The 46,153-nt window shown below is 75.1% G+C and carries 48 protein-coding genes and 1 pseudogene (1 of these 49 running past the window's edge); 26 read left to right on the forward strand and 23 right to left on the reverse strand.

Annotated elements, in window-relative coordinates; translation table 11 throughout:
• On the forward strand, positions 1-69 hold the 3' portion of the coding sequence (locus AB0G14_RS15330) for a metallophosphoesterase (protein ID WP_357697647.1). 435 nt of this gene lie to the left of the window's left edge; only the last 69 of its 504 coding nucleotides appear in the window; the start codon falls outside the window, past its left edge; the stop codon is at positions 67-69.
• Here AB0G14_RS15330 and AB0G14_RS15335 read toward each other — a convergent pair.
• From AB0G14_RS15335 to AB0G14_RS15350, 4 genes are all read right to left on the reverse strand, one after another.
• Positions 63-281 carry a DUF3072 domain-containing protein gene (locus tag AB0G14_RS15335; RefSeq protein WP_357697649.1) on the reverse strand — a complete coding sequence of 73 codons (219 nt, stop codon included), beginning with the start codon at positions 279-281 and terminating at the stop codon, positions 63-65. The genes AB0G14_RS15330 and AB0G14_RS15335 overlap by 7 nt on opposite strands.
• A gap of 342 nt (positions 282-623) precedes the next feature.
• Positions 624-1,913 carry a cation:proton antiporter gene (locus tag AB0G14_RS15340; RefSeq protein ID WP_357697651.1) on the reverse strand — a complete coding sequence of 430 codons (1,290 nt, stop codon included), beginning with the start codon at positions 1,911-1,913 and terminating at the stop codon, positions 624-626.
• Between the two features lie 120 nt (positions 1,914-2,033).
• A complete protein-coding gene (locus AB0G14_RS15345; RefSeq protein WP_357697653.1) occupies positions 2,034-2,711 on the reverse strand; it encodes an HAD family hydrolase in 678 nt (225 codons plus the stop codon).
• Positions 2,712-2,752: 41 nt separating this feature from the next.
• On the reverse strand, positions 2,753-4,879 hold the full coding sequence (locus AB0G14_RS15350; RefSeq protein WP_357697655.1) for a SpoIIE family protein phosphatase: 2,127 nt from the start codon (positions 4,877-4,879) through the stop codon (positions 2,753-2,755).
• Positions 4,880-5,068: 189 nt separating this feature from the next.
• Between AB0G14_RS15350 and AB0G14_RS15355 the strand changes: the two genes are divergently transcribed.
• Positions 5,069-5,929 (forward strand): hypothetical protein, encoded by an 861-nt coding sequence (locus tag AB0G14_RS15355; RefSeq protein WP_357697657.1) that lies wholly within the window; start codon positions 5,069-5,071, stop codon positions 5,927-5,929.
• Positions 5,930-6,013: 84 nt separating this feature from the next.
• Here the strand turns inward: AB0G14_RS15355 and AB0G14_RS15360 are convergent, their stop codons facing one another.
• Positions 6,014-6,391 (reverse strand): DUF6401 family natural product biosynthesis protein, encoded by a 378-nt coding sequence (locus AB0G14_RS15360; RefSeq protein WP_357697659.1) that lies wholly within the window; start codon positions 6,389-6,391, stop codon positions 6,014-6,016.
• 162 nt (positions 6,392-6,553) lie between these two features.
• On the opposite strand from AB0G14_RS15360, the gene AB0G14_RS15365 reads away from it, so the two are divergent.
• Positions 6,554-7,003, forward strand: a complete 450-nt coding sequence (locus AB0G14_RS15365) for a hypothetical protein (protein WP_357697661.1) — start codon at positions 6,554-6,556, stop codon at positions 7,001-7,003.
• A gap of 92 nt (positions 7,004-7,095) precedes the next feature.
• Here the strand turns inward: AB0G14_RS15365 and AB0G14_RS15370 are convergent, their stop codons facing one another.
• Positions 7,096-8,865 (reverse strand): ABC transporter ATP-binding protein, encoded by a 1,770-nt coding sequence (locus tag AB0G14_RS15370; protein WP_357697663.1) that lies wholly within the window; start codon positions 8,863-8,865, stop codon positions 7,096-7,098.
• A 73-nt stretch (positions 8,866-8,938) separates the two neighbouring features.
• On the opposite strand from AB0G14_RS15370, the gene AB0G14_RS15375 reads away from it, so the two are divergent.
• Complete coding sequence (locus tag AB0G14_RS15375; RefSeq protein ID WP_357697665.1) at positions 8,939-9,508, forward strand: TetR/AcrR family transcriptional regulator; 570 nt, start codon at positions 8,939-8,941, stop codon at positions 9,506-9,508.
• Positions 9,509-9,576: 68 nt separating this feature from the next.
• Here AB0G14_RS15375 and AB0G14_RS15380 read toward each other — a convergent pair whose 3' ends face one another.
• Complete coding sequence (locus AB0G14_RS15380; protein ID WP_350682944.1) at positions 9,577-9,789, reverse strand: hypothetical protein; 213 nt, start codon at positions 9,787-9,789, stop codon at positions 9,577-9,579.
• A gap of 154 nt (positions 9,790-9,943) precedes the next feature.
• Between AB0G14_RS15380 and AB0G14_RS15385 the strand changes: the two genes are divergently transcribed.
• Complete coding sequence (locus AB0G14_RS15385) at positions 9,944-11,188, forward strand: MFS transporter (RefSeq protein ID WP_357697667.1); 1,245 nt, start codon at positions 9,944-9,946, stop codon at positions 11,186-11,188.
• Positions 11,189-11,235: 47 nt separating this feature from the next.
• Here AB0G14_RS15385 and AB0G14_RS15390 read toward each other — a convergent pair whose 3' ends face one another.
• The 4 genes from AB0G14_RS15390 to AB0G14_RS15405 all read right to left on the reverse strand — a co-directional run bounded on the left by AB0G14_RS15390 (position 11,236) and on the right by AB0G14_RS15405 (position 13,546).
• Positions 11,236-11,496 carry a hypothetical protein gene (locus AB0G14_RS15390; RefSeq protein ID WP_357697669.1) on the reverse strand — a complete coding sequence of 87 codons (261 nt, stop codon included), beginning with the start codon at positions 11,494-11,496 and terminating at the stop codon, positions 11,236-11,238.
• Between the two features lie 94 nt (positions 11,497-11,590).
• Complete coding sequence (locus tag AB0G14_RS15395; RefSeq protein WP_350706327.1) at positions 11,591-12,052, reverse strand: SRPBCC family protein; 462 nt, start codon at positions 12,050-12,052, stop codon at positions 11,591-11,593.
• Between the two features lie 52 nt (positions 12,053-12,104).
• A complete protein-coding gene (locus AB0G14_RS15400; protein WP_357452113.1) occupies positions 12,105-12,521 on the reverse strand; it encodes a DUF2795 domain-containing protein in 417 nt (138 codons plus the stop codon).
• A gap of 44 nt (positions 12,522-12,565) precedes the next feature.
• On the reverse strand, positions 12,566-13,546 hold the full coding sequence (locus AB0G14_RS15405; RefSeq protein ID WP_357697672.1) for a YihY/virulence factor BrkB family protein: 981 nt from the start codon (positions 13,544-13,546) through the stop codon (positions 12,566-12,568).
• A 162-nt stretch (positions 13,547-13,708) separates the two neighbouring features.
• On the opposite strand from AB0G14_RS15405, the gene AB0G14_RS15410 reads away from it, so the two are divergent.
• On the forward strand, positions 13,709-14,110 hold the full coding sequence (locus AB0G14_RS15410; protein ID WP_357086555.1) for a ChaB family protein: 402 nt from the start codon (positions 13,709-13,711) through the stop codon (positions 14,108-14,110).
• 61 nt (positions 14,111-14,171) lie between these two features.
• Here the strand turns inward: AB0G14_RS15410 and AB0G14_RS15415 are convergent, their stop codons facing one another.
• Positions 14,172-15,605: an aldehyde dehydrogenase family protein gene (locus tag AB0G14_RS15415; protein WP_357697674.1), complete on the reverse strand. Its 1,434-nt coding sequence runs from the start codon at positions 15,603-15,605 to the stop codon at positions 14,172-14,174.
• A 72-nt stretch (positions 15,606-15,677) separates the two neighbouring features.
• Here AB0G14_RS15415 and AB0G14_RS15420 point away from each other — a divergent pair, with 72 nt between their 5' ends.
• Positions 15,678-17,282 (forward strand): NAD(P)/FAD-dependent oxidoreductase, encoded by a 1,605-nt coding sequence (locus AB0G14_RS15420; protein ID WP_357697676.1) that lies wholly within the window; start codon positions 15,678-15,680, stop codon positions 17,280-17,282.
• A 905-nt stretch (positions 17,283-18,187) separates the two neighbouring features.
• On the opposite strand, the gene AB0G14_RS15425 is transcribed toward AB0G14_RS15420, so the two are convergent.
• From AB0G14_RS15425 to AB0G14_RS15435, 3 genes are all read right to left on the reverse strand, one after another.
• Positions 18,188-18,955, reverse strand: coding sequence for a polyprenol monophosphomannose synthase (locus tag AB0G14_RS15425; protein ID WP_357697678.1), 768 nt, complete (start codon positions 18,953-18,955; stop codon positions 18,188-18,190).
• A gap of 137 nt (positions 18,956-19,092) precedes the next feature.
• The gene (locus tag AB0G14_RS15430) at positions 19,093-20,091 is read right to left on the reverse strand and encodes an SDR family oxidoreductase (protein WP_357697680.1); all 999 of its coding nucleotides are present in this window, start codon (positions 20,089-20,091) and stop codon (positions 19,093-19,095) included.
• Positions 20,088-20,516, reverse strand: coding sequence for an SRPBCC family protein (locus AB0G14_RS15435; protein ID WP_357697682.1), 429 nt, complete (start codon positions 20,514-20,516; stop codon positions 20,088-20,090). The genes AB0G14_RS15430 and AB0G14_RS15435 overlap by 4 nt, the downstream gene beginning before the upstream one ends.
• Before the next feature lie 188 nt (positions 20,517-20,704).
• Here AB0G14_RS15435 and AB0G14_RS15440 point away from each other — a divergent pair, with 188 nt between their 5' ends.
• From AB0G14_RS15440 to AB0G14_RS15475, 8 genes are read left to right on the forward strand one after another with little or no spacing between them, the layout of a single operon-like run.
• A complete protein-coding gene (locus AB0G14_RS15440; RefSeq protein WP_357697684.1) occupies positions 20,705-22,507 on the forward strand; it encodes an HAD-IIIA family hydrolase in 1,803 nt (600 codons plus the stop codon).
• On the forward strand, positions 22,504-23,481 hold the full coding sequence (locus tag AB0G14_RS15445) for a glycosyltransferase (protein WP_357697686.1): 978 nt from the start codon (positions 22,504-22,506) through the stop codon (positions 23,479-23,481). Before AB0G14_RS15440 ends, AB0G14_RS15445 begins: the two co-directional genes overlap by 4 nt.
• Positions 23,466-24,683 carry a glycosyltransferase gene (locus tag AB0G14_RS15450; RefSeq protein WP_350706308.1) on the forward strand — a complete coding sequence of 406 codons (1,218 nt, stop codon included), beginning with the start codon at positions 23,466-23,468 and terminating at the stop codon, positions 24,681-24,683. Before AB0G14_RS15445 ends, AB0G14_RS15450 begins: the two co-directional genes overlap by 16 nt.
• Positions 24,683-25,339, forward strand: coding sequence for an SIS domain-containing protein (locus AB0G14_RS15455; protein ID WP_357697688.1), 657 nt, complete (start codon positions 24,683-24,685; stop codon positions 25,337-25,339). The genes AB0G14_RS15450 and AB0G14_RS15455 overlap by 1 nt, the downstream gene beginning before the upstream one ends.
• Positions 25,339-26,886, forward strand: coding sequence for a PfkB family carbohydrate kinase (locus tag AB0G14_RS15460; protein ID WP_357697690.1), 1,548 nt, complete (start codon positions 25,339-25,341; stop codon positions 26,884-26,886). The genes AB0G14_RS15455 and AB0G14_RS15460 overlap by 1 nt, the downstream gene beginning before the upstream one ends.
• Positions 26,883-27,584 carry an SDR family oxidoreductase gene (locus tag AB0G14_RS15465; protein WP_357697692.1) on the forward strand — a complete coding sequence of 234 codons (702 nt, stop codon included), beginning with the start codon at positions 26,883-26,885 and terminating at the stop codon, positions 27,582-27,584. Before AB0G14_RS15460 ends, AB0G14_RS15465 begins: the two co-directional genes overlap by 4 nt.
• Positions 27,581-28,534 carry a glycosyltransferase family 9 protein gene (locus tag AB0G14_RS15470; RefSeq protein ID WP_357697694.1) on the forward strand — a complete coding sequence of 318 codons (954 nt, stop codon included), beginning with the start codon at positions 27,581-27,583 and terminating at the stop codon, positions 28,532-28,534. Before AB0G14_RS15465 ends, AB0G14_RS15470 begins: the two co-directional genes overlap by 4 nt.
• On the forward strand, positions 28,518-29,501 hold the full coding sequence (locus AB0G14_RS15475) for a DNA topoisomerase IB (RefSeq protein WP_357697696.1): 984 nt from the start codon (positions 28,518-28,520) through the stop codon (positions 29,499-29,501). Before AB0G14_RS15470 ends, AB0G14_RS15475 begins: the two co-directional genes overlap by 17 nt.
• 168 nt (positions 29,502-29,669) lie before the next feature.
• On the opposite strand, the gene AB0G14_RS15480 is transcribed toward AB0G14_RS15475, so the two are convergent.
• Positions 29,670-30,704 carry a helix-turn-helix domain-containing protein gene (locus tag AB0G14_RS15480; RefSeq protein WP_357697698.1) on the reverse strand — a complete coding sequence of 345 codons (1,035 nt, stop codon included), beginning with the start codon at positions 30,702-30,704 and terminating at the stop codon, positions 29,670-29,672.
• 79 nt (positions 30,705-30,783) lie between these two features.
• The gene (locus AB0G14_RS15485) at positions 30,784-31,542 is read right to left on the reverse strand and encodes a TetR/AcrR family transcriptional regulator (protein WP_357697700.1); all 759 of its coding nucleotides are present in this window, start codon (positions 31,540-31,542) and stop codon (positions 30,784-30,786) included.
• 100 nt (positions 31,543-31,642) lie between these two features.
• Here AB0G14_RS15485 and AB0G14_RS15490 point away from each other — a divergent pair, with 100 nt between their 5' ends.
• Together AB0G14_RS15490 and AB0G14_RS15495 are read left to right on the forward strand one after the other, a co-directional pair.
• Positions 31,643-32,614, forward strand: a complete 972-nt coding sequence (locus AB0G14_RS15490) for an ATP-binding cassette domain-containing protein (protein WP_357697702.1) — start codon at positions 31,643-31,645, stop codon at positions 32,612-32,614.
• Entirely contained in the window at positions 32,607-33,380 is a 774-nt protein-coding gene (locus tag AB0G14_RS15495; RefSeq protein WP_357697704.1) for an ABC transporter permease, read from the forward strand. Before AB0G14_RS15490 ends, AB0G14_RS15495 begins: the two co-directional genes overlap by 8 nt.
• Positions 33,381-33,554: 174 nt before the next feature.
• On the opposite strand, the gene AB0G14_RS15500 is transcribed toward AB0G14_RS15495, so the two are convergent.
• Together AB0G14_RS15500 and AB0G14_RS15505 are read right to left on the reverse strand one after the other, a co-directional pair.
• A complete protein-coding gene (locus AB0G14_RS15500) occupies positions 33,555-34,058 on the reverse strand; it encodes a hypothetical protein (RefSeq protein ID WP_357697708.1) in 504 nt (167 codons plus the stop codon).
• 66 nt (positions 34,059-34,124) lie between these two features.
• A complete protein-coding gene (locus tag AB0G14_RS15505) occupies positions 34,125-35,756 on the reverse strand; it encodes a RecQ family ATP-dependent DNA helicase (protein ID WP_357697710.1) in 1,632 nt (543 codons plus the stop codon).
• Positions 35,757-35,916: 160 nt separating this feature from the next.
• Between AB0G14_RS15505 and AB0G14_RS15510 the strand changes: the two genes are divergently transcribed.
• Together AB0G14_RS15510 and AB0G14_RS15515 are read left to right on the forward strand one after the other, a co-directional pair.
• Entirely contained in the window at positions 35,917-36,750 is an 834-nt protein-coding gene (locus AB0G14_RS15510; protein ID WP_357697712.1) for a class I SAM-dependent methyltransferase, read from the forward strand.
• A gap of 42 nt (positions 36,751-36,792) precedes the next feature.
• Positions 36,793-37,428, forward strand: a complete 636-nt coding sequence (locus AB0G14_RS15515; RefSeq protein WP_357697714.1) for a helix-turn-helix domain-containing protein — start codon at positions 36,793-36,795, stop codon at positions 37,426-37,428.
• 41 nt (positions 37,429-37,469) lie between these two features.
• Here the strand turns inward: AB0G14_RS15515 and AB0G14_RS15520 are convergent, their stop codons facing one another.
• Positions 37,470-38,420, reverse strand: a complete 951-nt coding sequence (locus tag AB0G14_RS15520; RefSeq protein ID WP_357697716.1) for a TIGR03557 family F420-dependent LLM class oxidoreductase — start codon at positions 38,418-38,420, stop codon at positions 37,470-37,472.
• Between the two features lie 91 nt (positions 38,421-38,511).
• Positions 38,512-38,634 (reverse strand): hypothetical protein, encoded by a 123-nt coding sequence (locus tag AB0G14_RS15525; RefSeq protein ID WP_255474757.1) that lies wholly within the window; start codon positions 38,632-38,634, stop codon positions 38,512-38,514.
• 284 nt (positions 38,635-38,918) lie between these two features.
• Here AB0G14_RS15525 and AB0G14_RS15530 point away from each other — a divergent pair, with 284 nt between their 5' ends.
• The gene (locus AB0G14_RS15530) at positions 38,919-40,409 is read left to right on the forward strand and encodes a glycoside hydrolase family 3 N-terminal domain-containing protein (protein WP_357697718.1); all 1,491 of its coding nucleotides are present in this window, start codon (positions 38,919-38,921) and stop codon (positions 40,407-40,409) included.
• Between the two features lie 44 nt (positions 40,410-40,453).
• Here AB0G14_RS15530 and AB0G14_RS15535 read toward each other — a convergent pair whose 3' ends face one another.
• Together AB0G14_RS15535 and AB0G14_RS15540 are read right to left on the reverse strand one after the other, a co-directional pair.
• Positions 40,454-40,741: a GNAT family N-acetyltransferase gene (locus tag AB0G14_RS15535; RefSeq protein ID WP_350706281.1), complete on the reverse strand. Its 288-nt coding sequence runs from the start codon at positions 40,739-40,741 to the stop codon at positions 40,454-40,456.
• Positions 40,738-41,962 (reverse strand): annotated as a pseudogene (locus AB0G14_RS15540) (cysteine desulfurase-like protein). The gene AB0G14_RS15535 and the pseudogene AB0G14_RS15540 overlap by 4 nt, the downstream one beginning before the upstream one ends.
• Positions 41,963-42,059: 97 nt before the next feature.
• On the opposite strand from AB0G14_RS15540, the gene AB0G14_RS15545 reads away from it, so the two are divergent.
• The 6 genes from AB0G14_RS15545 to AB0G14_RS15570 all read left to right on the forward strand — a co-directional run bounded on the left by AB0G14_RS15545 (position 42,060) and on the right by AB0G14_RS15570 (position 45,994).
• A complete protein-coding gene (locus AB0G14_RS15545) occupies positions 42,060-42,425 on the forward strand; it encodes a hypothetical protein (protein WP_357452190.1) in 366 nt (121 codons plus the stop codon).
• Positions 42,426-42,485: 60 nt separating this feature from the next.
• The gene (locus AB0G14_RS15550; RefSeq protein WP_357697721.1) at positions 42,486-43,307 is read left to right on the forward strand and encodes a DUF1206 domain-containing protein; all 822 of its coding nucleotides are present in this window, start codon (positions 42,486-42,488) and stop codon (positions 43,305-43,307) included.
• Between the two features lie 82 nt (positions 43,308-43,389).
• A complete protein-coding gene (locus AB0G14_RS15555) occupies positions 43,390-44,586 on the forward strand; it encodes a mechanosensitive ion channel family protein (RefSeq protein ID WP_357697723.1) in 1,197 nt (398 codons plus the stop codon).
• A 357-nt stretch (positions 44,587-44,943) separates the two neighbouring features.
• Positions 44,944-45,378: a phage holin family protein gene (locus AB0G14_RS15560; protein WP_357697725.1), complete on the forward strand. Its 435-nt coding sequence runs from the start codon at positions 44,944-44,946 to the stop codon at positions 45,376-45,378.
• The gene (locus AB0G14_RS15565; protein WP_357452201.1) at positions 45,375-45,725 is read left to right on the forward strand and encodes a DUF3618 domain-containing protein; all 351 of its coding nucleotides are present in this window, start codon (positions 45,375-45,377) and stop codon (positions 45,723-45,725) included. Before AB0G14_RS15560 ends, AB0G14_RS15565 begins: the two co-directional genes overlap by 4 nt.
• Positions 45,722-45,994, forward strand: coding sequence for a DUF4235 domain-containing protein (locus AB0G14_RS15570; protein ID WP_357697727.1), 273 nt, complete (start codon positions 45,722-45,724; stop codon positions 45,992-45,994). The genes AB0G14_RS15565 and AB0G14_RS15570 overlap by 4 nt, the downstream gene beginning before the upstream one ends.
• Positions 45,995-46,153 lie beyond the last annotated feature (159 nt).

Below are 46,153 nucleotides of genomic sequence, written 5' to 3' on the forward strand. Positions count from 1 at the left end.
GCGACCGCGCGGGTGGCGGCGGGGCGGCTCGACGAGGTCGAGTGGCACCGCCTCCCGCCGCGTCACTGACCGCGGCCGGTCTCCTCCTGGAGCTCGTCGATCCGCTTGGACGCCTCGGCCTTGGTGAGCCCCTCCGGCAGGTCCTCGCCGGCCTCGCGGGCCAGCGTGGCCAGGTACGACTCCTGCGCCGCCGTCGGCGGCTCCTCGCCGGTGACCCACTCGTCGGGGTCCTTGATCGCGCCCTGCGGGTTGGTCCGGGTGCTGTCGCGGTCCGTCATCATCTCCGCCTTCCTTCGAACAGACGTGCCAATACCCCGCCCCGGGCCGATCCATGCGGATCCCCGGACAGGTCCTGCCGTCCGCCGGCGAGCCGGCTCGGACCCCCACCCGTCCCGCCGGCCCGCCGGGCGGCCTTCGCGCGCCGACATGCCCAGGTCGATCTCGTCCGGCGAGCCCCGGGTGCAGAGCGCCTGGCTCTCGGGCCGCGACCTCGGCCGCGCCCTGGTCGCCCGCCTGACCCGACCGCCGCCCCGGACCGCAGGTCGCCGCCGCTGACCGGTCGCCGTCGCCAGGCCGGGGCGCTCGCCGCCGGCTGACCGGTCGCCCCGGTCTGAGCCGACCGGTCAGCTCGTGGCAGCGACGGGCTCGCCGGCGCGGCCCCGCTCGGACGGGTCGGCGGTGCGCTCGCCCCTGCGGTCCAGCAGTTGCATCACCGGGGTCGCCGCGACACCGTGCACCACCACCGACACGATCACCACGAGGCCGACGGTCGCCCAGATCAGGTCCGCCTGCGCGAAGTCGGTCTTCGCCGTCGCGTACGCGAGGTAGAAGAACGAACCGACGCCGCGGATGCCGAACAGCGCGATCACCCAGTGCTCGGCGGGCCGGCCCGCCGCGCCGAGCAGGGACAGCCGGCCGACCAGCGGCCGGACCACGAAGACCAGCGCCAGCCCGACCGCGGCGGCCGGCCAGGTCAGCGGGGCCAGCAGCCCGCCCACCACCGCGCCGCCGAAGAGCAGCAGCAGCATGACGGTCAGCAGCCGCTCGATCTGCTCGGCGAAGGCGTGCAGCACCGAGTGGAACTCGTGGGTCCGTTCGGCGGCCCGGATCGCCCGGGCGGCCACGAAGACCGCCAGGAAGCCGTACCCGCCGACCACCTCCACCAGCCCGTACGCCAGGAAGGTCGCGGCGAGCGCGAGAAAGCCCTCGGCGTGCCGGGCCAGCCGCAGGTGGCTCGGGGCCCGGAAGAAGAGCTTGCCGAGCAGCCAGCCGATCAGCCAGCCGCCGGCCACCCCGGCGACGACCTTCCAGAGCACGTCCACGGCGAGCCAGCGGCCCAGCCAGTCCGCCGGGGCGAGGCCGGTGGTGGCGATGGCGATGGCCGCGTACACGAAGGGGAAGGCCAACCCGTCGTTCAGCCCGGCCTCGGAGGTGAGGGCGAAGCGGACCTCGTCCTCGGAGTCCTCGACGTCGCTGGGCTCGCCGACCTGCACGTCGGCGGCGAGCACCGGGTCGGTGGGAGCGAGGGCCGCCCCCAGCAGCAGCGCGGCGGCCGGCACGAGCCCGGCCCACCACCAGCCGAGCAGCGCCACCGCGGCGATGCACACCGGCATGGCGATGGCCAGCAGCCGCCACGTCGACGACCAGCGCGCCCAGCTCAGCGGCCGGTCGATCTTGAGCCCGGCGCCCATCAGCGCGACGATCACGCCGATCTCGGTGAGGTGGGTGGCGATCTCCGGGTACGCGAGCGGATCGGGGTTCGGCAGCCCGGTGGGGAGGACGAAGACCAGCATGCCGAGCCCGAGGAAGGCGATCGGCATCGACAGCGGCCGGCGTTCGAGGACCCGGGGCAGGACCCCCGCCAGCAGCGCACCCAGACCGACCACCGCGAACGCCACGTCTACCGGCTCCACGACACCACCTCTCCGCGTCGCCCACGGCGTGCGGGCAGGCGGAGAGAGTCCTTGCCCCCGGAGGTCCTTTCGTATTCCTGTCCCGATCGACTCCGTGTCCCGGTCGGTGCGACGCGACCCTCAGGCCGCGGCGGCGATCGGCGAGCCCGGGAGGGCGGCGAGCAGGGCCGCGGGATCGTCGTAGACCGCCAGCGCCCCGGCCCCGGCCAGCTCGCCCCGGCTCGTCCCGCCGCAGGTCAGCCCGACGCACGGGATGTCCAGCCTGCCGGCGGCTGCGACGTCCCAGACCGAGTCGCCGACGAAGACCACCCGCTCGGCGGCCAGCCCGGACTGCTCCAGCGCGGCCACCAGGATGTCGGGTGCGGGCTTGCTCTCCTGCGCGTCCGCCGCGCAGGTCACGGTGTCGATCACGTCGTCGGCGGCCAGGGCCCGGCGCAGCGCGGCGACCTCGTGCTCGGCGGCGGAGGTGGCCAGCACCACCCGCAGCCCCCGCTCCGCGCAGGCCCGCAGCAGGTCGGCCGCGCGGGGCAGCGGGACCAGCCGCTCCCAGTACTCCGCGAAGAGCGCGTCGTGGGCGTCCCGCAGCTTCCCGTCCGCGCCCCGGTCCCGCTCCGGGCCGAGCAGGTGGTCGAGCAGCTTGTCCGAGCCCATCCCGATGGCGCGGTGGATCTCCGCCATCGGTACCTGCCGGTCGGTCTGGCGCAGCGCCTCCCACCAGCTCACGGTGTGCAGGTATGTGGTGTCGACCAGGGTGCCGTCCACGTCGAAGAGGACACCGGCGGGCTGTTCGGTGGGCATGGTGTTCCTCCTACCCGTGCCGGGCCGGCTGACGCCACCGCTCAGTCGGACGGGATCAGCAGCTCGAACCAGACGGTCGAGCCGCGTACGGTCGGGTCCGTCCCCCACGCGTCGCTCAGCTCCTCGATCAGCCCAAGCCCCCGGCCCCGGCTGCTGAGCGTGTCGGTCTGCGCCCGGGTGACCGTGCCCCGGGTGCCCGAGTCGGCGACCGACACCAGCAGCCGCTCCGGGCTCAGGTCGATCTCCACGCGGGCGGCGGTGCCCGCGTGCAGCAGCGCGTTGGTGGTCAGCTCGCTGGTGCAGAGCACCGCCGCGCCGATGAGCGACTCCGGCACCTGCCACTCCGTGAGCTGCCCGGTCATCCAGTGCCGCACCCGGCTCGGCGCGGTCGGCTCGGCCGGCACCTCCATGCTCGTCGACCGGCTCGGCCGCAGCGCGTGCTCCACCGCCAGCACCGCGACGTCGTCCTCGGTGGCACCGGGCACCGCCGCGGTCGCCACCGCGCACAGCGCGCGGGGGTCGCCGCTGCCCGCCCCGGCCACCGCCTCGGCCAGGGCGTCCAGGCCCGCCGTCAGTCCCTGCCAGCGCCGCTCCACCACGCCGTCGCTGAACAGCAGCAGCGTGTCGCCGGGGGCGAACCGGACCGTCGCGGTGGGCGGCCGGCAGCCCAGGCCCAGCGGGGCGCCGGCGGGCACGTCGACGTACTCGGCGACCGGCTCGCCGTCCGGGGCGCACCGACGGATCAGCGGGGCGGGGTGGCCGGCGCTGGCCAGGGTGAGCTGCTGCCGCTCGGCGTCGACCACCCCGAAGACCACGGTCACGAAGAGCTCGTGCGTGTCGCCCTCGGCACCCAGGCTGGTGACCAGCCGGTCGAGCCCGGCCAGCACGGCGTCCGGGCGCGGGTCGGTCAGCGCCAGCGCGCGCAGCGCGGCCCGGACCTGCCCCATCCGGGCCGCGGCCTGCACGTCGTGGCCGGCGACGTCGCCGAGCACGATGCCCAAACCGCCCGTCGGCAGCAGGAACGCGTCGTAGAAGTCGCCGCCGGCGGCGTTGCCGTCGACGCCCGGGTCGTAGCGGGCGGCGATCCGCATCCGGGGCAGGTCCGGCAGGTGCTCGGGCAGCATGCTGCGCTGCAGGAGCTGGGCGGTGCCGTGCTGCGTCTCGAACCGGCGGGCCCGCTCGGCGGCCTGGCCGACCAGCTCGGCGGACGCGGCCAGCAGGGCCCGCTGGGCGGCCGACCAGACGCGCGGGGCCTGGTAGCCGACGGCCAGCCCGCCGCGGACCACCGACGCCCGCAGCGGCACCGCGGCCAGCGCCCGGATCTTCTGGTCGTGCCGGTCCACCGCGATCTCCCGCAGCGGCTGGCCGTCGTCGACGAAGAGCGGCACGCCGGTGCGGGCGGCCGACGCGACCGGGCCCTCCCAGTCCGGGGGGACGCGCCGCCACAGCGGGGGGAGCCGCTCGTCGGCCTCGTCCATCAGCTCGCCGCGTACGCGCCGGACCATCCGCCACCCGCCGCCGCCCTCGTCCACGGCGAACGAGACCCGGTCGGCGTCGAACGAGGTGATCGCGTAGCGCAGCGTCACCCGGGCCACGTCGTCCAGGGTGAGGGTGCCGGCGAGCGCGGCGGCGAAGTCGCTGAGGCTCTGCAACTGCTGGGTGACCTGGGCGGTCTCCGCGGCCACGGTCAGCACGCCGACGATCCGCCCGGCGCTGTCCCGCACCGGGGAGTGGCCCCGGGTGAAGACCCGCTGCTCGACCGGGCCGGTACGCCGGTGCAGGGGAAGGGTGGACTCCCGCTCCAGGAACGGCTCGCCCGAGCGGTAGGCGCGCTCGACGGCGTCGCCGACCCCGGGCATCGGCCAGACCTCCGGGAACACCTCGCCGGCCGGCCGGCCCACCGCCCCCGGGTGCCGGTCGCCGATCAGCTCCGCGTACCCGTCGTTGTAGAGCAGCAGGTGGTCGGCGCCCAGGGTGAGGGCCATCGGCACGGGCGAGGCGAGGACGACCTCGGTCGTCGCGCGGACCGCCGGGTCCCACGAGTGCCACGGGCCGAGCGGGGTGCCGGCCCAGTCGTGGCCGAGGACGGCGGCCGCCGCGCCCGAGGCGGAGGGCACCCCCGACACCGGGGCTGGTGGGTTGGGGACCCGTCCGACCGTTCCTGGCATGACCGCAGCCTAACCGGACCATCCGGCACCCGTTCCCGATCATGTCCCGCGCGTCGTCCACGGCAAACGTTCGGCCAGGTCGGGGCGGGTCTGCGATGACATGTCGGGAAAAAGACGGGGACCGGCACGGCGTGCCGCGTCGGTGACCGGGTAAGCGCCCGGCGCAGTCCATGCGACAGGAGGGACATCATGCCGGAAACCCTCGCGGTCAGGCAGGTCGACATCGGCGACGCCGTGGCCGACATGTGGAGGTCGGTGCTGCTGTTCATACCGCGGGCCGTCGCGTTCATCGCGATCCTCGTGGTCGGATGGCTCATCGCCAGAGCCGTGCTGAAAATCGTCGACGCGGCGCTGGAACGGGTCAACTTCGACAAGGCGGTCGAACGGGGCGGCATCAAGCGCGCGCTGGAACGCACGAAGTACGACGCCAGCGACATCCTGGCGAGACTCGCGTACTACGCCGTGCTGCTGTTCACCCTGCAGTTCGCCTTCGGCGTCTGGGGACCCAACGCGATCAGTGACCTGATCCGCGGCGTGGTCGCCTGGCTGCCACGCGCCTTCGTGGCGATCATCATCGTCGTCGTGGCCGCCGCGATCGCCAACGCCGTCCGGGATCTGGTCACCGGGGCGCTGGGCGGGCTCGCGTACGGCAAGATCCTGGCCGACCTGACGGCGATCTTCATCCTCGCGCTGGGTGTGATCGCCGCGCTGAACCAGGTGGGCATCGCCACCACGGTGACCACACCGGTGCTGATTGCGGTGCTCGCCACGGTGGCCGGCATCCTGATCGTCGGCGTCGGTGGCGGTCTGGTGAAGCCGATGCAGAACCGCTGGGACGGCTGGCTGAACCGGATGGCCGAGGAGTCGCGGGCGATGCAGGAGCATCGTCGGGCCCGGGAGGCCGGCCAGACCGACGTCGGCCGGCAGATGGCCGACCGGGCGGCGGCCGAGCGCACGCAGGTCATGCCGCAGGAGTCGGCGACGGCCGGCGGGCGCGGCACCTACCAGTCGGGGAACGTGGGCGACGAGACCCAGCAGTTCCGCCGCTGACCACGCCGGTGACGCCGGTCGAGAGGGGTGTCCGCGAACGTGGCGGGCGCCCCTCCGGCGTGCCGGTGGACGCGGTCGGCCCGCTCAGACGCGGGGGAGCGGACCCGGCGCCGGGGTGCCCAGCGAGCGGGCCAACGCGCAGACCGCGAGCAGCCGGGTGAGCAGCCAGTCCGGCTCGGACCAGTCCACCGGCGCCGCCGCCGGCTCCCAGCCGTGTTCCAGCGCGGCCGCGCGTACGCCCTCCGCGTAGCCCGCGAGCGCGGCGGCGCTCAGCGACCGCCGGTCGCCGTCCAGGCTCTCCCGCACCGCCGCGGCGTGCTGGTCGACCAGGGCGAGCAGTCCCGGCCGCGCCGCGGCGGCGGCCAGCCCCTCGACGCCGACCGAGGTGGACAGGAGGGCCAGGGTGGCTCGCGCCGACCCGGCGGCGGAACGGGCCTCGACCCGGTTGAACGGCACACGCATGGGAAACGAGGCTATCCGGCCGATTCCCCGGTCGACCTCGGCCACTCGGCGGGTTTTTGGTCCTCCACCGATCGGTCAACCCGGCCCGCCGGGATTGACCCGGCGCGGGCGGGGCAGGAGGAGAACCGCCCGGACGGGCGCAGCCGACACCGTGGAGGACGGATGGGACAACACGTGGACGGACCGGACGAACGGCACCGCCGGCCGGCCGGGGTCAGCGACGAGACGGTGGCCGCGCTCGGCAAGCTCAGCGAAGCGCTGGAGTGCGTCGAGCGGGTCCGCGGCCACCTCTACTCGCTGCACCAGCTCGTCGGGCACGCCGACCTGATGCTCGACGACGCCGTGGAGATGTTCCGCGCCGCCGGGCACCCGCACATCGCCGAACGCATCGACACCGAGCTGCTGGGCCGCAACGTGATCGCCGGCCGCTGGACGTTCCAGATCGTCGAGGACTTCGACGACGGGTACTACGCCCTCTTCCGCGACCTGGACCGGGCGGCCCGCGAGGAACTGGTCGGCGGTCGCCGGCACCTCTACGAGGCGGAGATGAAGGAGCGGCGGCGGAGCCGGGGCCGCCCCGGCCACGAGGCGCGCCCCGGCGGAGCGGGCTAGCGGCCTTCCTCCGGTCACGAGGCGCGCCGAAAGCGGCCCTGCGCGGGCGCCCAGGGGGCCGCCCCGGCCGCGAGGCGCGCTCCGGCAGAGCGCTAGCGTGCCGCCACCGCGTGCTCCTCGGCCGCGATGCGCAGCGCCGCGACCAACCGGCGGTAGAGGTCGTCGCCGGCCAGCAGCTCGGAGTGGGTGCCCTGGGCCCGGATCCGGCCGTGCTCCATCACCACGATCCGGTCGGCGTCGAGCACGGTGGAGAGCCGGTGCGCGATGGTCACCACGGCCCCGGCCGCCGCGCGCTGTCGGACGCACTCCTGCAACGCCGCCTCGGTCAGCCCGTCGACCTGCGCGGTCGCCTCGTCGAGCAGCAGCACGTCGGGGGTGCGCAGCATGGCCCGCGCCAGGGCGATGCGCTGGCGCTGCCCGCCGGACACCTCCGTCGACGACAGCGACGTGTCCAGTCCGTCCGGCAGCGAGTCGACCTTGTCGTCGAGCCGGACGGCGCGAAGAACCGCCCGGATCTCCTCGTCCGTGGCGTCCGGGTGGGTGAAGCGCAGGTTGTCGCGGATGGTGCCGGGCACCACGGGGGTCTCCTGCTCGACGTACGCGAGCCGGGCCCGCACCTCGTCGTGTCCGTGGGCCGCGTACGGGCGGCCGTCGAGGAGCAGTTGCCCCCGCTCCGGCTCCAGGAAGCGCAGGATCAGCGAGAACAGCGTGGTCTTGCCGGCCCCCGACGGCCCCACGATCGCGGTGTGCCCGCGCCGGGGGATGGCCAGGTCGATGTCGTGCAGCGCAACGGGCGCGTCCGGCCCGTACCGGGCGGTGACCCCACGGAACACCAGCACCGGCTGCTCCGCGTCGGGCATTCCCGGGCGCTCCGTCGGGGCGGACACGGGGCCCGCCGGCTCGACCGGGATGGTCTCGACCTCGCGGATCCGCCCCGCCGCAGCGATCCCGGCCTGCAACGCCGTGGTGTTCTGGGTCAGCTCGGTGATCGGCCCCATGAGCTGGAACGTGTACAGCAGGAACGCGATCAGGCTGGAGATCTCCAGCAGGTCACGCTGGGCCCGCCAGGCGCCGATGCCCAGGATCGCGATCACCGCGAGCTGGATCCCCGTCCAGGCGACGGTCCAGACCGACGCGGTCACCCGCGCCGCCCGTACGCTGTGCGCCGCCGCCTGCCGTGCGTCGGCGACGATCCGCTCGGTCAACCGGGCCTCGGCCCGGCTGGCCTTGACCGTCCGGATCGCGCGCAGCGCCCCCTCCAGCGCGCCGCCGAGCGTGCCCATCGACTCCTGCGCTGCGGCCTGCGCCGTCGCGATGCGGGGCATGAGCGTGCCCATGACCGCCGCGACGACCAGCACGGCCACGATGGTGCAGCCCAGCAGGAACAGGTCGAGCACGCCCATCAGCACCAGCGTGCCGAGCAGGGCGATGCCGGCGTTGACCAGGCCGACGATGCTGCCGGACGCCTCGCGCAGCAGTTGCGTGTCGGAGGTGGCCCGGGTGACCAGTTCGCCCGTGGGCCGGCGTTGCAGGTCGCCGACCCGGGCCCGGAAGTAGTGCCGGACGATCGTGGCCCGGGCGTCGAGCACGATGTGCTCGGCCAGCGTCCCGAGCAGCCGCCACTGCCACAGCGAGATGGCCGCGCCGACGACGACGAGCGCCAGCAGCACGCAGATCGGGCGGGCCATCGACCCGCCGGTGCCCAGTGTGTCCAGGACCCACTTGGTGACCATCGGCGTCGCGAGCCCGGCCGCGTTCGCGGCGAGCCCCAACACGAGCCCGAGGGCCATCGTCCGCCTGTGCGGGGCGAGGAACGACGCGAGCGTACGTAACCGGGGCAGCGCAAGCGCGGAGGAAGTCATGCCCTGAATGGAACAGTGGTGTTCCAATCCAGTCAAGCGCTATTCCGAAACGACGTATTGCTATCCTCGCCGCGTGACCGATACGCAGGTGTCCGGCAGTCGGGCCCGGACCCGCCAGGCCATCGTCGGCGCGGCGATCGAGGTGCTGGGGCGCAACCCCGCCGCCTCCCTCGGCGACATCGCCGCCGCCGCCGACGTGGGGCGTACGACGCTGCACCGCTACTTCGCCGAGCGTGCCGACCTGCTCGCCGCCGTCGGCACCGAGGCCGCTGCCCGGCTGGCCCGCGCGACCGCCCAGGCGCGGATGGCCGAGGGCAGCGGGGCGTCGGCCGTGCGCCGGCTCTGCCAGGAGTACTTCGACCTCGGCAGCCTGCTCTCGCTGATCTTCACCGAGCCGGGCCTCGCCGCCCCGGCCACCGAGGGGCCGGCCGGCTGCGATCCGGAGTTCGCCGCGATGGTCCAGCGCGGCCACCACGACGGGACCATCGACCCGGAGTTGCCGGCGGGCTGGGTGCAGAGCCTGATCTGGTCCCAGCTGTACGCCGGTTGGGCCTACGTCGCCGAGACCGGCGCCTCCCGGCACGAGACGCTGCGCCTGATCCTGCGTACCGTCGACGGCGCGATCGCGGTCAAGCCGGGCTGATCCCGCGCGGAGCGGTGCGGGAGAAGGCTCGTGAGGGGTCCGACGTGCCCTGCCGTCGCGCCGCGGCGCTAGTCCGTCGAGCGCGCGTCGGCCGGGCGGCGCCGGGCCGCGTCGTCGGCGATGATCACGGTCGCCACCATCAGCGCCACGCAGAGGCTGAACAACCAGGAGTCGTCCGAGACCAGCTTGGCGGAGACGGGAGCCTGGAGCGCGGCGAGGAGAAAGCCGAGCCAAGCCAGGCGGCGCTGACGCGTGGAGAGGAAGCCGGAGCCCTGTTGCATCCCGAAAGTCTTGCGCGCGACCCCGGGGTTGCCGTCAGCCGAACGGCCGATTCTGGATGAGCTGTCCGTTTCTCCACCCGTCCGGACCGCACTTTTTGTCCCTGCGGGGGAGGCCCGGTCGCGGCGCCGGTGACACGAGGCAGGATGGTCGTCCGTGTCCACTGTCCCGCCCCGCGCCTCGCTGCTCCTGCTGGCCTACCTCGCCTTCGTCAGCCTCGGCCTGCCCGACGGGCTGATCGGGGTGGGCTGGCCCTCGATCCGGGCCGACTTCGGCGTGCCCACCGAGGCCGTCGGCCTGGTGCTCACCGCCGGGACCGCCGGCTACCTCACCTCCAGCGTGCTGGCGGGCTTCACGCTGGCCCGGCTCGGGGTCGGCTGGCTGCTCGCCGGCAGCACCCTGCTGGCCAGCCTCGCGCTCACCGGCTACGCGCTGACGCCCGGCCTCGCCCTGATGGTGGGCTGCGCCCTGGTGCTCGGTCTGGGCTCCGGCGCGATCGACTCCGGGCTCAACGCGTACGCCGCCGGCGCCTTCGGTCCGCGCCACATGAACTGGATGCACGCCTTCTTCGGCCTCGGGGTGGCGCTCGGACCGCTGATCATGACCGGGGCGCTCAGCGCGGGGCTGGCCTGGCGCTGGGGGTACGGCCTCGTGGCGACGGCCCAGCTCGTCCTGGCCGCCGCGTTCGCGCTGACCGTCCGGGCCTGGCGGGACCGGGCCCCGGCCCGCGAGTCCGCCGGCCCCCCGGCCGGCGCGGCGCCCGTCGCCCCGCCGACCGTCACGCCGGTACGCGAGACGCTGCGGCTGCCGGCGGTCTGGATCGGCGCGCTGGCCTTCGCCGTCTACGTGGCGATCGAAGTGGCCGCGGGGCTCTGGGCGTTCCTGCTGCTCACCGAGGGCCGCGGCCTCGGCGCGACGGTGGCCGGCGTCTGCGTCTCGGGCTACTGGGGGAGCCTGTTCGTCGGGCGGGTGGTGCAGGGCGTGGTGGCCGAGCGGCTGGGCGCGGGGGTGGTGCTGCGGGGCAGCCTGGTCGGGATGGCCGTCGGCGCGGCCCTGATCGCGGTGCCGGCCCCGGCCTGGCTGGCCGTGGCCGGGCTGTTCGTCGTCGGGTTCGCCGCCGCCCCGGTCTTCCCGCTGCTCACCCTCACCACCGTCGACCGGGTGGGCGCCGCGCACGCGGACCGGACCATCGGGCTCCAGATCGGCGCCGCCGGGCTGGGCGGGGCGCTCGTCCCGGCGGGGATCGGGGTGCTGCTCGGCAACACCTCGGTCGAGCTGCTCGGGCCGGCGCTGGTCGTGCTCGCGCTGACGCTGATCGCGCTGCACGCGGCGGGCACCCGGCGGCAGCACGACCGCCACCGGGCCGGGGGCGCCGACCGGCCGGTGCCGGCGGCCCGCTGAGCGGGACCGACGCGGGTGGCCGGGGTGACCGCCGCGCCGGCCGTGGCTCACATCGTGTCGGGGCCGGTCCGTCCGGTCGTGGAGGGGCGGTAGGCGCGCTCCGGGTCGGTCGGCTCACGGCCAGCCCCGGCGGCCTGCCCGCCGCGGTCCACGGCCTCCGGCCCGTGCCCGAACGCGGCCTCCTCGCCGGCGTCGTTGCCCGTCGCGTCGTCGGTCTGGCCGTCCAGGGTCGACCGCGCGACGGCCTTGTCCAGTTCCTGCAGGGGAATCCGTTCCTCGTCCCGCCACACCGTGTTCTCGTCCGTCATACCCATCGCGGTACCCGGGCCCGCTCCCCGCAAACGGCGATGGCCGCCGGGGGAGCCGGCGGCCATCGGAGTTCGTCTGCCCGGGGGCGGGGGATCAGGGCTGCGGCCGGTCGACCCTGCCGCGCCAGGCGCCGGTCTCCTGACCGCGCCGCTCGATGAACTGCTTGAACCGATCGAGGTCGCCCTTGGCGCGCCGGTCGACGATGCCCAGCTTGTCGCCGGCCTGCTCGACCACGCCGTGCGGCTCGAACTCGAGCTGCAGGGTGACCCGGGTGGTGTCCGGGTCCAGCCGGTGGAAGGTCACCACTCCGGCCTGCTTCGTGCCGCCGGTCGAGCGCCAGGCGACCCGTTCGTCCGGGAGCTGCTCGGTGATCTCGGCGTCGAACTCGCGTTTCACCCCGGCGATCTCGACGGTCCAGTGGGTCATCGTGTCCGACAGTTGCCGGACCTCCTGCACCCCCTCCATGAAGTGGGGGAACTCCTCGAACTGGGTCCACTGGTCGTACGCGGTGCGCACCGGGACGGAGACGTCCACGTGTTCGGTAACGCCACTCATCAGGCATCCTCCTTCGTCCGCCGGTGTTGGGCCGGATCGTGCGGGGATCCGGTCACCAGCGGGTCGTCTCGTTCTTGTGGCCGAGTGCCGCCCACACCTCGGAGACCGTCTGGTAACGGGTGCCTTCGGGCAGCCGCTCCAGCTCCGCGAGGATGTCCGCCGGCGCGTCGTTGTCCCGCGCGTTGGCGATCAGCGCCTCCCGGTCGCCCGGCAGGGCGGCCATCGTGATGAACCGTCCGAGCCGGCTGCGCCGTTCGACGTCCTGGGAACTCATCCCCTTGGGCGCGCCCGTACGCAACTCGCCGGCCGGGGCCGTCGTCGGCTCCGGCTGGTCCTCACCGGCCGGCTCCGGCACACGGGACTCGTCGACCCGCGAGCCGCCGGTCCCCGGCCCCTGCACGAGGCCGCTGACCTCCCGGCTCATCTGCTCGTCGACCCTCGGTCCGTGCTTGCTGCTGCCACGTTCCATGCCTTCTGCGCTACCCGGTGGCACCGGCGGTAAACCGGCAGCGGTCACGCGTCGGTGGGCGTCTTCGGGGGCAGGACCGGCTCGTCCGGGTCCGGCTCGCCGGCCTGGAGCACGCGGCCCCGCTGCAACTCGGCGTTGATCTGCACGCCGAGCATCAGCGCCGAGTTGGACAGGTAGAGCCAGACCAGGAACGCGATCACGGCGCCGAGGCTGCCGTAGGTGGCGTCGTACGAGCCGAAGTTGGCCACGTAGAGGCCGAAGCCGAAGGAGGCGACGACCCAGGACACCAGGGCGACCGCCCCGCCCGGGGTGAGCCAGCGGAACCGCGGCTGCCGGACGTTCGGCGCGATCCAGAACAGCAGGCTCAGCAGCACCATCATGACCATGGCCAGCACCGGCCACTTGGCGACGCTCCAGGCGGTGCGGGCCAGCCCGCCGGCGTTCAGCAGGTCACCCACGGCGTCGGTGACCGGGCCGCTGACGATCAGGCCGGTGGCGACGACGGCGAGCAGCACCAGCGAGACCGCCGCGAGCCCGATCTGCATGGGCCGCAGCTTCCAGACCGGCCGCCCCTCCGCCACGCCGTAGACGGCGTTGGAGGCCCGGGTGAACGCCCCGATGAAGCCGGACGCCGACCAGAGCGCGCCGAGCAGGCCGAAGCTCAGCAGCACGCTGGCCGAGTCGTTCTGGTCGACCACGCCCCGAACCACCGAGACGAAACCCTCGTTGGCCACCACCGAGCCGGCGCCCATGTCCCGGGCCAGGTCGAGCACCGTGTCCACGGTCTGCTCGCCGTCGGACACCAGCCCGACCAGGGCGACCACCACGATGGTGGACGGGAACAGCGCGAGCACCCCGTAGTAGGTCAGCGCGGCGGCCCAGTCCGCGCAGTTGTCCCTGACGAAGTTCCGCGCGCTGCGCACCAGCACCCCGCGCCAGGTCCGCCAGCTCAACTGCCGCACCCTGCGGGGTATCCGCAGCCGCTGCTCCGCAGTGCGCGCCGTGCCGGGCTCCGTCGTCGTCATGGCCCGCTCCCTGTGCCCCGGCCGCCGGACGCCCGGGCGCCTCCGGCTTGGCCTGGCCCGCCGGTACCCCCGGCCGGAAAGCGACAAACCCGACCGCCCGGTTTGCCGACCGGCGGTGGGGGAACGGTCAAACCAGAACCCATCGACGCGGAGGAGGACGAGATGCCCGGGCGCGAGGTACTGCCCAGCACGCTGCGACGCTCCCCGGAGAAGGCGCAGCGCACCTGGGAGAAGACGCACGACTCGGCCGTGGAGACGTACGGCGAGGGGGAGCGGGCGCACCGCACCGCCTTCGCCGCGGTGAAGCACGAGTTCGAGAAGGTGGGCGACCACTGGGAACCCAAGGGCCGCAAGGGCCCGAGCGACCGCCAGGCGGCCGGCGGCGGACCGGAGCGCCGGGCGCCCACCGCCGGCGGGGTGGACGCCAACGCCACCAAGGACCACCTGATGAAGGTGGCCCGCAAGCTGGACGTCCCCGGCCGGTCGAGCATGACCAAGCCCGAACTGGTCAAGGCCATCGAGAAGGCGAACAACCGGCAGACCGCGAAGGCCCGCGGCCGCTGAGGCCACCATCGCGTACGACGCAGGGGCTGCCCGACCGCGGGCAGCCCCTGCGTTCGCGTGCTCACCAGTGGCCGCCGCCGGGCGCCTCGATGTGCACCGCCTTGGTGGCGGTGAACTCGTCCAGCAGTTCCGGGCCGTACCCGAAGCCGTGGCCGCTGCCCCGGCGCGGATGCGCGGCACCGCCCGGCGCCCCGCCGAAAACCGCGTTGATCTTCACGGTGCCCACCGGCAACTCCCGCCAGGCGCGCTGGGCGTGGCTCATCGACCCGGTCAGCACCGTGGCGGACAGCCCGTACGGGGAGTCAGCGGCGCACCGCAGCGCCTCGGAGAACGAGTCGACCACGACGATCGCGGCGACCGGCCCGAACGTCTCCTCGCGCACCAGCGTCATGTCGTGCCGGCAGTCGGTGACCACCGTCGCCGGGTAGAACGCCCCCGGGCCGTCGGGCAGCGTCCCGCCGGTGCGGATCCGGGCCCCCTCCGCCACCGCCGCGGTCACCTGCCCGTGCACGTGGTCGCGGTGCCGCCGGTCCACCAGCGGCCCCAGCTCGGTCGCCGGGTCCGCGCCCGGGCCGACCCGCAGCCGCTCCGCCCGCTCCACGAGGGACCCCGTGAGGTCCTCGGCGACGTCCCGGTGCGCGTAGATCCGTTCCACCGCCACGCAGAGCTGCCCCGCGTTGGCGAACGCACCCGTCGCCGCCTGCCCGGCCGCCCACACCGGGTCGACGTCGCCGTCCACGACCAGCGGGTCACTGCCGCCGTTCTCCAACACCACCTTGGCGCCGGTCCGCGCCGCCGCCGCCGCGACGGCGCGCCCGGTGGTGGTGGAGCCGACGTGCGCGACCACGTCGACCTCCTGCGCGGCCAGCGCCGCCCCGACCTCCGGGCCGCCGGTCAGCAGCGACAGCACCCCGGGCGGCAGCGCGGAGTCCAGCGCCTTCGCCAGCAGCCAGCCGGTCGCCGGGGTGCGCTCGCTCGGCTTGTAGAGCACCACGTTGCCGGTGACCAGGGCGGCGCCGAGCAGCCCGCACGAGACCGCCACCGGGTCGTTCCACGGGGTGATCGCGGCGACCACCCCGCGCGGCTGCGGCACCATGAAGTCGAGGGCGTGCGTGCCGCCGTGCAGAGTCCGCCCGCCGCGCACCGGGGCGAGCTCCGCGTACTGTCGCAGCGTGCCGATGCCCGCCTCCACGCCGCCCCGCGCGTCCGCGAGGGGCTTGCCCATCTCGGCCGTCGTCGCGCGGGCCAGCTGGTCGGCGACCGCCGCCACCGCGTCCGCCGCCCGGTGCAGGGCCGCCACGCGCTCGGCGGGGGCGGTCACCGCCCACTCTGCCGCGACGCCGCGCGCCGCCTCCACCGCCTTGCCGACCTCGTCCGCCGTCGCCACCGGGGCCGAGCTGACCGGGGAGCCGTCGGCCGGATCGCGTACGACCAGCTCGCCCCCCTCGCCGCCCGCGCCCCACACTCCACCTATGAGCTGCGCAACCGTGTACATGCGGCGGTGGATCCCCGTGCCCCGACGAGGCAAACGCGTTTCGTCCGGTTGCTGGCAGGGTAGGCGGACCGGATGAGCTCGCCCGGCGCGGATAGCGCGGACGCCGTCGTCGTCGGAGCCGGTCACAACGGGCTGGTCGCCGCCAACCTGCTGGCGGACGCCGGCTGGGACGTCCTGGTGCTGGAGGCCACCGCCGCGCCCGGCGGGGCGGTGCGCTCCGCGGAGGTGACCGCCCCCGGCTACCTCAGCGACCTCTACAGCTCCTTCTATCCCCTCGGCTACGCCTCGCCGGTGCTGCGCGGCCTGGGGCTCGACCGGTACGGCCTGCGCTGGCGGCACTCGCCGGACGTGCTGGCGCACCTGCTGCCCGACGGTCGGGCGGCCGTGCTCAACCGCGACCCGGAGGCCACCGCGGCCTCGCTCGAGGCGTTCGCGCCCGGCGACGGCAAGCGCTGGCTGCACGCGTACGACGACTGGCGGCAGGTCGCGGAGCCGATGCTGGACACCATCACCAGGCCGTTCCCGCCGGTGCGCGGCGGCCTGACCCTGCTGCGCCGGCTGCGGGTCGCCGGCGCGCTGCGGCTGGCCCGGCGGCTGGTGGTGCCGGTCCGCAAGCTCGGTGACGAGCTCTTCGACGGGGAAGGGGGCTCTGCGCTGCTGGCCGGTTGTGCCCTGCACACCGATCTGTCGCCCGAGGAGGCCGGCTCGGGCGTGTACGGCTGGCTGCTCGCCATGCTCGGCCAGCAGGTCGGCTGGCCGGTGCCCGAAGGCGGCGCGCAGAAGATCACCGATGCGCTGGTGGCCCGGCTGACCGAGCGCGGCGGCCGGATTCTCTACGGCGCCCGGGTCGACCGGGTGCTGACCGCCCGGGGCCGGGCGATGGGCGTGCGCACCGTCGGTGGCGCCCTGTGGCGGGCCCGCCGGGCCGTGCTGGCCGACGTCCCCGCCCCCGCGCTCTATTTGGACCTGGTCGGTGCGGCGGCGCTGCCGCCCCGGCTGGTGGAGGACCTGGCGCACTTCCGGTGGGACGGCTCGACGCTGAAGGTGGACTGGGCACTGTCCGCGCCCGTGCCGTGGACCAACCGCGCGGTGGCCACCGCCGGCACCGTGCACCTCGGGGCGGACCTGAACGGGCTGACCGGCTACGCGGCCACACTGGCCCGCTCGGAGGTCCCGCGCGACCCGTTCCTGCTGGTCGGGCAGATGTCGGTGGCCGACCCCAGCCACTCGCCGCCGGGCACCGAGTCGCTCTGGTCGTACACCCACCTGCCGTTCCGCCGGCACTGGCGGGCCGAGGAGGTAACCGACCACGTCGACCGGATGGAGCGGGTGCTGGAGGAGGCCGCGCCCGGTTTCCGCAGCCTGATCGTGGGACGGCACGTGGCCGGGCCGGCCGACCTGGAGGCAGGCGACCCGAACCTGGTCGGCGGGGCGGTCGGCGGCGGCACCGCCGCCGCGTACCAGCAGCTCTTCCTGCGCCCGATCCCCGGCCTCGGCCGCGCGGACACCCCGGTGGACCGGTTGTTCCTGGCGAGTGCGTCGGCGCATCCGGGCGGCGGGGTGCACGGCGCCCCCGGCGCGAACGCCGCCCGCGCCGCCCTGGCCCGCGACCGCGCCCTCACCGGTCCGGTGTACGCCGCCACGATCGACGCGGCGCACCGCGCAATCTACCGCTGACCCGACCGCACCATTAACGCGCGTCCGGCGCCGCCGGCCGCACCCGGGATTCCTGACCGCACCCGGGATACCGGCTGTTCCCGGGATTCCGACCGCACCCGGGATTCCGACCGCACCCCGGGATTCCGGCCGCACCCGGGGGTTCCCGGCTGTACCCGGGATTCCGGCTGTACCGGTAGATCCCAGCCGCCCTGTGGATCCCCCGCGGCTTTCCTGGATCCCCAACGGGCCAGCCGGCGGGACCGGCGGCTGACCCACGCCGCCGTCACCAGCTCGTCGAAGATGCCGGCTGGCTGCTGGCTGCTGCTCGCTGCTGCTCGCTGCTGCTCGCTGCTGGCTGGCGGCTCTGCTGGCTGGCGGCTCTGCTGGCTGGCGGCTCTGCTGTCCGTCAGCGGCAACGGGGCCCCGGCGGTGGCACGGCGGTTCGTGCGCTCGGGCTTACCGAGAGTGACGCCCCCGTGTGCCTGCCGGACCACCTCCGATGCGCCTTTGCTCTGCACCCGGATACGCACCGGCAACCGTGGGTAACGACATGCGACCGGCGCTCCCCGGACCACTATCGGATCAGGGCAGGTCAAGCGCGTGGTGCGTGGGTGGGTGCAGAGCAAAGCGCCAAACCGGCAGTCCGGCGACTCGGGATCGATTGTCACGGTGCGTGACGTGACAATCCGTGACGGCGATGGGCGAGTGGACGGCGTTCGGCGGGGCGGATCGGCTGACGCGTCGAGCTGCGCCGCGTCGAGCCGCGCCGCGTCGAGCCGCGCCGCGTCGAGCCGCGCCGCGCCGAGCCGCGCCGAGCCGCGCCGAGCCGCGCCGAGCTGCGCCGAGGCGGTGCCGGTCGCCCCGCGTCCCACGCCGTCGGCGCGGGAGCGGTTCCGCGCCCGGCGTCCGCCGTTCCCGGTGCCTCAGCGTTCGACGTTGCGGTGCTTGGTGCGCAGCTTGAACGGCATCAGCGCGCTCTCGATCTTGGTGGCGGTGGTCATCTTGGACGCACCGTCGCGCCGCTCCTCGAAGCGGATCGGCACCTCCAGGATGGTGTGCCCCAGCTTGGTGGCCAGGTAGTGCATCTCCACCTGGAAGCTGTAGCCGTTGGACTGCACGCGCTCCAGGCCGATGTCGCGCAGCGCGTCCGCCCGCCAGATCTTGAAGCCGGCGGTGAGGTCGCGGATCCGGACCCGCAGCAGGGTGTGCACGTAGAGGTTGGCCCAGCCGCTGAGCGCCCGCCGGTAGAGCGGCCAGTTCTCGTCGAGCTCGCCGCCGGGCACGTACCGGGAGCCGATGACCACGCCCGCCTGGGTGGAGAGCAGCGCGCCGAGCATGCCCGGCAGCGCCTCCGGCGGGTGCGACAGGTCGGCGTCCATCTGCGCCACGTACTCCGCGCCGCCGTCCAGCGCGCGCCCGATCCCGTCCACGTACGCCCGGCCGAGGCCCTCCTTGCCGGCGCGGTGCACGACCTCGATCCGGTCGGGGTGCTCGATGGCCAGCTTGTCCGCCACCTCGCCCGTGCCGTCGGGGGAGTTGTCGTCGGCGACGAGGATCTTCAGGCCCGGCAGCGGCAGGGCCAGGAGCCGCTCGACCAGCACCGGGAGGTTGCCCGCCTCGTTGTAGGTGGGAACCACGACGGTCAGGCGTGCGTCCCGCCAGGGCGCGGGCAGCTGCACGGGTTCGATCATGTCGGACATCCTCGGTCGGCGGACAGGGCTCCCTGAGAGCGTAGCCAGTTGCCACATCCGGGTCGAAAAGGCACCCCGTTCCGCCGGTCATCCGCCCCCTGGTGGAGCGAGGACGGACCTGAGCGGTGGTCCGTGGATCAGCGGAGGCGGCGGGTGACGGCGGTGACGGCCAGGGCCAGGCCGGCGAGGGCGACGGAGACGGCTGGCTTGTGTGTACCGACCCAGAGGGCGGCCGAGCGGGTGCGCGCGCGGTCCGTGAAGACGCCCTCCGCGCCGCGGTCCCGCTCGTCGTCGCCGGGGCGGTCCAGGTTGTCCCGCCAGGTGGCCGGGTCGACGGGTGCCCCGGTCTGCTGGCTGTCGTAGCCGTCACGGGCGAGCTTCCGGTCCAGCAGGCCGGGCGCCAGGATGTCGCCGAGCCGGGCCCGCCAGGTCGGCCCGCCCACGTTCAGCTCGCGCGGCCCGTGGTCGGCCGCCCAGACGATCGCCTTCGCGGCCACCTCGGGCGCGAAGATCGGGGGCACCGGCTGCGGATGCCGGGGCAGCCGCGTGCGTACCCAGGAGAACTGCGGAGTGTTGACCGCCGGGAGCTGCACCATCGACAGCCTCACGCCCGGGCAGTCGTGCAGCAGCTCCGCCCGCAGCGAGTCGTTGAAGCCCTGGATGGCGTGCTTGCTCGCGCAGTACGCCGACTGCAATGGGATCCCTCGGTAGGCCAGCGCCGAGCCGACCTGCACGACCGCGCCCCGTCCGCGCGCCCGCATGTGGCGCAGCGCCGCGAGGGTGCCGTGCACGGTGCCGAGGTAGTTGACCTCGGTGACCCGGCGGAACTCCGGGGCCGGGATCTCCCAGGCCGGGGCGAAGACCGAGACCATCGCGTTGTTCACCCACACGTCGATCCCGCCGAACCGGTGCGCCACGTCGTCGGCGGCCCGCTGCACCGCGCCGGCGTCGGCCACGTCGACCCGGTAGGTGTGCACCTCGGAGGCGCCCAGTTCCCGGCAGTCCCGCTCGGCGGCGGCCAGGCCGGCCTCGCCCCGGGCGAGCAGCGCGAGCCGGGCGCCGCGCTCGGCGTACCGGCGGGCGACGGCGCGTCCCACGCCGGCACTCGCCCCGGTCACCACCACGGTCTGCGTCATCCGTCCGCCTTCTGCCGCTTGGCGATGTCCGTCAGCCGGGTCAGCGTCTCCCTGTTGCGCTGGTGCAGCACGAGATCGTTGATCTTGTTGCGTACCCAGCGCAGCGGGCCGGCGGCGAAGTCCTCGCCGATGCGTACCCGGGTCGCGCCGTCGCCGACCGGTTCGAGGGTGAAGGCCACGATCGCCTCACCCGCCGGCCAGAGCCCGGCGCGGATCACGAGCCGGCGCGGCGGCTCGCAGGCGAGCACCGTGGAGGAGTCCTGGAGGGAGAGCGGCCACGGCCCGGCCTTGTGGTGCAGCTGGGCGCCCACCCGGGGCCAGGCGTCGTCCACGTCCCGGACGTGCACCGTGCCGACGACCCAGTCGCTGTAGGTCCACCCGTCGGTCAGCACCGCCCAGACCTGCTCCGGGCGGGCTTCGATCACTTTCTCCACAATCGCCACTGCGCCCCCATACCCTGACGCGGCCCGGCCTAACAGCGCCCGTGGGTTAGCTTCTCCGGGGCGATGGGTAACGCCACCCCGGGCCGGCGTGTCGACGCCGCCGGCGTGGGCGACGCGGCGGCGCGTTGAAGATGACGTTTACTCCTCGGGGCGCCGGGAACCCGCCGGCTGTGCGACAGGACCAGGTGGAGCCGGATCAGCGCAGGTCAGCCCGGGTTTGTGCCGGCGCTGACCGGGCCGCGTCCGGGCCCGTCCTGTTCGACGCGGTGCTGCTGGACCGGGACGGCACGTTGGTGGAGGACGTGCCGTACAACGGTGACCCGGAGAAGGTGCGGCCGATGCCGGGGACACGGGCGGCGTTGGACCGGTTGCGGGCCGCCGGCCTGAAGCTGGCGGTGGTGACGAACCAGTCGGGCCTGGCGCGGGGCTGTTTCGGCGAGGCGCAGATGCGGGCGGTGCACGCCCGGGTCGAGGAACTGCTGGGGCGGTTCGACGCGTGGTTGGTGTGCCCGCACGACGACGGCGACGGGTGTGGGTGCCGCAAGCCGGCGCCGGGGCTGGTGCACGCCGCGGCCCGGGAGTTGGGCACGGTGCCGTCCCGGTGTGTGCTGGTGGGTGACATCGGCCGGGACATGACGGCGGCGTTGGCGGCGGGGGCGGCGGGGATCCTCGTGCCCACGCCGGTGACCCGCCCCCAGGAGGTGGCCGCCGCCCCGCAGGTCGCGGCGGACCTGCCGGCGGCGGTGGCGGAGATCCTGCGCCGCCAGACGGCCCTCGACCCGGCCACCTACGGCCAGCCGGCTCTCGACCCGGCCATCCGGGGCCGGGCCGGCACCCGAGGGTGGACCGGGACCGGCACCGTTCCGCCGGGCGACCGGCGGGAGCGGGGCGGGACGGTGCTGGTGGTGCGGTCGGACTCGGCGGGGGACGTGCTGGTCACCGGCCCCGGCATCCGCGCCGTGGCCGCCACCGCCGGCCGGGTGGTGATGCTGTGCGGGCCCCGGGGGCGGGCCGCCGCGGAACTGCTGCCCGGCGTCGACGAGATCGTCGAACACCCGCTGCCCTGGATCGACCCCACCCCGGATCCGGTCGACCCGGCCGACATGGCGACGTTGACGGATCGGCTGGCCGCCGTCGGCGCCGACGAGGCGGTCATCTTCACCAGCTTCCACCAGTCCGCCCTGCCGCTGGCCCTGCTGCTCCGGCTGGCCGGGGTCGGCCGGATCAGCGCGATCAGCGACGACTACCCCGGCGCCCTGCTCGACGTGCGTCACCGCGTCCCGGCCGGCGTACCCGAACCCGAGCGTGCCCTCTCCCTCGCCGCCGCCGCCGGCTACACCCTCGCCCACCACGACGAACCGGCCCTGCGCCTGCGCCCGGCGCCGGAGCCCCCGCCCGGGGCCGGCGAGCCGGGCTACGTGGTGCTGCACCCAGGCTCGGCGGCACAGGCCCGGGGCTGCCCGCCGGAGCTGGCCGCCCGGATCGTCCGCACCCTGACCAGCGCCGGTTACCGGGTGGTGGTCACCGGCGGCCCCGGCGAGCGGGAGCTGACCGCCCAGGTGGCCGGCGACGACGCCGTCGACCTCGGTGGGCGGACCGGGCTCGCCGAGCTGGCCGCCACCGTCGCCCGGGCCGGCGCGGTGGTGGTGGGCAACACCGGCCCCGCCCACCTCGCCGCCGCCCACGGCGTTCCGGTGGTCAGCCTCTTCGCCCCGACCGTCCCGTTCGGACAGTGGGGGCCGTGGCGGGTGCCGACCGTACGGCTCGGCGACGCCGAGGCCCCCTGCCGGGACACCCGGGCCGCCCGGTGTCCCGTGCCCGGGCATCCCTGCCTCAGTGGCGTCGGGGCCGGGCAGGTGCTCGACGCGCTGCGGCTGCTCGGGGTGGCCCCGGCGGCCCTGCCGGCGCGCGACGGGGGCGGCGCGGGAGACCGCGTGCCGGCGGCGGCCAGCACCGGCGGGAGCGGCCGATGAACGTCCTGCTGTGGCACGTGCACGGCTCCTGGACCACCTCGTTCGTGCACGGCAAGCACCGCTACCTCGTGCCGGTCACCCCCGACCGGGGCCCCTACGGCCTCGGCCGCGCCCGCACCTACTCCTGGCCGGACACGGCCATCGAGGTCACCCCCGACCACCTGCGCACCGCCGACGTGGACCTCGTCATCCTCCAACGCCCCGAGGAACTCGACCTGGCCACCGAGTGGCTCGGCCGTCGCCCCGGCCGGGACATCCCCGCCGTCTACGTCGAACACAACACCCCCAAGGACGGCGACGTCCCCCACAGCCGCCACCCCATGGCCGACCGGGACGACCTGCTCATCGCCCACGTCACCGCGTTCAACGAGCTGTTCTGGGACACCGGCGCCACCCGCACCACCGTGGTCGACCACGGCATCGTTCCGCCCACCGCCGAGTACACCGGCGAGCTGGAGCGGCTGGCGGTGGTGATCAACGAGCCGGTACGCCGCTGGCGGGTCACCGGCACGGACCTGCTGCCCCGGTTCGCCGAGATCGCCCCGCTGGACGTCTTCGGGATGAGGGTCGCCGGGCTGGCCGACCACCTGGGCCTGCCGGCCGACCGGCTGGCCAGCCACGACGACGTGCCCCAGCACCGGATGCACGCCGAGCTGGGGCGGCGGCGGGCGTACCTGCACCTGTGCCGGTGGACGTCCCTCGGGTTGAGCCTGATCGAGGCGATGTCGATCGGGATGCCGGTCGTCGCGCTGGCCGCCACCGAGGCGGTGACGGCGGTGCCGCCCGGCGCCGGAGCCCTGTCCACCCGGGTCGACACGCTGCTGGACGCCGCCCGCCGGTTCGTCGAGGAGCCGGCGGAGGCGCGCCGGGCGGGGGCCGCGGCCCGCGCCGCCGCCAGGGAGCGCTACGGCCTCGACCGTTTCCTCGCCGACTGGGACCGGCTGCTGGAGGAGGAAGTATGCGCATCGCGATGATCTCGGAGCACGCCAGCCCGCTCGCCATTCTGGGCGGCGAGGACGCCGGCGGTCAGAACACGCATGTCGCCGAGCTCTCCGCCGCGCTCGCGGCCGCCGGACACGACGTGCGGGTCTACACGCGCCGCGACGCGGTGGACCTGCCCGTGACCGTACGCAGCGCCGACGGCTACGACGTCGTGCACGTCCCGGCGGGGCCGGCCGAGCCGGTCGCCAAGGACGCGCTGCTGCCGCACATGAAGGAGTTCAGCCGGTGGCTGGTCGACCGGTGGCGGGGCGGGGACTGGATGCCCGAGGTGATCCACGCGCACTTCTGGATGAGCGGCCTCGCCGCGCTGGCCGCCAGCCGGCAGACCGGGGTGCCGGTGGTGCAGACGTACCACGCCCTGGGTGTGGTGAAGCGGCGGCACCAGGGCGTGCAGGACACCAGCCCCGCCCGCCGCATCGGCTACGAGCGGGAGCTGGGCCGCTCGGTCGACCGGGTGATCGCGCAGTGCCAGGACGAGGTGGGCGAGCTGGTCCGGATGGGCGTGCCCCGGTCCCGGATGACGGTCGTCCCGTCCGGGGTCAACCTGGGCACGTTCGCCCCGCTCGGCCCGACCGCCGACAAGGAGGACGGCCGGCCGCGGATCCTCACCGTCGGCCGGCTGGTCGAGCGGAAGGGCTTCCAGACGGTGGTCCGGGCGATGGCGTACGTCCCCGGGGCCGAGTGCGTGGTGGTCGGCGGGCCGCCCGCCGGCCTGCTGGAGACCGACCCGTACGCCCGCCGGCTGCGCGCCCTCGCCGGCACCTGTGGGGTGGCCGACCGGGTGAAGCTGGTCGGCGCGGTGCCGAGGGAGGAGATGGGGCGCTGGTACCGCTCGGCGGACGTCCTGGTGGCCGCCCCCTGGTACGAGCCGTTCGGGCTCACCCCGCTGGAGGCGATGGCGTGCGGGGTGCCCGTGGTGGGCACCGCCGTGGGCGGCATCAAGGACACCGTGGTCGAGGGCGTCACCGGCGACCTCGTCCCGGCCCGGGACCCGCGCGCGCTGGGCACCGCGATCCAGCGGCTGCTCGACGACCGGATCCGCCGCTTCGCGTACGCGGCCGCGGCGCGGGAACGGGCCCGGCGGCGGTACTCGTGGGCGGCCACCGCCGAGCGGCTGGTCGAGGTCTACGGCGACGTGGCGGCGGTGCGCCGGCCCACCCGGGTGGTGGCCTGATGGCGGCGGCCCCGACGCCGCTCGACGCGCACCTCGCGAACCTGGCCGCGGCGCTGCTGCCCTTCCGGCAGTACGAGGAGCTGCTGGCCGGGTGGGGGGAGACCCTGGCGCGTCGGCTGGTCGACGGCGGCCGGCTGCTGGTGGCCGGCAACGGTGGCAGTGCCGCCGAGGCCCAACACCTCACCGCCGAACTCGTCGGCAAACTCCGCGACGACCGCCGACCGCTGTCCGCCCTGGCCCTGCACGCCGAGACCTCCGCCCTCACCGCCATCGGCAACGACTACGGCTACGACGAGGTCTTCGCCCGCCAGGTGCGCGCCCACGGCCGCGCGGACGACATCCTCCTGCTGCTGTCCACCAGCGGCACCAGCACCAACCTCCTCGCCGCAGCCCAGGCCGGCCGCGACACCGGCCTGCGCTGCTGGGCCCTCACCGGACCCGCCCCCAACCCCCTCGCCGACCTCTGCCACGACACCCTCGCCGTCCCCTCACCCGACAGCCAGGTCGTCCAGGAACTCCACCTCGTCGCCAGCCACCTGCTCTGCGAGTACGTGGAGCAGGCGCTGCCGACGGCGCTCGCCGGGCCGGGGGCGCCCGTGCGGACCGGGGTCGAGGTGGTGCTCGACGGTGGGGCAGGTCAGCAGGTCGACGCGTGATGAGGAGGGGAAGCGTGACGGGACCCGTGGTGGTGGTCGGCGACACCCTGCTGGACCGCGACGTCGAGGGGGTGGTGAACCGGCTCTGTCCGGACTCGCCGGTGCCGGTGCTGGACGAGACGGCCCACGTCGACCGGCCCGGCGGCGCCGGACTGGCAGCGGTCTTCGCCGCCGCGCGGGGCGCGGAGGTGGTGTTGGTGACCGCGTTGGCGGACGACGCCGGCGGGGCCCGGCTGAGTTCGCTGCTCGACGCCGCCGGGGTGCAGGTGTACGCCCTCGGCCTGCGCGGCGGCACACCGGAGAAGATCCGGCTGCGCGCCCGGGGCCGGGTGCTGCTGCGCCACGACCGGGGCGGCGCCGCCGGCACGCCGGGCGAGCCCTCCGACGCGGTGCTGCGGGTGATCGCCCGCGCCTCCGCCGTGCTGGTCAGCGACTACGGCCGGGGGGTGGCCCGGCAGCCCGCGCTGCGGGCGGCCCTCGCCGAGACCCGGGCGCCGGTGGTCTGGGACCCCCACCCGCGGGGACCGGCGGCGGTGCCGGGGGTGCACCTGGCCACCCCGAACGAGTCCGAGGTGCGGGAACTGGTCAAGTCCCCGCCCGGCGCGACCCGGCTGGCGACCGCGTCCCGGGGCGCGCAGGCGTTGCGGCGGCGCTGGCGGGCCGGCGCGGTCGCGGTGACCCTGGGCGGGGACGGCGCGCTGCTCTGCCACGCCGGCTCGACCCCGCTGGTGCTCTCCGCACCGACCACCGCCGAGGGGGACACCTGCGGCGCCGGCGACCGGTTCGCCGCCACCGCCAGCCTCGCCCTCGCGCGGGGCGCGCTGGTCTCCGAGGCGGTGCAGGACGCGGTCGCGGAGGCGTCGGCGTACGTGGCGGGCGGGGGAGTGGCGACGGCGCTGCCACCGGCGCGTCCGGTACCGCCGGCGGTGTCCAGCCCCGGCGGGGAGCGGGTCGGCGTGGCCGCGGCCGCCGCCGTGGTGTCGGCGGTACGCGCGGCCGGCGGCACGGTGGTCGCCACCGGCGGCTGCTTCGACCTGCTGCACGCCGGGCACGTGGCGACGTTGCAGGCCGCCCGGCAGCTCGGCGACTGCCTGGTCGTCTGCCTCAACTCCGACGCGAGCGTGACCGGGCTGAAGGGCCCCGACCGGCCGGTGATCCCGCAGGGCGACCGGGCCCGGTTGCTCGCGGCGCTGAGCTGCGTCGACGCGGTGATGATCTTCGACGAGTCCACCCCGCACGCGGCGCTGTCCTGGCTGCGGCCGGACGTCTGGGTCAAGGGCGGCGACTACGCCGGCGACGGCGGCGAGCCCGCCCTGCCGGAGGCGGACGTGCTGCGCCGCTGGGGCGGGCACACCGTGGTGGTGCCGTACCTGGACGGCCGCTCCACCACCGGGCTGATCGCCGCGGCCCGGTCGGCCGGCCCCGCCGCCGGTCCGGCCGACGCGCCGCCGCTCACCGACACGGTGCCGCCGGCCTGTCCGCCGCCCGGCCCCGGGCCCGGGGGCGCGTCGGCGCAGCGACCGAGTACGGCGGAGGGCACCCGGTGAGCGGCGCGGCGCCCGGGGTCGGGCAGACGGTGCTGGTCACCGGCGGGTCGAGTGGGCTGGGCGCCGCCGTGGTCGCGGCGGTGGCCCGGGCCGGCGGCCGGCCCGTGGTGCTGGACCGGCACGCGCCGGCGGACGGGGTGCCGTGGGTGGAGTGCGACCTGGCGGACACCCGGGCCGCCGAGGCCGCCACCCGGCAGCTCGCCGAGCGGTCCGGCGGGCTGGACGCGGTGGTCACCGCGGCGGGGGTGGACGTGCCGGGCCGGCTGGCGGACCTCCCCGGCGAGACCTGGGAGCGCGTCGTGACCGTGGACCTGCTCGCCACGGCGGCCGTCGTCCGGGCCGCCCTGCCGTTCCTGGAGAGCTCCCGGGGCAGCATCGTCACGGTCGCCTCGACGTTGGGGGTGAAGGCGGTCAGCGACGCCACCGCCTACTGCGCCGCCAAGTTCGGCGTCGTCGGCTTCACCCGCGCCCTCGCCGCCGAACTCGCCGGCACCGTCAACGTCACCCTGCTCATCCCCGGCGGCATGCGTACCGCCTTCTTCGACGACCGCGACCCCCAGTACCGGCCGGGCCCCGACGCCAACCTCAACGACCCCGCCGACACCGCCGCCGCCGTCATGTTCGCCCTCACCCAGCCCCCCGGCTGCGCCGTCCGCGAGATGATCGTCTGCGCCGAACAGGAAACCTCCTACCCGTGATCCTCGCCCTGCGCGCCCTCGGGGTCGGCGATCTCGCCACCGCCGTCCCCGCCCTGCGCGCCCTGCGCACCGCCCACCCCGACCAGGAACTCGCCCTCGCCGCGCCCGCCTGGCTGGCCCCGCTGGTCGACCTCGTCGGCGGTGTCGACCGGCTGGTGCCCACCGACGGCCTGGGCCGCCTCGACGCCACCGTGCGAAGGCCCCACCTCGCCGTCAACCTGCACGGCCGCGGCCCCGAGTCCCACCGCATGCTCGCCGACACCCGGCCCGGCCGGCTGCTCGCCTTCGCCAACCCCGCCGCCGGCCACCACGACGGCCCCGACTGGGCCGACGACGAGCACGAGGTGCACCGCTGGTGCCGGCTGTTGCGCTGGTACGGGACGGCGGCGGACCCGGCCGACCTCGGGCTGCGCCGGCCGCCGGCGGGGGACGCCCCGACCGGGGCCACCGTGCTGCACCCCGGCACCAAGGTCATGGCCAAGCGCTGGCCGGCGGAGCGGTTCGCCGCGCTCGCCCGGGAGCTGACCCGTCGGGGGCACCGGGTGGTGCTGACCGGCAGCGCCGACGAGCGGGCGCTCGCCGAGCGGGTCGCGTACGACGCGGGGCTGCCCGGCACGGCGGTGCTGGCCGGCCGGACGGGCCTGGCCGGGCTGGCGGCCCTGGTCGCGTACGCCCGGCTGGTGGTCTGCGGGGACACCGGCGTGGCGCACCTGGCCACCGGCTACGGCACCGCCTCCGTGGTGCTCTTCGGCCCGGTCCCGCCGGCACGGTGGGGGCCGCCGCCGGACCGCCCCCGGCACCGGGTGCTGTGGGCCGGCGCACGGGATTGGCCGAGGTGGGACGGGGTAGGAACGCATCCGACGTTGGCGGCCGTGGGTGTCGACGAGGTGGTGGCCGCCGTGGACGAGGCGGAACAGGCGGTGCGGGTTTCCGGTGCGGTTGCGGCGTAGTGATCCGGGCAGGCCCGGGTTCGGGCGTCGCCGGCGCGGCAAGGGGTGGCTCTTCCTCGACCCGGCCGGCGAGCCGGTCCGCGACCCGGACGCGCTGGGCCGGCTGCGGGAGCTGGTGATCCCGCCGGCCTGGCGGGACGTGTGGATCTGCCCGCACCCGAACGGACACATCCAGGCCACCGGCGTGGACGCGGCGGGACGCAAGCAGTACCTCTACCACCCGACGTGGCGGCAGAAGCGGGACGAGGCGAAGTTCGACCACGTGCTGGAGGTGGCCCGCCGGCTGCCGGCGCTGCGCGAGCGGGTCGGGCAGGACCTCTCCGGCCGGGGGCTGAACCGCGACCGGGTGCTGGCGACGGTCACCCGGCTGCTGGACATGGGCATGTTCCGGGTCGGCAGCGACCAGTACGCGGCCGGCGACGACCCGACCTTCGGGGTGTCGACCCTGCGACCGGAGCACGCCCGGTCCCGGGGCGGCTGCGTGGTGTTCGAGTTTCCCGCCAAGGGCGGCGTCGAGCAGGTGCGCCGGATCGAGGACCCGGAGCTGTGCCGGGTGCTGACCAACCTGCGGCGCAGGCGGCGGACGGCCGACCGGCTCTTCGGCTACTGGGACGGCCGGGACTGGCGCGACGTGCGCAGCGACGAGGTCAACGAGTACCTGCGCGACGCCAGCGGCGGGGAGATGACCGCGAAGGACTTCCGGACCTGGCACGCCACCGTGCTGGCCGCCACCGCGCTGGCGACGGCGGGGGCACAGCGTTCGGTCACCGCCCGGAGGAGGGCGGTCGCGGGGGTGATGCGGAACGTCGCGGAGCTGCTCGGCAACACCCCGACCGTGGCACGTACGTCGTACGTCGACCCGCGGGTGGTCGACCTCTACCACGACGGCGTGGTGGCCCCGGTCGACGGGCGGACGCCCCGGGAGGAGGCCGAGCAGATCGTCCTGGAGCTGCTGGAGGAGGCCTGACCGGCCCCGCCGTCGGTCCTGGGGGAGAGTGGCGACGGGGCCGGGGTCCAGGACAAGTCCGGGCGGCCGCCCGCCGCCTCCATGGGCGGCGGGCGCCTCGCCGCGGCCCCCGTTGGCGCCCGACCCCGCTGTCGCCCTCGGCGGGGAGGGGATCGGCCGCCTCGGATGTCAGTCTGCCCCGACCGGGTTGACCGTGGACGCCGTCGAGTTGACTTTCCGTGCCGGCTCCGGCTGACTGGCGCGCCAGGATTGCGGCGTCATGCCGTGGGCCGCCCGGAAGACCCGGCTGAAGTGCGCCTTGTCGGGAAAACCCCAGCGTGCCGCGATCGCCTGGATCGGCTGGTTGCGCAGGCCCGGGTCGGCCAGGTCGTGTCGGCACCGCGCCAGTCGCAGGTCCCGGATGTACGACGCGACCGTCGACTCCTCGGCCTCGAAGAGCCGGTGCAGGCTGCGCAGCGAGATGTGGTGGGCGTCCGCCACCACCTGGGGGCTCAGCGTCGCGTCGCCCAGGTGCCGTTGGATGTAGCCCTGGACCTGGGTGACCAGCGCGCGCCGGCGTACCTCGGTGGGCACGGCGTCCTCGGCCACCAGGTGCCGACCGAGCATGGTGGACGCGAGGTCCAGCGCGACGGTGCCGAGCCGGGCGGCGTCGGCGGCATGGTACTGCTCGGGATGGTTGGCGACCTGGACGAGGAACTGCGCCAGCAGCGCGCCGATCCCCTCGGTGCCCGACATCCGGCCGCCGAGCAGGGGCGCCAGCCGGTCCGGCGGCAGCGGCAGCGCGCCGTGCGGGATGAGCGCCACCACCGACCGGGCCGCCTCCTGACCTCGGTCGTCGCCGAGGTGCCGGACGCCGTGCGGGCGCGAGGCGTGGTAGAAGGTGAACTCCTCGGGCCCCAGCATGCTGCTCCGGCCGGCCTGGCTGACCACGCCGTCGCCGTTGACGGTCAGCGCCAGCATGTAGACCTCCGGATCCGACTGGCGCACCAGCTTCGGCGTCCGGACGCAGTCCAGCGACGGGTACCGGTAGTTGACCACCTGGATCGGGCCGAGCTCGATGATCTCGGCCCGGGCGGCGAAGTCGTGCGCGTGCTCCGTCCGGATCCGCAGCGGGGTCGCCGTACGGGCCACCATGTCCAGCCACATCCCGAAGCGGTCTGCTGCCGGAACCTGCTCCGTGTCGATGGTGGTCCGCTGCAGCATCCCCGCCCCCCGTCCCTTGCTCTCCGCCCGGTGGCCATTGTGGGCGACGGGGCCGGCGGCGGCCAGGGAGGGTTCGCGTTCAGTCCGTCGCCGAGCGGCTGCGGACCAGCACCTCGACGCCGTCGAGCACCCGGTCGAGGCCGAACTGCCACTCCGCGTCGAACTCCTCGTCGTCGTCGTCGGCGACGCCTTCGGCCAGCAGCGCGCGGATCGCCGGGTACGGGCCGTGCCGGGTCAGCCGGGCGAGCTGCTGCCAGTAGCGTGCGCCGGCCTCGTCCGGGCTGATCCTGGTCCGTGTCGCCGCCTCGGTGATGTCCGCCGTCAGGGTGGCCCATTGCCGGGCGTACCCGTTGACCAGCAGGATCGTTGAGAGGCGCTCGGCGGCGCGCAGGCCGGTACCGCGCAGGGTGTCCAGCCCCTGTTCCATCCAGCGCACCTGGTTGGGGCCCATCGGCGGACCGCCGACCGGGACGTGCCGGGTCCACGGGTGGCGGTGGATCGCTGTCGCGTTGCCCAGCGCCCAGCGGGCCAGCGCCGGCCGCCACCCCTCGTCCGCGCCGCGCGGCGGCGGCGGATCGCCGTACGCGGCGTCGGCCATCAGCTCCAGCAGGTCGCTCTTGGCGGAGACGTAACGATAGAGCGACATGGTGCCCACGCCCAGCTCGCCGGCGACGCGGCTCATCGACACCGCCGGCAGTCCCTCGGCTTCGGCCACCCGGATGCCGGCGGCCACCACCTGCGCCAGGCTGAGGCTGCGCTTGGGGCCCTTCCCAGGGCGTTCGCGCAGGCCCCAGGCGATCTCCACGCTCTCGGGCAGCTCGACGTCGGCGTCGCTCACCCTCACCCTCACCTCCCGATCCGGCTTGACCGTCATCCTAGCCTCTGCGTATGGTCTACGCAGAATCGCGTACGGCATACGCGGAAGCGGAGGGTGAGCGGTGACGGGAGCAACAGCACCTGAGGCGGTGGAGACGATCGACCTACGCAAGTCGTACGGCGGGGTCACCGTGCTCGACGGCCTGACCATGCGGGTCGCCCGGGGCAGCGTGTACGCCCTGCTCGGCCCGAACGGGGCCGGGAAGACCACGACCGTCCGGATCCTGGCCACGCTCGCCACCCCCGACGGGGGCGTGGCCCGGGTGGACGGTCACGACGTGGTGCGCGACCGGCGCCGGGTGCGGCGGGCGATCAGCCTCGCCGGCCAGCACGCGGCGCTCGACGACCAGCAGACCGGCACGGAGAACCTGCACATGATGGCCCGGCTGGCCGGGCTGTCCCCGGCCGCCGCCCGGCGACGGGCCGCCGACCTGGCGGAGCGCTTCGACCTGGTCGCCGCCGCCGGACGGCGGGTGGCGACCTACTCCGGCGGCATGCGCCGCCGCCTCGACCTCGCGGCCAGCCTGGTCGGCGAGCCGTCCGTGATCTTCCTCGACGAGCCCACCACCGGCCTCGATCCGCGCAGCCGGCAGGGGCTGTGGGAGGTGGTGGCCGAGCTGGCCGGGGCGGGGGTGACGGTGCTGCTCACCACCCAGTACCTGGAGGAGGCCGACCGGCTGGCGGACCGGATCGCGGTGCTGCACGGCGGCCGGCTCGCCGCCGAGGGCAGTGCGGGCGACCTCAAGCGCCGCTTCGGTGCCCACCGCCTGGAGCTGACGCTGCGCGACGCGCCGAGCTTCGCCGCGGCGGAGCGCCGCCTCGGCGACCGGGTCACGCACCGCGACCCGGCCCGGCTGGAGTTGGCGGTGGCGACCGACGGGGGCGCGCCGCACGTCCGGCACCTGCTCGACGAGGTCGACCCGGACCGGCAGGACCTCGCCCGGTTCACCGTCCGCGAGGCCACCCTGGACGACGTCTTCCTCACCCTGACCAGCGACCAGGTGGCGACCGCGCGGGAGATGGCCCGTGTCTGAGCTGACCCTGCGGCCCTCCCGCGCCGGCGAGGCGCTCGTGCTGGCGGCGCGCTGCCTGCGGCTGTCCCGGCGCAACGTCGACGCGCTGCTGACTTCGCTGCTGCTGCCCGTGATCCTGATGCTGCTCTTCGTCTACCTGTTCGGTGGCGCGATCGACACCGGCACCCGGTACGTCACCTACGTGGTCCCCGGCGTGCTGCTGCTCTGCGCCGGCTTCGGGGCGGCGGGCACGGCCGTCAGCGTGACCACCGACCTGACCGAAGGGGTGATCGAGCGGTTCCGCACGATGGACGTCAGCGCCGCCGCGATCCTCGGCGGGCACGTCGTGGCCAGCGTCGTCCGCAACACCGTCTCCACCGTGCTGGTGCTCGCCGTCGCCGTCGCCATCGGCTTCCGCCCGACCGTCGCGCCGCTGCGCTGGCTGGCCGCCTTCGGGGTGCTGCTGCTCTTCCTGCTCGCCGTGTCGTGGCTCTCGGCCGCGTTCGGCCTGCTGGCCCGCACCCCGGAGGCGGCCGGCGGCTTCACCTTCCTGGTGATGTTCCTGCCCTACCCGAGCAGTGCGTTCGTTCCGGTGGAGACCATGCCGAGCTGGCTGCGGGGCTTCGCCGACCACCAGCCGGTCACACCCGTCATCGAGACGCTGCGGGCCCTGCTGCTGGACACGCCGACGGGTGCGGCTCCGGCCCGGGCCGTGGCCTGGTGCCTCGGGATCCTGCTCGTCGCCGTGCTGGCGAGCGTGGTGCTGTTCCGCCGCCGGGTCGCCTGAGCGCCGCGCGGACCCGCCGCGCGGACCCACCGCGCGCCGACCCGCCGCGCGGACCCGCCGCGCGCCGACCCGGGCGACCCGGCCCGGCCGCCCGCGCCGGACGCGCGACGGCGGTCACCCGGAACGGGCGACGGCGGCACCGGACCTCGTTCCGGCGCCGCCGTCGTCGACGTGTCAGTCGTTGAGCACCTGGGCGAGCCGGTCGCGGAAGCGCCGCTCCGAGTCGCTGACCACGTCCCCGCCGAGGCCGAGGATGCCGCCGCTGGACGCCGCGCCCACCACCTGCTCGGCGATGTCCACCAGCCAGTGCTTGTACGCCCCGGCCTCGCCCTCGTCCACCTTGGCGGCCAGCAGCGCCGCGGCCTCCTTGGCCCGGCCCAGCACGTCCTCCAGGTAGGCCCGCGGGTCGGACGGCGCGATGACCGGCAGCTCCTCGCCGGCCTCGGGGTCGCCCACCTGGGAGACGACCTCCCCGGCGACGGCGGCGACCAGCGGGCTGGCCGACTCCCGGCCGGCGGAGATGGTCTCCAGCCCGGCCGCGTTCTCCGCCATGGTGCGCTTGGTGCCGTCGGACTCGGCGGCGCTCGCCGCGGTCAGCACCGACTGCGGCAGGCCGACCAGCAGCCCCCATTCCTCGTCGGAGAAACCGAACCCGGTGTACGCCGGCTGCTCGATCACGGCAACGCCCCTTCCCGCACTGAATCGCTCGTCGTCCACGGCCCCGCCAGCGGTGCCCGGCTCAGGCTAGTCGAGCGTCAGCAGGCCCTGTTCGGACACCACGCTGACGGACAGCGTCTTGTACCCCACCTCGTCGAAGAGAACCGTCATCCGGTCCTCCTCGTAGCTCAGCACCAGGCCGGTGCCCCACTCCGGGTGCCGGACCTGGCTGTGCACCGGGAACGGCCCGACCGCGCCGTCGTCGGCGGTGCTGGTGCCGGCGTGGCAGTTGTCGCAGTGCCCGCAGACCTTGGTCATCTGCTCGCCGAAGTAGGCCAGCAGCGTCTGCCCCCGGCAGCCGGTGGTCTCGGCGAAGGCCCGCATCATGTCGGTGCGCGACCGGGTCACGCTCTGCTGCCGCTCCGCCTCGGCCAGGGCCGCCGCGGCGGCGTCCACGGGCGTGGGGGAGTAGCGGGGCGCGCCGACGCGCTGCCTCGCCTGCGGCTCGACCGCGCCGACCTGCTCCAGCAGGGCGAGGTACTGGCCGAGCTTGCGTGGGCCCAGGCCGGTGACCTCGCGCAGCTCCTTCTTGGTGCGCGCCTGCTTGCGCAGCAGCGCGGACAGGTCGCGCAGTTCCGTCTCGTCCGGCAGCCCGCCGCTGAAGAACCGTTGCAACCCGACGTCCTCGGCCTGCCAGAGCAGCAGCACCCGCGCCGGCGCGCCGTCCCGGCCGGCCCGCCCGATCTCCTGGAAGTAGCTGTCCGGCGAGTCGGGTAGCGCCATGTGGACCACCCACGCGATGTTGGGCTTGTCGATGCCCATCCCGAACGCCGAGGTGGCCACCATGATCGGCACCTGGTCGGCGAGGAACGCCTCGTGCAGTTCGGCGCGGGCGCCGGCCGCCATGCCGCCGTGGTAGTACTGCGCCGGGAACCCGGCGTCGGTGAGCCGGGCCGCCAGCTCCTCCGCCGCGCGCCGGGTGGGCACGTAGATGATGCCGGGCCGGGTGTCGTCGCGCAGCAGGGCGAGCAGCCGCCGCCACCGGTAGTCCTCCGTCGGGCAGTGGGCGACCTCGAGGAACAGGTTCGGCCGGTCCAGCCCGGAGACCACCACCTCGGGCTCGCGCAGCCGGAGCCGGGCGACGATGTCGTCGCGTACGGGCGGTGAGGCGGTCGCCGTCAGCGCCACCACCGGCGGCCGGCCGATGCCCTCGACGAGGTGGCCGAGCGCCAGGTAGTCCGGGCGGAAGTCGTGCCCCCACGCGGAGATGCAGTGCGCCTCGTCGATCGCCACCAGCGCCGGCTTCAGCGACTTCACCTCGGCCGTCCGGTCGGGGTTGGCGAGCTGCTCCGGGGTGATGAAGAGGAACTCCGCCCGCCCGTCGCGGATCTCGGCGATCGCCTCGGCCTGCTGGGCGGGCGACTCGTCGGAACTGATCCGCACCGCGCGCAGCTCCGGCCGCTGCCGCTCGTTGAGGGCCGCGATCTGGTCCTGCTGGAGGGCGAGCAGCGGGGAGACCACCACGGTCGGGCCGGGGATCAGGCTGGCCGGGATCTGGTAGATCGCCGACTTGCCGGCGCCGGTGGGCAGTACCACCAGGGCGTCGCGGCGCTTCATCACCGCCCGCATGGCGGCCAGTTGGTGGGGCCGCAGTGCCGTCCAGCCGAAGAGGCTCTTGGCCGCGCGGCGCAGGGTCGTCGAGTGCGTGGACAGTTTCATCGAGGGCCGGAGGTACCCGCCGTGATCAGCGGCGAAACCGCCGCCCGGTGGGTGGCGCGGACGATGCCCCGACGGCCGGCTCCGTTGACAGCCGGAACACTCGTCGGCCATCATGAACGCTCGTTCATGAACGGTGGTTCATGCATTCCGGAGGTGGTCGATGATCGTCAACGAGCAGCAGGCGCAGGCGTGGAACGGTTACGAGGGGCGGCACTGGGCCGCGCACCACGACCGCTACGACGCGGTGAACAGCGGGTTCAACGAGGCCCTGCTGGCGGCCGTACGCCCCGGTGACCGGGTCCTCGACGTCGGCTGCGGCAACGGCCAGCTCACCCGGCTGGCGGCCGGGCGGGCGGGCGCCGGCGAGGCGCTCGGCGTCGACCTCTCCGCCCCCATGCTGGAGCGGGCCCGGGACCGGGCCGCCGCCGAACGGGTGGACAACGTCCGGTTCCACCGGGCCGACGCGCAGGTCCACCCGTTCCCGCCAGGGGCGTTCGACGTGGCGCTGAGCCGCTTCGGGGTGATGTTCTTCGCCGACCCGGTGGCCGCCTTCGCCAACATCGGCCGCGCGCTGCGGCCCGGCGGTCGCCTCGCCTTCCTCTGCATGGACGACATCCGTCGACGTGACCTCGGCCAGGTGCTCGCCGCCCTCGCCGCCCACCTGCCCCCGCCGGACGGGGACGGGACGGGGGTGGCCGAGCCGCTGTCGCTGGCCGACCCGGCGGTGGTCGACCGGGTGCTCACCGCGGCCGGCTTCACCGACGTCGACTGCGCCGCCGTCGAGGCACCCCAGGTCTGGGGACGGGACGCCGCCGACGCCGCGGCCTTCCTGGCCGGCTGGGGGCCGATCCGCCACCAGTTCGACCGCGTGGACCAGGCGACCGTCGACCGGGCCACCGCCGCGCTGACCGAGGCGCTGCGCCGGTACGAGCAGCCCGACGCGGTACGCCTGCGCGGCACCGCCTGGCTGGTCACCGCCCACCGCCCCGGCTGACCGGGGCGGCCGGCCCTCGACGATGTCTCTACGATTCGGGTGATGTCACCCAGAACAGCGGCGGCCCTGCGGGGCGGCGACCGGAGCCTGCGCGAGCACCTGATCGCCACGGCGGAGCGGCTGATCGCCGACCGCGGCGTGGCCGGGTTGACCGTGCGCGACATCGCCCGCGCCGCCGGGGTGGCCGACGGCGTGCTCTACAACCACTTCGCCGACAAGGAGGAGTTGCTCGCGCACGCGCTGCACGCCCACGTCCGCGCCGCCGAGGAGCGGGCGGGCGGGCCGGCGCCGGAGCCGGGCACCGGGACCGTCGGGGCGAACCTGCGCACGCACCTCACCCGGGCCCTCGCGCTGCACGCGGCGGTCCTGCCGGCCTTCACCGGGCTGCTGCACCAGCCCCGGGTGCTCGCCCGCTTCGCGGAGCTGCCCAGTCCCGCCGCGGGCGGCTCGGTGCGCGCGGAGCTGGCCGACTACCTGCGGGCGGAGCAGCTGCTCGGCCGGGTGGCCCCGGACGCCCGGCCCGACGCCGTCGCGGCCCTGGTCGTCGGGGTCTGTCACGACCTGGTGCTCGGCCACCTGCTCGACCCGGCCGCCCCGGCCCCGGCCGAGCTGCCCGCGCGGACCGTCGACGACCTGGTCGTCACCCTGCTACGCGGCATCGCCCTGGCGACCGACTGAGCCGGGGCCGGGGCACCTGTCGCGCCGGCGGGAAACACCGCTCAGCGCAGGCGCGGGAACACCTCGCGCTGGTAGAGGTCGAGCAGGCCCGGCCAGTTCGGCCCGGTGTTGGCGACGTAGACCTCGTCGAAGCCGGCCTTGGCGTACTCCTCGATCTTGGCCAGGTGCGCGTCGGCGTCCCGCCCGCAGACGAACGCGTCCTTCATCATCTCCGGCCGGACCAGCTCCGCGGCCTGCTCGAAGTGCCGCGGCGAGGGCAGCACCTGGGACAGTTCGCCCGGCACCCCGGCGTTCGGCCAACGCTCGTACGCGATCCGCATCCCCTCCTCCTCGGTCTGCGCGTACGCCGCCTTGAAGCCGGCCTGGCACGGCTTGTCGCCGCCGCCGCCCGCGCGGAACCGCCGGACCAGTTCGGCGTCGGGGGACGTGTTGACGAAACCGTCGCCGATCCGGGCCGCCAGGTCGACGGCCTTCGGGCCGAAGCCCGACACGTAGATCGGCGGGGGAGTGTCCGGCAGGGTGTAGATCCGGGCGTGCTCGACGGTGTAGTGCCGGCCGTGGTGGTTGACGAAGCCGCCCCGCCAGAGTTCGCGGATCACCGCGACGGCCTCCTCCAGCATCTCCAGTCGGACGTCGGTCTGCGGCCAGACGTCGCCGAGGATGTGCTCGTTGAGCGCCTCGCCGCTGCCCACCCCGAGCACGAACCGGCCGGAGTGCATGACCGCGCTGGTGGCCGCCGCCTGGGCGACGATCGCCGGGTGGACGCGCACCGTCGGGCAGGTGACGGCGGTGGTGACCGGGAGCCGGCAGACCTGGCTGAGCGCGCCGATCACCGACCAGACGAAGGGGCTCTGCCCCTGCGCGTCCGTCCACGGGTGGTAGTGGTCGGAGATCCAGAGCGCCTCGAAGCCGGCCCGCTCCGCGGCGCGCGCCTGTTCGAGCAGCTCCGCCGGCGCGTACTCCTCCGTGGACAGGAAATAGCCGATCCTCATGTCTCTCCCTCGCCGTGTCGTACCGGGTCCAACGAGGCAGGCGGTACCCCGGTGGCCGCCGTCGGAACCGGCCGGGCCGCGCGGGTGGGGATCAGCGCCGGAACATCGCACGGATCGCGGCGAGCAGCAGCAGGCCGCCGACCACCAGGCCGAGCAGGCGTACGCCGGGGATGTCGGCCGGGCTCGTCGCGTCGGCCAGCAGCAGGGGATCCATCCCCGAACTGTCCCCAGCTCCGCGCCCGACGGCAACTGTAAGGTTTATTGACTATTCTGTCGGGCGATGTGACCATGGCAGCACCGCCGCCGGTGGCGGGCCGCCGGGGGCGCGGAGAAGACGGGGGTACGACGACCGCATGAGCGAGCGAACCAGCAGACACCACACGGGCGGGCCGGCGTGAGCGGGCGCGCCGGCCGGACGCCGGGGCACCGGCAGGTGGCACCCCGCGCCGGGCGGGCCGAAGTGGTGACGCCCCGCGCCGGGCGGGCCGAGGTGGTGGCGTGAGCGCCGGAAGCCTGGCGGCCCTGGCCGCCGCCGTCCTGCAGCCCGGATTCGTCGGCACCACCCCGCCGCCCTGGATCTGCCGCTGGCTCGGCGAGGGGCTCGGCTCGGTGGTGCTCTTCGCCCGCAACGTGGTCGACCCGGAGCAGGTGGCCGCGCTGACCGCCACCCTGCGCGCCGAGCGCCCGGACGTCGTCGTCGCCATCGACGAGGAGGCCGGCGACGTGACCCGGATCGAGTCCGCCCGGGGCAGCTCCCGGCCCGGCAACTTCGCCCTCGGCGCGGTGGACGACCCGGCGCTGACCGAGCAGGTCGCCCGGGACCTCGGCGCCGACCTCGCCGCGCTCGGGATCACCCTGGACTACGCGCCGGACGCCGATGTCAACTCCAACCCGGCCAACCCGGTGATCGGCGTCCGCTCCTTCGGCGCGGAGCCGGCGCTGGTCGCCCGGCACACCGCCGCCTGGGTGCGCGGCCTCCAGGCCGGCGGGGTCGCCGCCTGCGCCAAGCACTTTCCCGGGCACGGGGACACGCGGGTCGACTCGCACCACGCCCTGCCCCGGATCGCGGCCGACCGGGCCCGCCTCGACGCCGTCGAGCTGGCCCCGTTCCGGGCCGCCGTGGCCGCCGGCGTGCAGGCGGTGATGACCGGCCACCTGCTGGTGCCGGCGCTGGACCCGGAGCTGCCGGCCACCCTCAGCGGCCGGATCCTGGGCGGGCTGCTCCGCGACGAGCTGGGCTTCTCCGGCGTCGTGGTCACGGACGCGGTGGAGATGCGGGCCGTCGCCGGCCGGTACGGCTTCGCCGGCGCGACGGTACGTGCCCTCGCGGCCGGGGCCGACGCGATCTGCATCGGCGGCGAGCGGGCCGACGAGGAATCGGCGCGGCTGCTGCGGGACGCCATCGTCGCCGCCGTCGTCGCCGGCGACCTGCCCGAGGAACGCCTCGCCGAGGCGGCCAAGCGGGTCGGTCAGCTCGCCGCCTGGACGGTGACCGCGCGCGCCGACCGGCCGCCCCGGCCCCGCCCCTCCGTCGAGGGCTCCGCCGTCGGGCTGGCCGCCGCCCGCCGGGCGCTGCGGGTCACCACCGCGCCCGCCGGCGTCGGCGCCCTGCCACTGGCCGGCCCCGCGCACGTGGTGGAGTTCGAGCCGCCGCGCAACATCGCGATCGGCCCGGAGACGCCGTGGGGCCTGGCCGCCCCGCTGGCCGACCTGCTCGCCGGCACCACCACCGCCCGGTACGCCGAGGCCGACGTACCCGCCGACCCGACCGCCGGTGCGGCCGGCCGGTGCGTGGTGCTGGTGGTGCGCGACCTGCACCGGCACGACTGGGTGCGGGCGGCGGTGGGCCGCGCGCTGGCCGCCCGCCCGGACGCGGTCGTGGTCGAGCTGGGCGTGCCCGAGGCGGTCACCGGTGCCGTCCACGTCGCCACCCACGGCGCCACCCGGGCCGCCGCCCGCGCCGCCGCCGAGCTGCTGACCGGTCGCTGACCCGCCCGCCCTGCCGACGTCGCCGACCGCCCGGGTCGCCCCCGCTACGCCTCGGGGACGACCAGGTCGGCGTACTCGGGGTGGCGGTCGATGAAGGCGGCCATGAACGGGCAGCGCGGCACCACTCTCGTGCCGCGCTCGCGGAGCTGGTCGAGGGTGTCCCGGACCAGCGTCGCGCCGACGCCCATGTTCTGGAACTTCGGGTCCACCTCGGTGTGGGTGAAGACCAGCACCTCGCCGCGCGGCAGGTACGCGGTGAACCCGGCCAGCGCGTCGTCGACCAGGATCTCGAACCGGTGCTTGGCGGGGTTGTCCTCGACCAGGGTGCTCACCCGGCCATTCTGCCCCCGTCACCGGCGAGCCGGTCCAGTTCGGCGAGCAACCGGTCCACCTCGTCCGCCGTGTTGTAGTGGTAGATGCTGGCGCGCACCGCCCCGCCGCTGTCCCGCAGCCCCGTCGCCTGGAAGTACTCGTAGGCGTAGTAGTCGCCCGCGGAGAGGCAGAACCCGGCCGCGCCCAGCTCCTCCTGGGTGCGCTGCGGGGAGAGCCCGGCCAGCCGGAACGACACCGTCGGGCAGCGTCGGGCGGGGGATCCGAGCACCCGGACGCCGGGCAGCCCGGCCAGCCCGCCGAGCAGCCGCTCCAGCAGCGATTCCTCGTACGCCTGCGCGGCGGTCAGCCCGGCCCGCAGCCGCTCCCGGCGGCTGCCGGTGGCCGCCGGGTCCAGCCCGGCCAGGTGGTCCACCGCGGCGGCGACCCCGACCAGTAGCGGGAAGCTCGGCGTGCCGTACTCGAAGCGGTCCGGCACGGCGTCGGAGGAGGGCCGCAGCTTCGCCGGGCGCAGTCGCTCCCAGACGGCCGGCTCGGCCGCCACCGCGGCCAGGTGCGGCCCCGACCACTTGTAGGCGCTGGTGACCAGGAAGTCGGCGCCCAGCGCGGCGAGGTCGGTGGGGCCGTGCGGCACCGAGTGCACCCCGTCGACGCAGACCAGCGCGCCGGCCGCGTGCGCGGTCTTCGCGATCGCCGCCACGTCGGGGACGGTGCCGATCGCGTTGCTGCCGGCGGTCACCGCGACCAGCCGGGTCCGCTCGCCGACCAGGTCCGCGTACTGCCCGGCCGGCAGCTCCCCGGTGACCCGGTCGAACTCGGCCCAGCGCACCGTCGCGCCGACCGCCTCGGCGGCCTGCACCCAGGGGCGGACGTTCGCGTCGTGGTCGAGCCGGGAGACCACCACCTCGTCGCCCGGCCGCCAGCCCGCGCCCAGGGTCCGGGCCAGGGTGTACGTCAGCGCCGTCGCGCTCGGGCCCAGCACCACCCCGTCGGCTTCCGCGCCGAGCAGGTCGGCCACCGCCGCGCGGGCGGCGGCCACCATCTCCAGGGACCGCCGGCCCGGCGGGAACGCGGCGCTGCGATTGCCCACCGCCGCGCATCGCGTCGGCGACCGCGTCGACCACGGGCGCGGCGGCCTGGGTGCCCCCGGCCCCGTCGAGGTGGACGAAGCCCTCGGCCAGGGCGGGGTAGGCGGCGCGGGTGCGGGCGATGTCGAACGGCATGCCGGGACCCTAGCCGCGCCGGTCGCCACCGGCGCCGCCACCTGGGCGGATGATCACCACAGTGCCGGGGTCGCGGTCGTCTCGTACCCTTGGCCGCGTGACGAACCGACGCGTTTACTCCCCGCTGACCCCCACCCGCCGGGCTGCCGGCCTGCTGGCCGGCCTGGCGCTCGGCGTCGCCCTGCTGGCCGGTTGCAGTTCCGAGGGCGCCTCCACCGACTGCGGCCTGGACGCCTGCACGGTCACCTTCGACCGTGGCGTCGAGGCCAGCACCACCATCCTCGGCGTGGAGGCCAAGCTGGTCGGCGCGCAGGGCGACCAGGTGACCGTCGAGGTGGCCGGCGAGCAGCTGTCGCTGACCACCGGCCAGCAGGCCACCGAGGTCGGCGGCTTCTCCGTGACGCTGGACAGCGTCACCGACCAGGAGGTCAAGATCCGGGTGGCGAGGAACCCCGGCAACTGACCCGCCCGGGGCGGCGGTGGCCGACGTTTGGGGATCTTCGCATTCGGAGATTGTGGCGCCATGTCACTCACCCGGAACGCCGAAGCCACCGCCTCCCGTACGGCGAACAGCCGGTGGCTCGAACTGTTGGCCCGGGCCGGTTTCATCGGCTACGGCATCGTGCACCTCCTGTTCGCCTGGCTGGCGCTGCAGATCGCGTTCGGGAAGCCCGCCGACGACGGCGACCAGTCCGGTGCGCTGCGCACCATCGCCGCCCAGCCGCTGGGCAGGTTCCTCGTCGTCACCATCGCGGTCGGCCTGTTCGCCATGGCGATCTGGCAGGCGCTGGAGGCGGCGGTCGGGCACCGCGCCGAGCGCGGCAAGGAGCGGGTCTGGGAGCGGCTGGCCTCGTTCGGGCGGACCCTCGTCTACCTCTACTTCGCCTGGACGGCCGTCAAGGTCTTCAGGGATGCCGGCTCGAACAGCGCCGACCAGCAGGAGGCGCTGACCGGCCGCGCGATGGAGTCCTCCGGCGGTCGCTGGCTGGTCGGCCTGGCCGGGCTCGTGCTCGCCGCGATCGGCGTCGGCCTGGTGATCTACGGGGTGGTCAAGCGCTTCGAGAAGCACCTGAAGAGCTTCGAGATGAGCCCGCGGACCCGCCAGTTCGCCCGCCGGCTCGGCGTCGCCGGCTACGTCGCCAAGGGCGTCGCGTACGGCATCGCCGGCCTGCTGATCATCCTGGCCGCCGTCAACTACGACCCGGAGAAGGCCCGGGGCCTGGACGCGGCGCTGCACACGCTGCGCGACCAGTCGTACGGTCAGCTGCTGCTCACCCTCGTGGCCCTCGGCATCGCCGCCTTCGGCCTGTTCTGCTTCCTCCAGTCCCGGTACCGCAAGGTCTGAGCCTGGTCGATTCCGGGGCCGTCGGGCACTATTGGGCCTTTGCCCCGAAACAGGCCGCCCGGTCCGGAGGAGGACAGAACCCGTGCAGAGCTACCTCGGGACGATCGTCGCCGCGCTCGCCGCGGCGGCGATCGCCCTGTTCGTCGTCGAGGTCGTGCATCGCGTGGTCCGGCGGCTCGGCCGGCGCTCGCTGCTGCTGACCGAGCTCACCGAGCACGCGCACCGGTCGAGTCAGGTCGCCGCCACGGTCCTCGCCGTCCAGTTCGCCGTCCGCTTCAGCACCGGCTACGCGGTCGGCGAGCAGTGGCGGCAGGTGCTGCTGCACTCGCTGGTGCTCGGCGTGATCGCGAGCGTCGCCTGGCTGGTCGCCTCGCTGCTCGTGGTGGCGGAGGACACGGCGCTCGCCCGGTTCCGGGTGGACGTGCCGGACAACCGGCACGCGCGGCGGGTGCGGACCCAGGTGGTGATGCTGCGCCGGTTGACCATCGCGGTGATCGTCGTCCTGGCGGTCGGCGTCATGCTGATGACCTTCCCGGCCGTACGCGGCATCGGCGCCGGCGTGCTGACCAGCGCCGGTGTCGTCGGTGTGGTCGCCGCGCTCGCCGCGCAGAGCCTGTTGGGCAACGTCTTCGCCGGCCTCCAGCTCGCCTTCAGCGACGCGGTGCGCCTCGACGACGTGGTGGTGGTCGAGGGGGAGTGGGGCCGGATCGAGGAGCTGACCCTCAGCTACGTGGTGGTGCAGATCTGGGACGACCGCCGGCTGATCCTGCCCACCTCGTACTTCACCACCAAGCCGTTCCAGAACTGGACCCGCACGGAGGCGGCCGTGCTGGGCACCGCCGAGTTCGACGTCGACTGGGCGATCCCGGTGCAGGCCATGCGGGAGGAGCTACGTCGCCTGGTGGAGAGCACCGACCTGTGGGACGGCCGGGTCTGCGTGCTCCAGGTGACCGACGCGACCGGCGGCATGATCAAGGTGCGCGCCCTGGTCAGCGCGGCCGACGCCGGCAGCCTGTGGGACCTGCGCTGCCTGGTCCGCGAGCACCTGGTCGCCTGGATCCGGGACCAGCGGCCGACCGCGATGCCCCGGATGCGTACCGAGATCGGCGACGCGGAGAGCAACCTGCCGTGGCAGTGGGTACGGCCCCGCCGGCCGGTGCGCCGCCTCGCCGACGGCGAGGTGCCCGACGACGCCCGGGTCTTCGGCGGCAGCGACGACGGCGACGCCCGCAGCGAGGCCTTCGTCGGCCCCGACGAGCCCGCCGAAACCCGCCGCTGACCCCCGCCCCGCGATCTTGCGCTTTGTGCCCTCCGAATGCGGAGAACGTCCGCTTTGCCGGGGCGGAAAGTGCAAGATCGCGAGGCGGGGTGGGAGGGTCGTGACCTGTGGGGGGTGGGGGCGGTTGGAGGTGTGGGTGGGGTTGTGCCTCGTGGGGTGACCGGGCGGAGTGCGCTGGCTCGGGAAGTTTGACCGGGCGTTTCGTGGGGACCTGCTGCGCGACGCTTCTGCACCTCCTCCCGCGCGCCGTCCATCGGCACGAGGGACGCGGCGGCCCGGGCTCACCGGCCGCCGCGCGAAGGATTGACGGGCGGCGACTCCGGGCATACAGCGCGGTGATGATGAAAGGAGGACAGCATGGCTGACGTGGCGAACGCCCGCACATCCCGCGACGGGAGCGAGCCGTCCACCGCCGAGCTGGTGCAGCGGGCCACGGAGCAGGTCTCCCGCCTGGTCCGCGACGAGCTGGCCCTGGCCCGCGCGGAGCTGACCCAGAAGGGCAAGCATGCCGGCATCGGCATCGGCCTCTTCGGCGGCGGCGGGGCGCTGGCGCTCTACGGCCTGGGCGCCCTGGTCGCCACCGCGATCCTGCTGCTCGATCTGGTGCTGCCGGCCTGGGCCGCGGCCCTGATCGTCGCGGTGGTGCTCTTCGTGATGGCCGGCGTCCTCGCGCTGGTGGGCAAGAAGCAGGTCAGCCAGGCGGTCCCGCCGGTGCCGGCGGCCACGGTGCGCAGCGTCCGGGCCGACGTCGACACCGTCGCCGCCGCGGTGAAGGACAGGGGGCGGGCATGACGACGGGCAACGGCCGGGGCACCGGCGACACCGAGGCCCTCCGGGAGGAGATCCGGCGGACCCGGGTCGAGTTGGGCGAGACCATGGAGGCGCTGGCCGCCAAGGCCGACGTCAAGGCGCGGCTGAGGTCCTCCGCCGACCAGGCGAAGGAGCGGATGCGGGAGCAGGCCGCGCAGACCGTGGCCCGGGTGCGCGGGCAGGCGGCGCAGAAGGCGCAACTCGCGCGAGGGCAGGCGCAGGAGACGGGCGCGGTCGTCCGGCGCAACCCGGCGCCGTTCGTGGCCCTCGCGGCCGGCGCGGTGGCCGCCGCTATCGTGCTGTTGATCGTCCGGGGGAGGCGCAGGTGAGCAGGAACATCGGGAGGGCCGCGTACAAGCCGGTCGGCGTGCTGACGGGCATCGCCGCCGGTGCGGTCGCGGGCATGATCTTCCGGCAGGTCTGGAAGGTGACGGCGGGCGACGGCGAGGCACCCAGCGCCACCGACGAGGACCGCGGCTGGGGCGAGATCCTGGCGGCGGCGGCCTTGCAGGGCGCCATCTTCGCGGTCGTCCGGGCCGCCGTCGACCGGGGCGGCGCGGTGGGCGTACGCCGGATGACCGGGCACTGGCCGGACTGACCCGGCTTTCGCCGAAGGCCCCCTCGCCCACGGGCGGTTTCAAGGGGTCGTTGCAACGCGTTGGCTAGTTGTACTGCCCAGGGACGTTGGTCAACCTGGTGATGGGCGGCTTGCCGCCGGTTGCGGTGTGGGGTCGGTGGTGATTGTAGTGATGCAGGA

The sequence above is a fragment of the Micromonospora sp. NPDC023814 genome, from assembly GCF_040639595.1.
Classification (GTDB): domain Bacteria; phylum Actinomycetota; class Actinomycetes; order Mycobacteriales; family Micromonosporaceae; genus Micromonospora.

Coding starts and splice junctions, on each gene's coding strand:
- AB0G14_RS15335 (WP_357697649.1), bottom strand. CDS start 281: ATGATGACGGACCGCGACAGCACCCGGACCAACCCGCAGGGCGCGATC.
- AB0G14_RS15345 (WP_357697653.1), bottom strand. CDS start 2,711: ATGCCCACCGAACAGCCCGCCGGTGTCCTCTTCGACGTGGACGGCACC.
- AB0G14_RS15350 (WP_357697655.1), bottom strand. CDS start 4,879: ATGCCAGGAACGGTCGGACGGGTCCCCAACCCACCAGCCCCGGTGTCG.
- AB0G14_RS15355 (WP_357697657.1), top strand. CDS start 5,069: ATGCCGGAAACCCTCGCGGTCAGGCAGGTCGACATCGGCGACGCCGTG.
- AB0G14_RS15360 (WP_357697659.1), bottom strand. CDS start 6,391: ATGCGTGTGCCGTTCAACCGGGTCGAGGCCCGTTCCGCCGCCGGGTCG.
- AB0G14_RS15365 (WP_357697661.1), top strand. CDS start 6,554: ATGGGACAACACGTGGACGGACCGGACGAACGGCACCGCCGGCCGGCC.
- AB0G14_RS15370 (WP_357697663.1), bottom strand. CDS start 8,865: ATGACTTCCTCCGCGCTTGCGCTGCCCCGGTTACGTACGCTCGCGTCG.
- AB0G14_RS15380 (WP_350682944.1), bottom strand. CDS start 9,789: ATGCAACAGGGCTCCGGCTTCCTCTCCACGCGTCAGCGCCGCCTGGCT.
- AB0G14_RS15390 (WP_357697669.1), bottom strand. CDS start 11,496: ATGACGGACGAGAACACGGTGTGGCGGGACGAGGAACGGATTCCCCTG.
- AB0G14_RS15395 (WP_350706327.1), bottom strand. CDS start 12,052: ATGAGTGGCGTTACCGAACACGTGGACGTCTCCGTCCCGGTGCGCACC.
- AB0G14_RS15400 (WP_357452113.1), bottom strand. CDS start 12,521: ATGGAACGTGGCAGCAGCAAGCACGGACCGAGGGTCGACGAGCAGATG.
- AB0G14_RS15405 (WP_357697672.1), bottom strand. CDS start 13,546: ATGACGACGACGGAGCCCGGCACGGCGCGCACTGCGGAGCAGCGGCTG.
- AB0G14_RS15410 (WP_357086555.1), top strand. CDS start 13,709: ATGCCCGGGCGCGAGGTACTGCCCAGCACGCTGCGACGCTCCCCGGAG.
- AB0G14_RS15415 (WP_357697674.1), bottom strand. CDS start 15,605: ATGTACACGGTTGCGCAGCTCATAGGTGGAGTGTGGGGCGCGGGCGGC.
- AB0G14_RS15420 (WP_357697676.1), top strand. CDS start 15,678: ATGAGCTCGCCCGGCGCGGATAGCGCGGACGCCGTCGTCGTCGGAGCC.
- AB0G14_RS15425 (WP_357697678.1), bottom strand. CDS start 18,955: ATGATCGAACCCGTGCAGCTGCCCGCGCCCTGGCGGGACGCACGCCTG.
- AB0G14_RS15430 (WP_357697680.1), bottom strand. CDS start 20,091: ATGACGCAGACCGTGGTGGTGACCGGGGCGAGTGCCGGCGTGGGACGC.
- AB0G14_RS15445 (WP_357697686.1), top strand. CDS start 22,504: ATGAACGTCCTGCTGTGGCACGTGCACGGCTCCTGGACCACCTCGTTC.
- AB0G14_RS15450 (WP_350706308.1), top strand. CDS start 23,466: ATGCGCATCGCGATGATCTCGGAGCACGCCAGCCCGCTCGCCATTCTG.
- AB0G14_RS15455 (WP_357697688.1), top strand. CDS start 24,683: ATGGCGGCGGCCCCGACGCCGCTCGACGCGCACCTCGCGAACCTGGCC.
- AB0G14_RS15460 (WP_357697690.1), top strand. CDS start 25,339: ATGAGGAGGGGAAGCGTGACGGGACCCGTGGTGGTGGTCGGCGACACC.
- AB0G14_RS15480 (WP_357697698.1), bottom strand. CDS start 30,704: ATGCTGCAGCGGACCACCATCGACACGGAGCAGGTTCCGGCAGCAGAC.
- AB0G14_RS15505 (WP_357697710.1), bottom strand. CDS start 35,756: ATGAAACTGTCCACGCACTCGACGACCCTGCGCCGCGCGGCCAAGAGC.
- AB0G14_RS15510 (WP_357697712.1), top strand. CDS start 35,917: ATGATCGTCAACGAGCAGCAGGCGCAGGCGTGGAACGGTTACGAGGGG.
- AB0G14_RS15515 (WP_357697714.1), top strand. CDS start 36,793: ATGTCACCCAGAACAGCGGCGGCCCTGCGGGGCGGCGACCGGAGCCTG.
- AB0G14_RS15520 (WP_357697716.1), bottom strand. CDS start 38,420: ATGAGGATCGGCTATTTCCTGTCCACGGAGGAGTACGCGCCGGCGGAG.
- AB0G14_RS15525 (WP_255474757.1), bottom strand. CDS start 38,634: ATGGATCCCCTGCTGCTGGCCGACGCGACGAGCCCGGCCGACATCCCC.
- AB0G14_RS15550 (WP_357697721.1), top strand. CDS start 42,486: ATGTCACTCACCCGGAACGCCGAAGCCACCGCCTCCCGTACGGCGAAC.
- AB0G14_RS15560 (WP_357697725.1), top strand. CDS start 44,944: ATGGCTGACGTGGCGAACGCCCGCACATCCCGCGACGGGAGCGAGCCG.
- AB0G14_RS15565 (WP_357452201.1), top strand. CDS start 45,375: ATGACGACGGGCAACGGCCGGGGCACCGGCGACACCGAGGCCCTCCGG.